The sequence below is a fragment of the Coprococcus ammoniilyticus genome (genome assembly GCF_025567345.1).
Taxonomy (GTDB): Bacteria; Bacillota; Clostridia; order Lachnospirales; family Lachnospiraceae; genus Coprococcus; species Coprococcus ammoniilyticus.
Genome location: NZ_JAOQJS010000006.1, coordinates 1 through 57,671, shown reverse-complemented (window position 1 = coordinate 57,671; position 57,671 = coordinate 1). Strand labels below are relative to the sequence as shown.

43 protein-coding genes, 6 tRNA genes and 1 riboswitch are annotated in these 57,671 nt (G+C 40.6%); of the genes, 9 read left to right on the top strand and 40 right to left on the bottom strand.

Features of this window, described 5'->3' with window-relative positions; all coding sequences use genetic code 11:
- Positions 1–59: 59 nt before the first annotated feature.
- The 3 genes from nrdD to dut all read left to right on the top strand — a co-directional run bounded on the left by nrdD (position 60) and on the right by dut (position 3,434).
- Complete coding sequence (gene nrdD, locus OCV60_RS10375) at positions 60–2,186, top strand: anaerobic ribonucleoside-triphosphate reductase (RefSeq protein WP_021943174.1); 2,127 nt, start codon at positions 60–62, stop codon at positions 2,184–2,186.
- A gap of 265 nt (positions 2,187–2,451) precedes the next feature.
- On the top strand, positions 2,452–2,988 hold the full coding sequence (gene nrdG, locus OCV60_RS10370; protein ID WP_021943173.1) for an anaerobic ribonucleoside-triphosphate reductase activating protein: 537 nt from the start codon (positions 2,452–2,454) through the stop codon (positions 2,986–2,988).
- Positions 2,988–3,434 carry a dUTP diphosphatase gene (dut, locus tag OCV60_RS10365; protein WP_021943172.1) on the top strand — a complete coding sequence of 149 codons (447 nt, stop codon included), beginning with the start codon at positions 2,988–2,990 and terminating at the stop codon, positions 3,432–3,434. Before nrdG ends, dut begins: the two co-directional genes overlap by 1 nt.
- Positions 3,435–3,491: 57 nt before the next feature.
- On the opposite strand, the gene OCV60_RS10360 is transcribed toward dut, so the two are convergent.
- From OCV60_RS10360 to OCV60_RS10285, 16 genes are all read right to left on the bottom strand, one after another.
- A complete protein-coding gene (locus tag OCV60_RS10360) occupies positions 3,492–4,532 on the bottom strand; it encodes a peptidylprolyl isomerase (protein WP_021943171.1) in 1,041 nt (346 codons plus the stop codon).
- An 88-nt stretch (positions 4,533–4,620) separates the two neighbouring features.
- Positions 4,621–8,145 (bottom strand): transcription-repair coupling factor, encoded by a 3,525-nt coding sequence (gene mfd, locus OCV60_RS10355; RefSeq protein ID WP_118662802.1) that lies wholly within the window; start codon positions 8,143–8,145, stop codon positions 4,621–4,623.
- 135 nt (positions 8,146–8,280) lie between these two features.
- Positions 8,281–8,838, bottom strand: a complete 558-nt coding sequence (gene pth, locus OCV60_RS10350; RefSeq protein WP_021943169.1) for an aminoacyl-tRNA hydrolase — start codon at positions 8,836–8,838, stop codon at positions 8,281–8,283.
- Between the two features lies 1 nt (position 8,839).
- Positions 8,840–9,598 (bottom strand): sugar phosphate nucleotidyltransferase, encoded by a 759-nt coding sequence (locus OCV60_RS10345; RefSeq protein WP_021943168.1) that lies wholly within the window; start codon positions 9,596–9,598, stop codon positions 8,840–8,842.
- Between the two features lie 99 nt (positions 9,599–9,697).
- A complete protein-coding gene (locus OCV60_RS10340) occupies positions 9,698–11,356 on the bottom strand; it encodes a putative HlyD family type I secretion protein (RefSeq protein WP_021943167.1) in 1,659 nt (552 codons plus the stop codon).
- Positions 11,353–13,575, bottom strand: a complete 2,223-nt coding sequence (locus OCV60_RS10335) for a peptidase domain-containing ABC transporter (protein ID WP_021943166.1) — start codon at positions 13,573–13,575, stop codon at positions 11,353–11,355. Before OCV60_RS10335 ends, OCV60_RS10340 begins: the two co-directional genes overlap by 4 nt.
- A 184-nt stretch (positions 13,576–13,759) precedes the next feature.
- Positions 13,760–13,933 carry a hypothetical protein gene (locus OCV60_RS10330; RefSeq protein WP_021943165.1) on the bottom strand — a complete coding sequence of 58 codons (174 nt, stop codon included), beginning with the start codon at positions 13,931–13,933 and terminating at the stop codon, positions 13,760–13,762.
- A 170-nt stretch (positions 13,934–14,103) separates the two neighbouring features.
- A complete protein-coding gene (locus OCV60_RS10325; protein ID WP_021943164.1) occupies positions 14,104–14,304 on the bottom strand; it encodes a hypothetical protein in 201 nt (66 codons plus the stop codon).
- A 186-nt stretch (positions 14,305–14,490) separates the two neighbouring features.
- A complete protein-coding gene (locus OCV60_RS10320; protein WP_021943163.1) occupies positions 14,491–14,949 on the bottom strand; it encodes a GyrI-like domain-containing protein in 459 nt (152 codons plus the stop codon).
- Positions 14,950–14,998: 49 nt separating this feature from the next.
- Positions 14,999–15,083, bottom strand: a riboswitch (cyclic di-GMP riboswitch).
- Between the two features lie 109 nt (positions 15,084–15,192).
- Positions 15,193–15,345, bottom strand: coding sequence for a cyclic lactone autoinducer peptide (locus OCV60_RS10315; protein WP_021943162.1), 153 nt, complete (start codon positions 15,343–15,345; stop codon positions 15,193–15,195).
- Positions 15,346–15,562: 217 nt separating this feature from the next.
- On the bottom strand, positions 15,563–16,867 hold the full coding sequence (locus tag OCV60_RS10310; protein ID WP_021943161.1) for a sensor histidine kinase: 1,305 nt from the start codon (positions 16,865–16,867) through the stop codon (positions 15,563–15,565).
- 17 nt (positions 16,868–16,884) lie between these two features.
- On the bottom strand, positions 16,885–17,622 hold the full coding sequence (locus OCV60_RS10305; protein ID WP_021943160.1) for a LytR/AlgR family response regulator transcription factor: 738 nt from the start codon (positions 17,620–17,622) through the stop codon (positions 16,885–16,887).
- 136 nt (positions 17,623–17,758) lie between these two features.
- Positions 17,759–18,367 carry an accessory gene regulator B family protein gene (locus OCV60_RS10300; protein WP_021943159.1) on the bottom strand — a complete coding sequence of 203 codons (609 nt, stop codon included), beginning with the start codon at positions 18,365–18,367 and terminating at the stop codon, positions 17,759–17,761.
- 279 nt (positions 18,368–18,646) lie between these two features.
- The gene (gene spoVG, locus OCV60_RS10295; protein WP_008400199.1) at positions 18,647–18,907 is read right to left on the bottom strand and encodes a septation regulator SpoVG; all 261 of its coding nucleotides are present in this window, start codon (positions 18,905–18,907) and stop codon (positions 18,647–18,649) included.
- 29 nt (positions 18,908–18,936) lie between these two features.
- A complete protein-coding gene (glgD, locus tag OCV60_RS10290; RefSeq protein ID WP_021943158.1) occupies positions 18,937–20,061 on the bottom strand; it encodes a glucose-1-phosphate adenylyltransferase subunit GlgD in 1,125 nt (374 codons plus the stop codon).
- Between the two features lie 2 nt (positions 20,062–20,063).
- Entirely contained in the window at positions 20,064–21,332 is a 1,269-nt protein-coding gene (locus OCV60_RS10285) for a glucose-1-phosphate adenylyltransferase (protein WP_008400201.1), read from the bottom strand.
- 356 nt (positions 21,333–21,688) lie between these two features.
- On the opposite strand from OCV60_RS10285, the gene OCV60_RS10280 reads away from it, so the two are divergent.
- Positions 21,689–23,299, top strand: coding sequence for an asparaginase (locus tag OCV60_RS10280; RefSeq protein WP_021943157.1), 1,611 nt, complete (start codon positions 21,689–21,691; stop codon positions 23,297–23,299).
- A gap of 319 nt (positions 23,300–23,618) precedes the next feature.
- Here the strand turns inward: OCV60_RS10280 and OCV60_RS10275 are convergent, their stop codons facing one another.
- Positions 23,619–24,014, bottom strand: coding sequence for a Fur family transcriptional regulator (locus tag OCV60_RS10275; protein ID WP_021943156.1), 396 nt, complete (start codon positions 24,012–24,014; stop codon positions 23,619–23,621).
- Positions 24,015–24,256: 242 nt separating this feature from the next.
- On the opposite strand from OCV60_RS10275, the gene OCV60_RS10270 reads away from it, so the two are divergent.
- The 3 genes from OCV60_RS10270 to OCV60_RS10260 are packed head-to-tail and all read left to right on the top strand — an operon-like array spanning position 24,257 to position 26,116.
- The gene (locus OCV60_RS10270) at positions 24,257–24,613 is read left to right on the top strand and encodes a GntR family transcriptional regulator (protein WP_021943155.1); all 357 of its coding nucleotides are present in this window, start codon (positions 24,257–24,259) and stop codon (positions 24,611–24,613) included.
- 27 nt (positions 24,614–24,640) lie between these two features.
- Entirely contained in the window at positions 24,641–25,327 is a 687-nt protein-coding gene (locus OCV60_RS10265) for an ABC transporter ATP-binding protein (RefSeq protein ID WP_021943154.1), read from the top strand.
- Between the two features lie 18 nt (positions 25,328–25,345).
- Positions 25,346–26,116 carry an ABC transporter permease gene (locus tag OCV60_RS10260; protein ID WP_173789302.1) on the top strand — a complete coding sequence of 257 codons (771 nt, stop codon included), beginning with the start codon at positions 25,346–25,348 and terminating at the stop codon, positions 26,114–26,116.
- Positions 26,117–26,345: 229 nt separating this feature from the next.
- Here the strand turns inward: OCV60_RS10260 and OCV60_RS10255 are convergent, their stop codons facing one another.
- The 5 genes from OCV60_RS10255 to OCV60_RS10235 all read right to left on the bottom strand — a co-directional run bounded on the left by OCV60_RS10255 (position 26,346) and on the right by OCV60_RS10235 (position 34,374).
- Entirely contained in the window at positions 26,346–27,356 is a 1,011-nt protein-coding gene (locus OCV60_RS10255) for an alpha/beta fold hydrolase (RefSeq protein ID WP_021943152.1), read from the bottom strand.
- A 41-nt stretch (positions 27,357–27,397) separates the two neighbouring features.
- Positions 27,398–27,856, bottom strand: coding sequence for an Lrp/AsnC family transcriptional regulator (locus OCV60_RS10250; protein ID WP_117785369.1), 459 nt, complete (start codon positions 27,854–27,856; stop codon positions 27,398–27,400).
- A gap of 245 nt (positions 27,857–28,101) precedes the next feature.
- Entirely contained in the window at positions 28,102–29,358 is a 1,257-nt protein-coding gene (locus OCV60_RS10245; RefSeq protein ID WP_262530137.1) for a Glu/Leu/Phe/Val family dehydrogenase, read from the bottom strand.
- Positions 29,359–29,559: 201 nt separating this feature from the next.
- Positions 29,560–31,689 carry a HelD family protein gene (locus OCV60_RS10240; RefSeq protein WP_262530136.1) on the bottom strand — a complete coding sequence of 710 codons (2,130 nt, stop codon included), beginning with the start codon at positions 31,687–31,689 and terminating at the stop codon, positions 29,560–29,562.
- Between the two features lie 69 nt (positions 31,690–31,758).
- Positions 31,759–34,374: a S8 family serine peptidase gene (locus OCV60_RS10235; protein ID WP_118675584.1), complete on the bottom strand. Its 2,616-nt coding sequence runs from the start codon at positions 34,372–34,374 to the stop codon at positions 31,759–31,761.
- A 265-nt stretch (positions 34,375–34,639) separates the two neighbouring features.
- Between OCV60_RS10235 and OCV60_RS10230 the strand changes: the two genes are divergently transcribed.
- A complete protein-coding gene (locus OCV60_RS10230; protein ID WP_118675585.1) occupies positions 34,640–35,155 on the top strand; it encodes a hypothetical protein in 516 nt (171 codons plus the stop codon).
- Between the two features lie 93 nt (positions 35,156–35,248).
- Positions 35,249–35,674 (top strand): FKBP-type peptidyl-prolyl cis-trans isomerase, encoded by a 426-nt coding sequence (locus OCV60_RS10225; protein WP_117785214.1) that lies wholly within the window; start codon positions 35,249–35,251, stop codon positions 35,672–35,674.
- A 621-nt stretch (positions 35,675–36,295) separates the two neighbouring features.
- On the opposite strand, the gene OCV60_RS10220 is transcribed toward OCV60_RS10225, so the two are convergent.
- The 18 genes from OCV60_RS10220 to OCV60_RS10135 form a co-directional block, all read right to left on the bottom strand.
- Positions 36,296–37,621: a uracil-xanthine permease family protein gene (locus tag OCV60_RS10220; RefSeq protein WP_117808652.1), complete on the bottom strand. Its 1,326-nt coding sequence runs from the start codon at positions 37,619–37,621 to the stop codon at positions 36,296–36,298.
- Positions 37,622–37,866: 245 nt separating this feature from the next.
- Positions 37,867–40,122 carry an ABC transporter permease gene (locus OCV60_RS10215; protein ID WP_117808653.1) on the bottom strand — a complete coding sequence of 752 codons (2,256 nt, stop codon included), beginning with the start codon at positions 40,120–40,122 and terminating at the stop codon, positions 37,867–37,869.
- A gap of 36 nt (positions 40,123–40,158) precedes the next feature.
- Positions 40,159–40,869 carry an ABC transporter ATP-binding protein gene (locus tag OCV60_RS10210; RefSeq protein WP_008400229.1) on the bottom strand — a complete coding sequence of 237 codons (711 nt, stop codon included), beginning with the start codon at positions 40,867–40,869 and terminating at the stop codon, positions 40,159–40,161.
- Between the two features lie 256 nt (positions 40,870–41,125).
- Positions 41,126–41,665 carry a histidine phosphatase family protein gene (locus OCV60_RS10205; RefSeq protein ID WP_117785211.1) on the bottom strand — a complete coding sequence of 180 codons (540 nt, stop codon included), beginning with the start codon at positions 41,663–41,665 and terminating at the stop codon, positions 41,126–41,128.
- Between the two features lie 287 nt (positions 41,666–41,952).
- Entirely contained in the window at positions 41,953–42,816 is an 864-nt protein-coding gene (sdaAA, locus tag OCV60_RS10200) for an L-serine ammonia-lyase, iron-sulfur-dependent, subunit alpha (RefSeq protein ID WP_262530135.1), read from the bottom strand.
- A gap of 15 nt (positions 42,817–42,831) precedes the next feature.
- Entirely contained in the window at positions 42,832–43,494 is a 663-nt protein-coding gene (gene sdaAB, locus OCV60_RS10195; RefSeq protein WP_262530134.1) for an L-serine ammonia-lyase, iron-sulfur-dependent subunit beta, read from the bottom strand.
- Between the two features lie 166 nt (positions 43,495–43,660).
- Positions 43,661–51,961, bottom strand: coding sequence for a leucine-rich repeat domain-containing protein (locus OCV60_RS10190; protein ID WP_262530133.1), 8,301 nt, complete (start codon positions 51,959–51,961; stop codon positions 43,661–43,663).
- A gap of 524 nt (positions 51,962–52,485) precedes the next feature.
- Positions 52,486–53,175, bottom strand: coding sequence for a zinc metallopeptidase (locus tag OCV60_RS10185; RefSeq protein WP_117785207.1), 690 nt, complete (start codon positions 53,173–53,175; stop codon positions 52,486–52,488).
- 82 nt (positions 53,176–53,257) lie between these two features.
- Entirely contained in the window at positions 53,258–53,725 is a 468-nt protein-coding gene (locus OCV60_RS10180) for a hypothetical protein (protein WP_021943702.1), read from the bottom strand.
- Positions 53,726–53,764: 39 nt separating this feature from the next.
- Complete coding sequence (locus OCV60_RS10175) at positions 53,765–54,079, bottom strand: YbjQ family protein (RefSeq protein ID WP_021943703.1); 315 nt, start codon at positions 54,077–54,079, stop codon at positions 53,765–53,767.
- 452 nt (positions 54,080–54,531) lie between these two features.
- Positions 54,532–56,607, bottom strand: a complete 2,076-nt coding sequence (locus OCV60_RS10170; protein WP_262530132.1) for a leucine-rich repeat domain-containing protein — start codon at positions 56,605–56,607, stop codon at positions 54,532–54,534.
- 90 nt (positions 56,608–56,697) lie between these two features.
- On the bottom strand, positions 56,698–56,838 hold the full coding sequence (locus OCV60_RS10165) for a hypothetical protein (RefSeq protein WP_262530131.1): 141 nt from the start codon (positions 56,836–56,838) through the stop codon (positions 56,698–56,700).
- 72 nt (positions 56,839–56,910) lie between these two features.
- Positions 56,911–56,996, bottom strand: a tRNA-Leu gene (locus OCV60_RS10160).
- A 15-nt stretch (positions 56,997–57,011) separates the two neighbouring features.
- Positions 57,012–57,084, bottom strand: a tRNA-Val gene (locus OCV60_RS10155).
- 25 nt (positions 57,085–57,109) lie between these two features.
- Positions 57,110–57,183: transfer RNA gene (locus tag OCV60_RS10150), tRNA-Asp, on the bottom strand.
- Positions 57,184–57,203: 20 nt separating this feature from the next.
- Positions 57,204–57,277 (bottom strand) — tRNA-Ile (locus OCV60_RS10145).
- A 12-nt stretch (positions 57,278–57,289) separates the two neighbouring features.
- Positions 57,290–57,362, bottom strand: a tRNA-Val gene (locus OCV60_RS10140).
- A 23-nt stretch (positions 57,363–57,385) separates the two neighbouring features.
- A tRNA-Asp gene (locus OCV60_RS10135) sits at positions 57,386–57,459 on the bottom strand.
- Positions 57,460–57,671: the final 212 nt, after the last annotated feature.

Sequence of the window (57,671 nt, the reverse complement as noted above, 5' to 3'; positions counted from 1 at the left end):
GGTTTGAGAAAACATTGCACTCAATATCTAGATAATCAATTTTGAAGGAGAATGTAAAAATGCAGGTAATCAAAAGAGACGGTCGAGCCGTATCCTATGATCGCAGCAAGATTATCGTTGCCATCCAGAAGGCAAATGCCGAAGTCGAAGACTGCGAAAAAATTTCTGAAGAAAAAATCGAAGAGATCATAGACGGTATCGAAGCAAAAAACAGAAAAAGAATGCTGGTCGAGGACATTCAGGATATCATCGAGCAGAAGATTATGGCAGAAGGGAAATTCGTTCTTGCCAAAACTTACATTATATATAGATACAGCCGTGAACTGATCCGTAAAGCAAATACAACTGACGATTCCATTCTCAGCCTGATCCAGAACAGAAACAAAGATGTTATGGAAGAGAATTCAAATAAAAACGCAACTGTTGCTTCCACTCAGCGAGATCTGATCGCCGGTGAGGTTTCAAAGGATCTTACCAAACGACTTCTGTTGCCTGAAAAGATTTCAAAAGCACATGAAGAAGGTGCGATCCATTTCCACGATGCTGATTATTTCTTACAGCCAATCTTCAACTGTTGTCTGATCAACATCGGAGATATGCTTGACAATGGCACTGTCATGAACGGCAAACTGATCGAGAGCCCTAAGAGTTTTCAGGTTGCATGTACGATCGTTACACAGATCATTGCTGCCGTTGCCTCCAGCCAGTATGGTGGTCAGTCCGTTGATATCCGTCACCTTGGAAAATATCTGCGTAAGAGTTACAATAAATACAAAGCATTATATCAGGAAGAATTTGGCGAGAGATTAGATGCCGATACATTAGAGGAGCTGGTAAAAGAAAGACTGAACGACGAGCTCCGTTCCGGTGTTCAGACGATCCAGTACCAGATCAACACTCTGATGACTACAAATGGTCAGTCTCCATTTGTTACCTTATTCCTGAATCTCGATCCAACTGATGAATACATTGAAGAGAATGCCATGATCGTAGAAGAAATCCTCCGTCAGCGTTTAGAGGGTATTAAAAACGAAGTTGGTGTCTATGTAACACCTGCATTTCCAAAGCTGATCTACGTTCTGGATGAGCACAACTGCTTAAAGGGCGGCAAATATGATTACATCACCCGTCTTGCGATCAAGTGCTCCGCTAAGAGAATGTATCCGGATTACATCTCCGCTAAGAAGATGCGTGAGAACTATGAAGGTAATGTCTTCTCCTGTATGGGATGCCGTTCTTTCCTCTCTCCTTGGAAGGATGAAAATGGCAACTATAAGTGGGAAGGTCGTTTCAACCAGGGTGTTGTCAGCCTGAATCTTCCTCAGATCGGTATTCTGGCAAAGGGTGATGAAAATAAATTCTGGTCACTCCTAGATGAACGGCTTCAGTTATGTTACGATGCGCTGATGTGCCGTCACAGAGCACTGGAAGGCGTAACTTCAGATGTCAGCCCAATTCACTGGCAGTATGGTGCGATTGCACGATTAAAGAAGGGTGAGGTTATCGATCCACTGCTTCACAACGGCTACTCCACACTGTCACTTGGATACATCGGTCTGTATGAGACTTCTATCCTGATGAAGGGTGTCAGCCATACGGATCCGGTTGGTGAAGAATTTGCATTAAAGGTTATGAATAGAATGCGTGCAGCCTGTGATAAATGGAAGGCTGATACCGGACTTGGCTTCGGCTTATATGGAACACCAGCCGAAAGCTTATGTTATAGATTTGCACGCATTGATAAAGAACGTTTCGGTACGATCAAGGATGTTACTGATAAGGGCTACTACACAAACTCCTACCATGTTGATGTCCGTGAGAAGATCGATGCATTCAGCAAGTTTAGATTTGAGAGTCAGTTCCAGACGATCTCATCCGGTGGTGCGATCTCCTATGTCGAGATACCAAATATGCGTAACAATCTGGATGCTCTCGCAGAAGTGGTCCGCTACATTTATGAGAATATCCAGTACGCTGAGTTCAATACAAAATCAGACTACTGTCATGTATGTGGATATGACGGTGAGATCATCATCAATGCAGATGGCGAATGGGAATGTCCTCAGTGTGGCAACAAAGACCACGCAAAGATGAACGTTACAAGAAGAACCTGTGGTTATCTCGGTGAAAACTTCTGGAACGTAGGCAAGACCAAAGAAATGGCTTCCAGAGTATTACACCTGTAGGATTCAGGTCTGAAGCATGTGGTTCATCCATACCACAAACAGAATAATGTATACCACATACGATCAGAATATACCGGAATTTTTATAAAAACACTTGCTATATTGAAAAAATTGGTTTATATTAAAGCTATGCATAAAGTATTTACTTGTATGAACAGTTTACATCCGATTTTTAACTAAGTGCATTAATAATTTCAATTTGTATGGTCTGCATGTCGTAGAGGGCAATGCGGGCCATACTTTTTGTATGGGAGAAATAATAATTATGAATTATATGGATATCAAACGGTGTGATATCGCAAACGGAACCGGAGTCCGAACCTCTCTGTTCGTATCCGGCTGCACACACCACTGTAAGGGTTGTTTTAATCAGGATACCTGGGATTTCAACGCAGGTAAGCCTTTTACTCAAAAAGAAATTGATACGATCATTGAACTCTGTAAGCCGGATCATATTGTAGGGCTTACCCTGCTTGGCGGCGAACCATTGGAATTCGTCAATCAGCAGGGACTGCTTCCACTTCTGGAACAGTTCAAAGCTGCTTATCCGGATAAAACGATCTGGTGCTATACCGGCTATGATTTTGAAAAAGACGTTCTGGACAAAATGTATTTCCAGTGGGATTTCACTCACAAATTCCTGTCCTATCTGGATGTTTTAGTCGACGGAGAATTTGTTGAAGAAAAGAAAGTTCTGGATCTGCGATTCAGAGGTTCTACAAATCAGAGAATATTGGATGTTCCAAAATCATTAGCTGCCAAGAAAGCAGTCTTATGGGACGAGAAAGGAAGGTACTTCTAATGACCACATTTGATATTAACATTAAGAAACTGAATGAAAATGCGACAATTCCTTCTTATGGTTCTGAATTTGCTGCCGGAGCAGATCTGTATGCCTGCATGGAGGAACCGGTAACGATCGTTGCCGGAGAAACCCAGTTCATCCACACCGGACTGGCTATCGAGATTCCGGCCGGCTATGCCGGACTGGTCTATGCAAGAAGCGGTCTTGCCTGTAAGCGTGGTCTTGCCCCTGCCAACAAAGTAGGCGTTATCGATGCAGATTACCGTGGAGAGATCATGGTAGCACTCCATAACCACTCTAATGTCGATCAGACGATTGAAAGCGGCGAACGTATTGCGCAGCTTGTTATCACCCCATACATTACCGGATGTTTCCATACTGTAGATGAATTATCCGATACCGTACGCGGTGAAGGTGGCTTCGGCTCTACTGGAAGAAAATAAACAGGCAAAAAAGGTCCATGGCACGAAATGTACCATGGACCTTTTTATTCTATCCCATTAATTAAACGTAATCATACTATACACGTCAGTATTTACGCTCTTGGAATAAGTGTAATCTTTATCAATCTTTGATACCCAGTTCGTTAAAAGGTTATTAAAATAGGCATCATTCGCTTCTTTTGTCAGCTCCGCTTTATTCGTAGCGGTTGCCTTCTCATCCGTCAGATATGTCATCTGGAAGATATGATAGCCATTCTCAGTCTCGATAACCTGTGAGATATCTCCATCCTGCATATCATATAAGGTATCCAGAACCTCCTGCCCATAGCTTTCCAGAATCTGATCCTTGCTCATGGTATGGCTTCCTGCATATTGCAGGTTATTTGTATGGCCAAGGAAAGTGATATTCAGGTTCGGATTGTCCGATAACTGCTGTTTGATCGAAGTATAAGCCTCGTCCGCTTTTTGTTTCTGTTCTGCGATCTTATCCTTACTGTACACTACAATATTTCCAAAATCATCCTCATAATAACATTCAAAGAACATATCATAAAATGTCGTCATTCTTGCCTGCTCATCGGATACCTCAGCAGAGGAGTCGCTCATGACATGATCGTAGATTTTCTTCGCCAATGCATTCTCCTGAAGGACACGGGATGGTGTATCTGCCTCCATGCCGGTTTCTTTCAACTGCTCATCGGTCAGACTGTTATAGAAATCTTCCGCTTCCTGTTCTGCCTGTGCCTGTTCTTCCGCCGTCAGACTGATCTTATATTCATCCGCCTGTGCGATCAGCGCCTTGGTCTGAACAATATTGGAGATCACTTCACGTCTTGCCATTTCCTCGACGTTCATCTCGATGCCACCATCCGTCTCGATCGTTTTTCCCCAGATATCGTTGCCGTATTCCTTTTCGTACTCATCAATGGTTGTCTGTGCATAGATATACACCTCGTCCAGATAAATGTTGTCATTTCCGAATTTGAATACAATATATTTTCCTGTATTATCCTGACTTTCTTCTCCGCACGCTGCAAGTGTAAGTAACATCACACATGTACAGATCAAAGAAATAGCCTTTAGAATTCTACGTTTCATCCACCAAACCTCCTGTTCTTCCAGCTCACCGATTCCGGCATCTGCATCATCCTGCAAACATTACAGATTTCGGTATGCTGATCATCCTTTATTCTTCTGCAAGCTCCGCAATATCAGCTACAACTGCTCTCGCCTGCTTCCAGATTTCTTTCTCTGTGATCGTCTTCATCTTAAGCACAAAAGATGGACTGTTGCCGATCACAAATTTCATGCTTCCTCTATATTTATCTAATAACGAATCAATCTTTGCTGTGTCGATCTTCGCCTGTTTAAACATCGAAAACCGCAGCTCCGCCCCCGCCAGCATAATGCTGGTTATATAGGCACGATTTGCCTTTGCCTTTAATAAAGATACATCAAGCAGGTTCAGAACCTCTGTCGGCATCTCTCCAAATCTGTCGTTTAATTCGTCAATGATATCGTCGTAATCATCATCCGATGCGATATGAGATATCCTCTTATACAGATCCAGCTTAATGAATTCATTCTTGACATATTCAGCCGGTATATAAGCATCCACCGGAAGCTGTACGGTTGTCTCAAACCGTTCTTCAACCTTCTCGCCCATCTCCTGACGGATCGCATCATTTAACATCTTACAGTACAGATCATAACCAACTGCTTCCATATGACCGGACTGATCCTCGCCTAAGATATTTCCCGCGCCGCGGATCTCCAGATCCTTCATGGACACCTTGATTCCGGAACCAAGATCGGTAAATTCCCGGATCGCTTTCAGTCTCTTTTCCGCAGTTTCCTTAATAAGTTTATCCCGACGGTACATCAGAAATGCATATGCATTCCGATCTGAACGACCGACACGGCCGCGGAGCTGATACAACTGGGATAAGCCAAATGTATCTGCATCATGAATGATCATGGTATTCGCATTTGGAATATCCAGTCCCGTCTCGATGATCGTCGTCGTGACCAGCACATCAATCTCATGATTGATAAACCGGTACATGATGTCCTCCAGCTGTCGTTCATGCATCTGTCCATGCGCATACTCAACAACTGCATCCGGTACAAGGGATGCAATCTCCGATGTGACCATCTCTATATTATTTACCCGGTTATATACATAATATACCTGACCATCCCGCGCCAGCTCACGCTTGATCGCTTCTTTGACAAGTTCGGGATCAAGCTCCATGACATAGGTCTGGATCGCCCGTCTGTCAACCGGCGCTTCTTCCAGAACACTCATATCCCGAATACCGATCAGGCTCATATGAAGTGTACGAGGAATAGGAGTCGCTGTCAAGGTCAGGACATCAACATTTGTCTTCATCTGCTTGATCTTTTCCTTATGTGTTACACCAAACCGCTGCTCCTCGTCTATGATCAGCAGACCAAGCTGCTTAAATGTCACATCCTTCGATAACAGACGATGTGTTCCGATCACGATATCCACCTTGCCGGCCTTCAGATCAGCGATCGTCTCCCGAACCTCCTTCGGTGTACAGAAACGGCACAACAGACGGATCTCAACCGGAAATTCCTTCATACGTTCTTTGAATGTATTATAATGCTGCTGTGCAAGAATCGTAGTCGGCACAAGATAAGCAACCTGTCTGCCATCGTATACCGCCTTAAATGCCGCACGGATCGCAACCTCTGTCTTACCAAAGCCCACATCACCACAGATCAGACGATCCATGATCTTGCTGCTCTCCATGTCTGCCTTCGTCTCTGCGATCGCTTTCTTCTGGTCATCCGTTTCCTCATATGGGAACATTTCCTCAAATTCCTGCTGCCAGATCGTATCCTTCGAATAGCAGAAGCCCTGTGATGCCTGTCGTTTCGCATACAGGTTCACCAGTTCCTTTGCGATCGTTGCAACATGACCTTTTACCCGGCTTCTGGTCTTCTCCCAGTCTTTACTGCCGAGCTTGTTGATCTTCGGTCGTCTGCCCTCTTTATCACTGTATTTCTGGATACAGTCTACCTCAGAAGCCAGTACATAGAGCTTTCCGCCCTCTGCATAATTGATCGTTACATAGTCTTTTAAGACACCGTCCACTTCAACCTTCTCGATACCGCCATAGATACCAACTCCATAACGTTCATGGATCACACAGTCACCCACACTGATATCGGAGAAATCTTTGATCACTTCGCCGGAATACCGTGGCTTCTGGTTCTTCTTTTTCTTCGTACTGCTCCGTGCAGTAAAGACGTCGCCTTCATTTATCACAACCAGCTTCAGCTCCGGGAACTCAAATCCTGCCCGAAGTCTTCCTGTCGTAACCATAACCTCTTTCTCGGAAAGAACACGGTCGGTATCCTCCGAATAGAAGCATGCCACATCATGGCTGGTCAGATTCTCAACCATCCGTTTGGCTCTGGTCGTCGATGGCGAGATAAATATGATCCGATAATTTTTCTCTCTCCATTTTCCGATATCCGCAATTAACGCTTCAAAATTATTCCTATAAGAATTAACCACTCGACTGTCGTAAGTTACATCATGTCGGATCGTAAAATACCGATCCTCATGATACAGAATAGAAAATGCGAGCGTCTGAAATGCCTGCATTTTCTGCACGATTGCCGAATAGGTAAATAAAATATTCATCATACCCGGAAGGATATATCCACCCTCCAGCCGGCTCTCCATGCTCTCAAGGAAGGTTGCCATATAGTTATCCGCATAATCTGATATTCTCGAAGTCTCATCTAATAAAATAACTGTATTTTTTGTATGGAAGCAGTCTAAGAGTGATACGGTCTTACTGTAGAAATACTCTACATAACTGTCCACTCCTGCCATCCCATGAAACTCCGTCAACTGCTCTTTGATCTCTCCGATCTGCTTCTTTAAGCGGGCAGCTTCCTCTGTCTTGAACTCTTTCCGCAGCTTCTCATAATATGGTTTGAATTCCTGCTCCAGCTTGTGGATCCCCTGCGCCGTCCTGCGATCAGACAACACCATCTCGCTTGCTGGATAAATCTGGATCTCCTGCACCTGTTCGATCGACCGCTGGCTCTCTACATCAAAGCTCCGGATCGTATCGACCTCCGTATCCCACATATCGATACGATATGGGCATTCCTCTGTCAAAGGAAAGATATCAATGATACCACCACGCACCGCAAACTGTCCGACACCGTCCACGCTGTCCGCCTTTTCATACCCCAGTTCTACCAGCCGTTTCTTAAGCGCTTCAACATCCAGTTCTTCCGCCTCGCGGATCGTCACAACGTTTTTCTTAATGTAGGACAGATCCGGCATCTTATCAAATAACGCATCCACTGTCAGAATGATCGTACAGGCTTCTCCCTCGATCAGTCGTCTGAATATATCCATCCGCCGTCTGGTGATAGAATTTCCATGGATATCTGAGCTGTAAAATAAAATATCCTTCGACGGATACATATACACCGCTTTATCATAGAAACGGAAATCCTCGTATAACTGTTCCATTCTCTGTTCACTGTAGGTTACGACCAGTCTTACATGTGCATCGGATGAAAATGCATGCATCAGATATACCCGGTCTGTTCCATCATTCCCGGATATATTGACGATGCCATCCTGCTGCTTTAACCAGTCCTTTATCTGTATATAATTTTCGGTATGTTTTACAGGCTCATTGATTGCCTTCATATCGACGCCAAATGCCAGGCTGATACAGCCTGGCTCCCTTTCTTTTTTATTTTCTGATTATTTATACCTGTCTGACCGTATGCATGGCTACACCCTGTATACGACCGGTTCCGATCAACACATTTTGCCTTTCGGTTAATTATATTTATTCATTGCTGCTGCCGCACTGTCTTTTAAGATCAGCGCGATTGCATCACAGGCATTATCACAGCCTGCCTTGATCTCCGGAAGTTCGTCTTTTCCGAATCTGGATAATACATAATCTGCAAGATCCATACGATCCGGTTTCTTTCCGATTCCGACACGGACACGGACAAATTCCTGTGTTCCCAGATGTGAAATAATATTCTTCATTCCATTATGTCCGCCGGCACTTCCCTTTTCACGGATCCGAAGTTTGCCGACTGCCAAATCGATATCATCATAAGCAACGATCACATCAGATGGATCGCATTTGTAATAATCGACCAGCTCCCGGACACTTTCTCCACTCAGATTCATAAATGTCTGTGGCATTGCAAGGATCACTTTCTCCCCTTCTATCATGCCCCTGCCATAGATTGCTTTATGCTTCTTTTCACTCAATTCTATATTATATTTATCTGCAAGCCCTACAATTACGGAAAATCCTACATTATGTCTGGTTCCCGCATATTTGGTTCCCGGATTTCCAAGTCCTACTATCAGTTTCATCTTATCTTGACCTCATTATCTCTTCTGCTTCTGCAAGTTGTTCCAGTGTATTGACACCTTTGATCTGGTCGGCATCCTCCATGGCTGCCGCATCAACCGGAAGTCCCATTTTCTTGATAATCTCAATGGTATCCGGCAGATAATATTCACCCTGTGCATTATCATTTGTAATCTGTGAAAGTGCTGCCAGCAAAGCATCACATTTGAAAATATACATACCGGAATTTACTTCTTTAACCGCCTGTTCTTCCTCAGTTGCATCCTTCTGTTCTACGATCTTTGATAAGCCTTTCTCATCACGGATAATTCTTCCATATCCAAATGGATCTGAAAGCATCGCTGAGATAACTGTAACACCATTTTCTGTTGCAACATGCTTCTTGATCGCCTGCTCTAATGTCTTACCGGTTACAAGTGGTGTATCTCCACAAAGGACAACAACGTCGCCCTCTGTGCCGATAAAATCAGAAGCACACTTAACCGCATGACCGGTTCCAAGCTGTTCGGTCTGTAGTGCATAACTTACTACATCCTGCATTTCTTCTGTCTTACCAAGCTTCGCATAAGTATCTTTGATACTTTTTTCTACTTCTTCTGCCTTGTATCCAACGATCACGCAGACTTTATCACATCCGGCAGCTCTTGCCGCTTCTATCGAATAGTATACCATCGGCTTCCCAAGCACCTCGTGCACAACCTTTGGCTTTTCAGATTTCATTCTTGTTCCCTTGCCTGCTGCAAGGATGATTGCTTTCAGCATAATTACCTCCAAATAAAATATGAGATTGCTACAGCTAATTTTACTTTATCCCTATTTCATTTTCAACCATATGGTGGAAATATTTCGTATATTCATATGCTAATCCAATAAGTCTATCTTTTCCCCAAAATAGGTTAATACATTTTTCTCATCTATAACTATTTTCGCCTGACATGCCATGCCATTCATAAGCGTTGCCTCTTCTCCATTTTTTCCCTTTAATGTCATATTATCACACTTAACTCTCACTAGATAGTAGGAATATCCGGTACTTTGATCAACCGAAATATTTTTTGCTATATTTTCTACAGTTCCTTTAAAGTATCCATATTCACTGGAAGGATATGCAGCAATTTCAAATTTTACATCCTGTCCTTCCCTTATTTGAACTATATCAGTATTTTCCACATATATTTCCGCATAATACTTTGATTCCGTTTCCGGATAGATGGTTCCTATTGTGGTACCCTCCTGCACAAAGCTTCCGGTTTTCAAATCCTGTGCGATGTAAAAATATCCTGAAACATTTGCCTTTATGACACAATTATCATTCTGGATATCATAACTCTTTAAATAGGTTTCACATTCTTTTACCTTATCTTCATAATTTAATATTTCTGCTGCAACATTTCCTTTTTCTGTAAGAATAGCAACCGATTCCTTCGTCTCATTATCTGCACTATTTATAGCTTCCAACTGTAATTTTGCAGATGCAAGATTTGTTTCCAAAGATAGAATCGTGTCATTATATCCTGCAATCTGTTGTTCAATGGTTGTAATCTGCTGTAATTCCAGATTCCTTAAAGCTCGTGTTTTTTCTTTTTTTGCAGAGTCTTGGGCCGTAATCAACGCATCTCTTTGTTTTTTCAATTCTTCTATATTGGCAGTTGTATTTTCAGTCGATGCAACTACCGAGATAGTTTCTGTGGATATACCATTATCGCTTACCGTTTCCTCTTCAGTTACAGTTTTATCTTCTATTGAAGCTTCAGCTTCCGCTTTTTTCATTTGCTCCTCATACTCATCTATTTGCCTTTGATGCTCATTTATCTGATTATCATATTGTAATGCAGTATAATTATAGGATGCAAGATAGCTACTTATCATACTGTAATAAATACCTTCGCTTGCATCAAAAGTATTATTTCGTGCTGTAATGCACTGTTTTACAACATTAAGCTTCTCAATCTTTTCATTATATTTTGCAATGGTTCCTGATATTGAATCCACGTTTCCCTGATACAAGGTAACTTGTCCTTCTGTGTCACTTTCGTTTAAGTCCACGTTTGCATACAACAGTTTCCTTCTATTTACAAACTCTTCATAATACGGATTATCATCCAAAGTTTCTAACTCTGTCTTGTCACCGTCAAGACTTTTTTCATATGCCGATAAGATTTTAATTCGAGCTTGCGCAGCTTCTAACTCATTCTGATATCGTAAAATAGTATCAGAAAGCTCGTCTATAGTAAGAACGTAAAGAATATCCCCCTCTTTCACATACTGTCCGTCTTGTATATTGGTTTCCTTTACACTTCCTGTAACATCACTGCTAATTTCATAAACAGCATTGCTTCCTTTAAATATTCCGTTACTTTTCACTACAACATCTATCTTGAATAAACGCATCCATAAAACTGCAACTACTAATATAATTAAGATTAGATATATAGTATATATTAGAAAACGGTTGGGCTTTGACTCATAAACCTCTGTACTGTCACTTATATCCTTCATATCTACAATAATTGGCTTCATGCAACATCACCGCCTTCCATTATGGTATTATTTTCTTCTAAGGATTGTTGTTTTACGAGATATGCATATTTCCCTCCCATAGCAATCAGTTCCCTATGTGTTCCATGTTCCACAATCTTTCCCTTGTCCATCACATAAATCCTGTCACAATTTTTTATAGTGCTTAAACGGTGTGCAATAAATATAGTTGTCATATTTTTTGCAAACTCATGGATGGTTCTGTCAAGTGCACGTTCTGTAATAGCATCCAAGTTACTTGTTGCCTCATCAAGAATTAAAATATCCGGTTTCTTAAGCATAGCCCTTGCTATTGCAAGTCGTTGTCTTTGACCACCTGAAAGATTAGTTCCGTTTTCTTCCAATCTTGTTTCATAGCGAAGTGGAAGCTCATTGATAAAGTCATGTGCCTGTGCCATTTTGGAAGCTTCTATGATATCATCCATAGTTGCAGTATCCAATCCCAGAGTTAGATTTTCAAAAATAGAACCACTAAAAAGAAATGTTTCCTGCGGAATATATGCAATTCTTTCTCTTAAAGTTTCTAACTGAATATCTTCAATGTTGTTTCCATTAATTATAATATCACCGGTTTCCGGTGCATAGAGATGGAGTAATAGTTTGGAAAGTGTTGTTTTACCGGAACCACTTTCTCCTACAAAAGCAATTTTTTTTCCTTTCTCTATCTTTAAATTAATATCTTCAAGAACTAGCCTTCTTGTACCATATCGGAAGTTTAAATCCTTGATTTCTATATCACCTGCCAGGCTTATTGGGGCAAGCTTATGGTGTTCTGCATCTGTTTTCTCAGTCTCTAATTCCAATATTTCTCCCAAACGGTCTGCTGCAACTACAGCAGTCTGCATCTGTGGTTGCAGATTAATTAAATTCTTTACTGGATCGAGGAAGTAAGCAAGCAATGAATTAAAGGTAATCAATGCCCCAATGGTCATTTCTCCGTTAATGACGCTGACACTGCCTCCCCAGAGAATTACGATCCCCCCCACTAGCTCCACAAAAGTCTTTAAAGAAGACTGTAAATTACTCACCCAAGTTAAATCAAAAATACTTCTCAATAAACGGACAAATTTAATCTCTGTCTCCCTGTTAGCTTTTCGTTCTGCATTATATGCTTTTACCGTTTGGATACCGTTTAATGACTCTACCATATAGGATGTAAGTTGAGCATTATCCTCCATCTGCTTTCGATTCAGCTTTTCATACCATCTGTGAAAACACACAACAATAATTGCATATAATACAACAATTATTACAGTAACGCCAAATAGTTTCGCATTCTGCAGATACAAAATAACTGCACCTGCCACTGCCATAAGAGTATCTATCATAATGGTTAATGTTGCTCCTGATATTGCATCACGCACTTTTCCCGCATCATTAAACCTTGAAATAATTTCTCCGACCTTTCTGGTTCCAAAGAAATTCATCGGAAGTTCAATCACATGACGGTAGTAGCCAAGAAGCAATGCTATATCCAACTTTTGACTTAAATATAATAATAAATGCGACCTGAATGCATTAAGAATAACCTTAAATATGTTCAATAGAATTACCCCAATAGACAAAGTCATCAGTGTTTTTCTCAGTCCATCCGGTAACACACTATCGATTAATTCCTTGAAATAAAAAGCACCTACAATTCCAAGAATAGTATATACCAATGATGCTACAAAGATATGTAAAACAAGCTTTTTCTGTGGTAAAAGCAAATGAAAAAAGCGACTAAACAATCCTTTGGTTTCGTCGCCCTTCTTAAATGTTTCGTTTTTTACAAGCAGAATCAAAACGCCACTCCATTGATATTTAGGCACTTTCCCTTCCTCATGGACTTCTCCAAAAAACTCCTCCGGTTTAAGCTTTACGATTCCAACTCCTGGGTCTGCTATAATCACCTGTTTTTTTGTAATTTTATGTATGACCACATAGTGTAATAACTGTCCATCTACAATAACGTGAGCAATACAAGGCAATGGAAACTCCGAAAAGAATGCTTCCTTCGTTCCTTTTACGCCCTTTGCACTAAACCCAAGTTGCTCTGCAGCTTTAATTACACCATATGCATTTGTTCCCTGTTTATCTGTTCCTGCAACTTCACGGATTTGGGTAATACCTATTTTGTAACCATTTTGTTTACAGATAGTTGCAAGACAGGCAGCACCACAATCTGTTATGTCGTGTTGTTTTATACAATGATATTTCATTTTTTTCTACAACCTTTTTTAATAATCGAAACTACAAATGAGTATAGCAATAAAATCACTACGCTATATTTCATATTTAAACTATTCAAATATGAAAATAGAATAAAACTACATATAATAATGTAACCTATTAATATTATCCATTTTGAATATCTTGTTTTTATAACATCTACATGTTTATGCATTATTTACCCTTGCCTTCATCCTGTTTTAAATAAACCATTTTGCAATTTTTACATACTACTGCTTTTAGTTTATTTTTATTTTTTTTAGTTTTTGTGACTAAACCATATATTTTGCCTTCTACATTGATAGTACATTCATCAAATTCTTCCTTACCACATGATAAACATTTCACAAATATAACCTCCTCTCAAATTAAATTAAATTAAATGAACAACTCGTTTATTGAATTTCGCCTCACAGCCACTTTATTAATCGATAATTTATTCACAATTTGCTATGAATATTGAGATGTATATGCCCTCATCATCCATAGCAAACTGCAAATTCCAAATACCGTATTAATTAACGGGTTGCATCATACCAATACCATCCTGCGGCAGCACCCGCAGCAGCTGCTGCCCATCCTCCTGTTGCCACACATGCCATAATACAACAAACAGTAGCACCAGCATAACCGATATGTCTCCAAACACCTCCCCCTTCTAATAACATAATTTCATCCTGTGACATCTCACAGAATCCATTGTTTAAAACCATTTCCATTGATTTATTAAATCTCCTTTCCTTAATTAATTTTTATTTACACTTATTAAGAAAAGTGATATACTTTACCTAGGTACTTTTCTTAAAAGTGCTTGTGTTTGGGGCTCTGAGGGTTGTTCAAATTTATCAGAGTCCTCTTTTTATATAAAGCAGTCTGCCTTTGACAAACTTGATTTATATCGTTCCCTACAAGATGTTTGGGCTAATTCCCACATATACATCTATTTCTGTGTTTTCCGGAGCTATCATGTCCATTTTCTTTGTAACATTATAACCTACTGTTATAGGTTGCAACCTGTGTTCCATTATGTACTGATTCAACTGACTACATGCCTCTTGCAGTCCCATAGGATGACCTCTATAGGCGGCAACCACTGCATTTTCTATTTTTATCTGATTCTTAAAGACAAATTTATCTGTAGAAGCAATACTCCTATCTATCGGCATAATCAATTCAAGATCAATTACATCACCTTCAATGGCATAAGTAGCAGTTATAGGATTCCCTGCACGCTTTACACCTGCATTCTGAATATAGACTTCCATTTCTTTTCCTATATTCTCAATTTCTATCTGTCTTACTTTTCCTCTATAACTAAAGACATTCATTATATTCAATTTCTGATTTTCTTTAATTTCTAACATATTACTCCTTTAGTGTTACATAAAAAAATTGCAATGAAACTTTCCATATCATTGCAACCGAACTATCTATGCATATCTGCCTTAGACTTCTAGCTTTGCGTCCTTATATTTCTATAAGTTTGCCAATATCTTTGTTTTAGTAAGTAATTGAATCTTCATTAACGACCCATTTTAAATTCAAATCATTGCTGACTGGTTTTATCATAGTTGATATAATATCATATTATACTAGCCATTTATAAATCACTTATAATATTTAAACTTATTAGCTGCTTCTGGAAATTCAGGTTGATGAGCCACCCATATGCATGCTGAGTTTGCAGTCTGCATAACCAACAATAACGCTAAAGTATTTAAACATTTCATTACACCTTTACCAATTTTTTTTACTTCCATGAATTTATCCTCCCTTATTTTTTTAGAATCATACACCGACTTTAAAAAAATTTAAACACAATGTCCATATTTTGACATTTTATGTCTATATTCTGCACAAACACATTTCATTACATAAATTTTCAAAATAAAAGGCTCCTTTTCAGGCATCAAGCAATCCATATTTGATTACCTATCCGAAAAGGAGCATATCATTCTATTTAGACATATCTGTAAATCAAGCCGTCAAAACTACCACAGCATTAAATTTTTCATCAGAAATATAATATTCCAAATACCCATTATATTGTTCAGCAATCTTTGAGATACTTGACAATCCAATCCCATGTATCCCAGCTTCTTTTTTCGTGCTTATAAGTCTCCCCCCTACCTCCTTCAACTCTTCTACAAAATCATTTACCACCTTAATCACGCAAAGTTCTCCGTCTTTTTGCATAAAAATTCTTACAACAACAGAAGCATCCTTCTCCTTTTTTGATGCAGCCAAAATGGCATTATCCAGCAAATTACCTATCATGGTAATGAGATCAACATCCTGAATATGATTCAAAATGCAACCTGGTTCCACATATGCATCAAAAACAACCCCTGCACTTTCTGCCTTAATAGAATATTCAGATAAGATTATATTTAACATTTTATGATTGCTGTATTCACAAATTTCTTCCCTGTTTAACTTCCCATTCAACTCATCTACCACTTTACATATTTCGTCATTTCTTCCTTCATAAGCCAATTGCCCTATCACCTTAAGATAATGTGATGTATTATGTATAATTTCATTATAATTTTCATTCCACTCAGCAATTTTAGTCAACCTCTCTACCTCAGCTTTTTGATAAAGAAGTTCTAACTTCTGTTTAGAATTTTCACTTAGATTTTCCGTATACCTTTGGAATGCGTAAAATAATACCATATTTCCAGTTACCATGCATACAAAAAACAGTGTCATTAATATCTTTAAAATTATGTTCTTTCCGATATCTATTCCTGAATAAAATACTATGAGCATAGTACCTAAAGTAGAAACGGGTACGCACAAGTAAATAAGAAATAGTTTATTCGTCATTCTTTTTTTTGATTTTACAGTCATCTGCTTTAATAGAATAAACACAATATAATTCAGAAATTTTATAAGCAACAATTGCCATAAATATTCTGACACCGGAATCAAACCAGTTTTTGCCAACAAAGCGGTCGTCGTATTTGACAATATAATGTACAAAAACTCCACACCAATCATGACACTATATGCCACAATAAAATACATAAATCTAATTCCTAATTTAGAGTCAAATAATACTGTTACAAAAATCCACAATATTATAGGAACAAGAATCAAATTCAAAATATTACTCTGTAGCATATTAACCAGATAAATTATTCCTATTGTTCCTGCACATATTATTTTAATATATTTTCTTTTTCTCTTTAATCCAAAAAAATTATTAAAATAGTCATAAAGCAGGAAAACTTCAATAACACAACAAAAAAACAGGATAAGCGAATCCAACCATCCCATTATTTTTCCCCCTTTTATTAATATTTCCCTGCAATATTTTTTGTAAAAATTTGACGAAATTCTTTTTGATATGTTCTTGATACTGACAAACGTTCATCATTATCCAAATAAACCTCATTACCTACTATTTTTACAATATGGTCAATATTTATTATGTAACTACTGTGTGCAAAGGCAAATTCATAATACTTAGTTACTAATTCCTCCAATTTATCATCTACCAGTATCTGCCCCTCAAACTTTGCAGCTTCACAATCTGAGCACACAATAATTTTGCTTCCTCTCTTTGCATTTTCTACATACAAAATATCCTGAATATTAACCCGAATTACATTATTTCTATAATGCCCTATGATATATTCTTCTTTAGACTTTTTTGCTACCTCTGACAAAATTTCCTTCATTTCGCATACAAACTGCCTATCTGAATATGATTTCATCAAATATCTATACGGAGTCACCTTGAATGATTTAACTGTTGGAGCACGCATTCCTGAACAAAATACCAACACAGTATCTTTGAATTTTTCACGAAATTTTCTTGCCGTTTCATCTCCATCAATACCACCTAATTCCATATCTAAAATAAGTAAATCAAAATACTTGTTAGTATCTAAACTACTAATTAATTCCTCTCCTGAATAAAACTCATAAATTTTATATTGATATTGATTAGTCCCATTAGCTTTACTAAAAATTTTTCTAATATATGAGATAAATACCTTGTCATCGTCACAAACAGCCATATGATACATAGATCTCCCCCCTCTATTTTTATTTGAATCATTATTATACCATGTCGCCTGTCGGCTTCATATGTTTTTCACCTTATGTCGGTTTCCGCAAATGCAAACCGTCGTAAGATTTATTATACTATATTCCCTATATTGTTCAATGTTTTTCAATGTTTTTCAATGTTTTTATCCCATTTCTATGTTTTATTAGTTGCAATAACAACATTATATTTTGTATTATATATACGAACATCATGCTATATATTAATTCATAAACACTACCTAATGTTAATATTAACATTATAATTAAATGAAGTATAAATATTAATTTTATTTTTCTTCTGTAAATATGTTTTTCTTGATGACTGATTCTTTTCATTTCTGTTCCTACTGGTGCAATAAAAAAAATACATATCATATTCAGAAAAAACATTAACAGCATTGTTCCAATTGACAGATGACTCAATAGTTTCTCTAACCCATACACTTGTAATAACAATATCGCATTTGATATCACCGTACATTTCCAAATTTTATTCGCATGCCACCCACCGCAAAAGCTTCTTAACGGAATGTACATACTAAGGAAAAAAATCAACTCTTTAGTTCTCGAAAATACTATCCCAATTGCTAAAGCGATAATTATATTAAAAAAAACTTCACACAGCAATACATATCCATATCTATATATCTTTTCATCCTCATCTGTCATTACTTGATTTTTTGATTGCTTATTCACTAATACATCCACTATCTTTTGAATCATACTTCCAAATACAACATCCCTTCATTTTTCCGAATGATCTAACACACTTTACAAAGTAAGCTCTACAAAATGGCCGCTAAATCTGTTGCCAATTTTGCCGTATCGACATTAATCTTAGACATTGTATCCCCCTTTATGATTCCACATAATAAACGTATCATTTTATCAACTTATAATACAACAATACTATTCCTATTTTTGCCCTGCACCGGAAAGCTTTCGAAAGGAAGTCACAAAAGCCAGCCACTGCATCTACAGTGGCTGGCTCCGTTTCACGTCTTAAGCTTCCAGTGATTCCTGATATTTCTCAAGTATCATCCGCTGCAGACGTTCTCTTGTCTCAGTATTGATTGGATGTGCGATATCTCTGTACTCACCATCTGCTGCTTTCCGGCTAGGCATCGCAATAAACAATCCCTTATCACCCTGGATCACTTTGATATCATGAACTACAAATTCATTATCAATTGTGATCGAAACGACGGCTTTCATCTTACCTTCTTTTTCAACACCCCTGACTCTGATATCGGTCACCTGCATCGTGTGTACCCCCTTGTCTTTCTTATCTGCTACAATGCGTATCTGAAATTCTTCTCCACGATAACCTTGATGTCATCCGGGCTACCCTGATGAACTGTATTTGCACGGATCGTATCTCTACTTTCTACAATACAGTTTTCAATTACACAATTATCCCCAATGTGTACATCGTTCAGAATGATAGAATTTCTGATCACACAGTTGTTGCCAATGTATACCTTCTTAAATAATACTGAATTTTCTACAGTACCATTTATGATACATCCACTTGCTACCAGGCTGTTATTCACAACCGCTTCCCCATTATACTTTGCTGGTGGAAGATCCTCCACCTTGGAGTAGATGTCAGGATGCTGCTTGAAGAAATAGTTTCTTACATCTCTGTTCAGGAAATCCATGTTTGTCTTATAGTAAGACTCCTTGGTTCCGATGTTTCTCCAGTAAGTATCCATCTTATATCCATAAATCTTCTTTACATTCTTATATCTTACAAGAATATCTCTTACAAAATCAGTTCTGCCTTCATTTGCACAGGTTTCCAGTAATTCGATGAGCTGTCTTCTTCTGATCACATAGATACCGGTTGAGATCGTATTGTTGCCTGCAACCAGTGGCTTCTCCTCGAAATCTATGATACGGTTGTCCGCATCCATCTGTACTACACCAAAACGGTTCACATCATCTTCTCCCGGTGCAAGGTCCTTACATACAACTGTAATATCTGCGCCTTTGCTGATGTGTTCTTCCAGAACCTTACCATAATCCAGCTTGTAGATACCATCACCGGATGCAATAACTACATATGGCTCATGACTTTCCTTCAGGAAATTAATGTTCTGATAAAGGGCATCTGCTGTACCTTTATACCAGTAGCTGTTCTCTGATGTAATGGTTGGTGTGAATATATAGAGACCACCCTGTTTTCTTCCGAAATCCCACCATTTGCTGGAATTCAGATGTTCATTCAGAGATCTGGTATTGTACTGTGTAAATACCGCTACCTTCTGGATATGGGAATTCGTCATATTCGAAAGGGCAAAATCAATAGCTCTGTAACCGCCAGTAATAGGCATAGCTGCAACAGCTCTCTTTGCTGATAATTCGCCCATCTTGTTGCTATTACCACCTGCTAAAATTATACCTAATGCTCTCATCTCTATTCACCTGCCTTTATAATACTTCCGCCACTCTTTAAGTTGCCATCCGGATAATCTTCCGGAGTAGTCACACCAGATATAGCAGTATTCTTACCGATTGTTACACCATCAGGAATAACTGAGTTCTCTCCGATCGTAACAAGTCCAAATGAATAAATCTGTGGCTTGAATTCATTGACAGCTTCTTCTCCGATTCCAAGCTTAGCATCCTTACCAATCTTAACATTCTCTGCGATGATAGCCTTGTCCATATATGCATTCTCACCGATCGTTGCGTTATTCATAATGATCGAATTACGGATGACTGCACCCTTTTCGATCGTAACACCGGAACCGATAACGGAATTCTCAACATCGCCGTATACCTCTGTTCCTTCACCGATGATACATCTGCTTACTCTGCCGCTTGCATCTATGTACTGTGGTGGGATCGCATCTGTCTTGGTGTAGATCTTCCAGAACTCCTCATACAGATTGAATTCAGGAACAATATCTACTAACTCCATATTTGCTTCCCAGTAAGAACCAAGTGTTCCTACATCCTTCCAGTAACCCTTGAAGTCATATGCACAGATCTTCTTGCCATTTGAATGGCAGTATGGAATGATGTGCTTACCAAAGTCACATTCCGGCTGATCCTTCATCTTTACAAGTGCTTCACGAAGCACCTTCCAACTGAATATATATATACCCATAGATGCTTTGTTACTTCTAGGATTTGCAGGTTTCTCCTCAAATTCTGAAATAACATTGTTCTCATCTGTAATTACAACGCCAAATCTGCTAGCTTCTTCCCATGGTACCTGATATGTTGCAAGTGTGATATCTGCATCACAGGATTTGTGATATTCCAGCATGTTCTCATAGTCCATCTTGTAGATATGATCACCAGATAATATCAGAACATATTCCGGATTATAATAGTCTATAAACTCCAGGTTCTGATAAATAGCATTTGCAGTACCTGTATACCATTCGCTGTTATCACTTTTCTCGTATGGTGGAAGAACTGTCACGCCTCCTATGTTACGATCCAGATCCCAAGGGATACCGATTCCAATATGCTGGTTAAGCCTCAGTGGTCTGTACTGTGTAAGAACACCTACTGTATCAACACCTGAATTAATACAGTTGCTCAATGGGAAATCGATAATCTTGTATTTGCCGCCAAAAGCTACAGCCGGCTTAGCCAGATTAGAGGTCAGAACGCCTAAACGGCTTCCCTGTCCTCCTGCAAGAAGCATGGCTATCATTTCTTTTTTAATCATAATGTCACCCCTTCGTGCGTATTAATATAAATGCATTATACCACTGTTTTTGTAATAAGCAAAGTTTTTTATTGCATTTTCACAATAAAAGTTGAAAGAATATAGAAATTTTAAACATTTTTACAAAACAAACACATATTTTGCATGAATTTTCCATGTATCTTTTAACAATTTTCACTGTGCATTTTTGATTAAAAAAATTTCTTTCCTATATTCTCCGGGTAGAAATGGTTTTCTACTTGTGATAAACTCTAATTAATTATTTTACCGATATACTTTCAGGCTGTTACACAGATTTTGACCTGTCATAATCCCACAAATGCCTGAGTATACGAAGATGAAAGGAAGAAGAACTTATGGCTGAAATTTTAGTAAAAGAATACCGTGGCGATGTTGTTGAAAATGTACATTATGGATCTATTGCTATTGTTTCATCAACCGGCGAAACGATTGCTTATACCGGTGATATCGAGCGCCAGACTTATATGCGTTCCGCAAGCAAACCGATCCAGGTGCTTCCTACCCTGCTCGCAGGTCTTCATAAAAAATATAACCTGAGTGAGGAAGAAGTAACGATCTGTAATTCCTCTCACTGGGGCAGTAATCATCACATCTATGTACTTCAGAGCATCATGGAAAAAACGGGCTTAAAAGAAGAAGATATGATCATGAATCCAACGATCTCCACATCTGCAACACCGCTTGCGGACAAGCTTGCACTTGGTTCCAAGTTGAATCCTGTAGAGGGCAAGAGCCGTTTGCAGCACTGCTGCTCCGGCAAGCACTTAAGCCTTATGCTGCTGCAGCGTGAACTGACAGGAAAAGTCACCGGCTACCAGCTTCCGGACTCTCCTGTCCAGAAGCAGATCATTTCATTCTTATCCATGCTAAGCCAGACTCCGACTTACCGGATCAGTCTGGGAATCGACGGCTGTGGTGTTCCGGTATTTGCACTTCCAATGCGTAATATCGCACTTGCTTATGCAAAACTTGCAGATCCGTTCAACCTGCCGGATGATATACGGGAAGCAATCACCTATAACTTCGACTGTATTAACAAGAATCCTGAAAAGATCAACGATTACTTTACACCATCTTACTATGTAAATAAGAACCCGGATCTTCTTATGAAGGACGGTTCCAGAGGTGTGATCTGTATGGCGATCCGAAGCCGGAAGCTCGGTATCGTGATCAAGCTCGAAGATGGCTGGAGCGACGAATATCAGGGAATCATTGTTGCCCGTATTTTGGAGCAGCTTCAGTATGATGATAAAGAACTGATTGAACAGCTTAAGGAAACGTATAACACAAAAATTTATAACGACTGCAAGGATGAGGTCGGACATGCCGAAGCAGATTTTGATATCCATATCGAACAGTCCTATTTCGATGAATTATTCGGAAATGCAGAACCGGAAGAAGACGATTCGGATGAATCTGATGCAGGTACTGCAGACGAAAGCGCCGATTCCGAAGATTCCAATACTGATTCTTCAATCGAAGACGAAGACATGGAAGAACTTGAAGATGATGAAGATACCAACGAAACCGATAAACCGTCCGGTCAAAAAAACAGCTTCGAAAATTCCGATTTTATAAGCACTCTTTTGAACATGCGCAGCAAAAAAGCCCGGTCAAATTCCGAGCATAAGCCTGTCACAGATCATAATGACATGGATGAACCGGAAGACATCGACGAGGAGCCCGAAGCAGATGAGGATATGGAAGATGAGGAACAGCTCTCGACAGAAGAACGTGCCAGACGCCGTGCAATCCGTGACCGCAGATCCATTCTTGGTCAGAATGTTGTCCTGCCATCATCAAACCAGACTTTCATCCAGAATCCAATGACCGATCCGATGCGTCCTGTAAAATCTGCCAAGGTGATCTCCACCATCCAGAATAATGACGCCGAATTCGAAGTCTTTGACAAGAAAGACAATGAAGATAACAAAGAGCAGGAATAACACCATGCTTTGACGGGTTGTTCAAGTTTTATATAAGATTGTAATATAGCACACACATACAACAACACCCATATGGTTATTCCACTATAAATGACTTACTGCGGTTTCTGTTTGCAGCACATGTCTGATTCGTAAATACTCCTGTGCCAACTCGCCTTCGGCTCAAACAGGCACTCGTATTTACTGACAATGTGCAGCTCACAACGAAATCCTCGTATATGTCATGTTATAATGGAACAACCATATGGGTGTTGCTGTATGTGTATGCTATATTTTATACAATCTTATATAAATCCTGATAGTGTTATAAAGCATGGTGTTATTCCTGCTCGTTCTGACATTCAGGGCAGATGCCGACATATTCAAGATTGTGGGATGAAATGATAAAGTCCTCATCCGCCAGTCTGCCTCGCTCATCGATCTCAGGATCATATGGGACATGGCTGTCGAAGATTCTTCCACATTTGGTACAGATAATATGATAATGCGGAACCGGATTGCCGTCAAAATGTTCATTCTTATCAAATGAGAATACATTCATGATAATGCCGTCATCAACCGCATCCGCCAATACTCTGTATACAGTCGATGCACCTATATTATATCCCCTCTCCACAAGAATCTGATGAAGCTGCTGGGCAGTCGGATGACATTTTAATTCTTTTATAACCGAATATATAACCTGTTTTTGTTTTGTATTTCTTTTCTCTGCCATACCTGTTCACTCCAATGATTTATTCCGATCTTACTTTTGATAAGTCTATACTAACACATATTTTGTCAGGTTTGAATACCTTTTTAAGAATTATTCTCATTAATTTTAGCCTATATCCGGCAATTCACCTGTAAATGGAAGTTTTGCTGCCAAATTAATAGTTATAAATTTAATTTTTGTGCTTGACATCCCAAGTGTATTGGTGTACTATCCAACTAGCACAGTAGTTAGGAGGGAAGCATTTGGAATTTAAATCAAACCTGCCGATCTACCTTCAGGTCATCGATAATATAAAAAAGAAAATTATTACAGGTGCCCTGCCACTTGGTACCAAGCTCCCATCATCCAGAGAGCTTGCCATCCAATATGACATCAACCCAAACACCGCGGCCCGGGTTTATAACGAGATGGAATCTCTCGGACTGTCATATACGAAACGTGGAATTGGTACATTTGTAACAGAAGATCCTCAGGTAATTGATCGGCTGAAACAGGAACAGTTAAAGCAGATCCTTACAGTTCTGGATGAACAGCTCACCGGCATGGGATATACGCCGGAAGAGATCATCCGATTATTGCAGGACTACTATTCCCTGTAAAAACAAGTATTGAAAGGAATGAATACTATGATTAAATGTGAACACTTAGTAAAAAAGTATATGAGTACGACCGCTGTTTCGGACCTGTCACTGGATATCATATCCGGTAACATTTATGCGCTACTCGGTCCGAACGGAAGCGGTAAATCCACCCTTATGAAAATGATCGCCGGGCTTTCAAAACCGACTTCCGGTACGATCACGATGGATAACCGGCCATTAGATTACAAAGCCAAAGCGCATATCGCATATATGCCTACAGAAGCCTATTTCTTCGGTTATATGAACTGCATCGATGTCGGAAAATATTACCGTGATTTCTTCGCTGATTTTGATTATGACAAATACATGCGACTGTTACAGGAAATGGATCTGTCGCCAAAGCAAAAAGTGCGTGAGATGTCATCCGGTATGATGGCAAAGCTGAAGATCGTTGCAACACTTTCAAGGAATTCGGAAGTTATTATGTTAGACGAACCGTTAAACGGCATCGATATCATTGCCCGCGAGAAGATCATTCATACAATCGTGTCTAATATCTCAGATGACACTGCCGTTATCATGTCAAGCCATCTGGTGGATGAACTGGAAAAGATCATTGATCATGCCATCTTCATCAAAAACGGAACCTGTGTATTACAGGGTAATGCAGAAGAACTTCGTATCGCACAGGGCAAATCCATTGTTGATATGTATAAAGAAATCTACGCATAAACTGGGAGGTATTCAATTATGTTAAAAATGTTAAAATATGAATTTCGCCGTGGAATCTTTCCACTTCTGATCGTAGGGATCGTCATAGCTGCCATTGAGCTTTACTTTCTCATTAGTACGTTAACCGAACATGCAGATCACTCTGTTATTGCTGTTTCCCTGCTTATTCTCGCGGCTTTCTGCTGTTACCTGTTTGTATTGATCTACGGCATAATCAGTTACAGCCAGGATCTGAAAAACAAATCGGGATATCTGGTCTTTATGGCTCCTATATCCAGCTATAAAGTAATCGGCGCCAAACTGTTATCCATCCTGCTGACAGGTGCAATAATCGTTGCTGTTATATTCGGATTACTGACCTTAGATCTCAGCCTGGCATACTCCACATATGACTCCATTGATACTTTTTATGATTTTCTAAGCAATATTCTTGAAATGGGGGGATATTCCCTGGGCGGCGTTATCTTAAGATTACTGGCATTTATCCTTGTATTTCTGATCCAGTTCTTTATGACGATCACTCTTGCCTACCTTGCGGTATCGGTATGCTCCACCATTCTTCAGACAAAGAAGATTAAAGGTTTTATCAGTTTCGTACTGTTCATCGTCTTCTATGTGATCCTGTCTGTAATTGCTTCTAAGATTCCCCATCTGTCCAATCCCGGACCGAATGCGACATTTATGGAAGCCATGTATGCCATGATCCCACAGATTGCACTCTACTTCGTAGTAATGGTGGCAAGCTATATCGGAAGCTCCGTGCTCCTCGAAAAGAAGATCAGCTTGTAACGCAAACGAACAGGCGGTAACTCTCAGCCGGAGCATTCTCAAACACACATGACTACCTTCGTTTCAACTTCGATCCGATCTGCATACTGCGCCGGACACGATAAATTCGTTGTGTCCGGCGCAGTAGCACCGAATCGTTGAAACTCAGTCGTTCATGCTATGGTTTGAAAATGCCCCGGTTGAGGGTTACCACCTGTTCTGTTTTTATTACTAAAATGTGTTCCCGCCCCTACACCCCTATGGTGTGCAAGTCGATCCAGTTATAGATATCGTAATATGCCTGAATATTGTTGATCTCATTTATGACTTCGTGACGCGCATCCTTGTACAGGATGCATTTGACATCATCTGTGATATATCTGCTGTATTTGTTGTATAAAAGCTTCACGTCCAGGCCATAGTGTCCGACCGGATCTTTGCTTCCTGATATGAATAATACCGGCATATTCTTTGGCACATTTGCCAGATTATCCTCATCCTGAATAAATTCCAGTGTTTTGAATAACGTCTTGTAGCCCTTTACCGTAAAAGTATAGTCATACATCGGATCTGCCATATATTTGTCAACCTGAACATAGTCTCTGCTCAGCCAGTCTTTCACGGTACGCTTCCGCTTCTCACCGTTCATGATCGTCATTCTGGGAATACCGAAAAGGTAAGTACCAAATGCAAGCACCTGCAACAATTTGCTTCTATGCTTCTCGCCACGGAGCATACTCTCCACTCCGGCTACCGCCTCTCCGATCTTCAGCATACACTTCGGATGTCCGCCCGTTCCCATACAGATAAAACCATCTATGCTGGCATTTTTCTGCAGCTTTGCAGGGTACTTTGGATCTTTTGCATATTCGCACATATATCTTCTTGCAATAAATGATCCCATGCTGTGTCCCATAAGAAAATACGGAAGATCCGGATATGCCCGTTTTATGCATCTGGTCACACGATGAACATCTGCTGCCATCGTCTTACTTGCATCATAAGCATACATATAACCCATCTCGGATTTATTTCTGGCTGTCAGTCCATGCCCCAGATGATCATTTCCGCATACCAGAATTCCTCTGGCAGCCATAAATCTTGCAAAATGATCATAACGCTCCATGTCCTCTATCATACCATGAGAGATCTGAAGCACCGCCTTGATCTCACCCTGTGGAATCCAGACGATGACATGTAATTTATCTCTTCCGTTGGATGATGGAATATATGTCTCTTTTTTCTTTACGTTCTGTTTCATAAGCAACCTCCCATTGTTAGTATCCGCTTTCGAAAAAAAATTTATGTATTCGGCTCCTGATTTTCTTCCTTCCAGTAGATATTTCTGTGTTCTACAGAGGTCGAGAATGCGATCAAAGTCTTTGTTTTTCCAAATCTCTGCAATTCACCGATAAACAGATCCAGTGCCATCGTTGTCTCAAAGATAACCTCGATCAGCATGGAATAGTCACCGGTCACACAATTACATTCCACAACATTTTTGCAGTTCTTGATAAATGGATAAAAATCCTGTTTGTCGTTTGGCTCTACCTCTAAATTAATAAATGCTTTTGTATAATATCCCAGTGCGATCGGATTGATCTGTACCTGAAAGCCCTCGATCACCCCTGCTTCCTTTAACCGCTCTATTCTTGTAGATACTGCTGTTGATGACAGAAAAACACATTCCGCAATATCCTTTAAAGACATACGAGCATCCTTCTCTAACAGTTCCAGAATCTTCTGATCTACCTCATCCAGACAGTAAGCTGTCTCTTTTACTTCATGCATAGTTTTACTCTCCATTTTCTTATACATCTCATCTGCCAAATACCTTTATTTATATAGAAACTTTGGTATAGAAAAAGGACATCCTTCATCTGAGAAGGACATCCCTTTCATATTTCTGATATCAATGTACTTCTATCTATCCTGTCTGTATTTTACTACTAATAACAGGATAAATCCAGCACTAAAAATACCATGTAGTATTGCATCTGTATATTTTACGGGAATATACCCTTGATCTCTTCCGTATGGATCAATCGTTTTAAAGCAATGATATAGGCTGCCATCCGCAAAGTACAATGACTCTTTTTGCTCTCCTCCACGATTTCTCCAAATGCTTTCGTCATGATCGTTTCAAGCATCTCATTTACCTGCGGTTTTTCCCATGTCATTTCCTGAATGTTCTGTACCCATTCAAAATAAGAAACAATAACACCGCCGCTGTTTGCAAAGATATCCGGCACAAGCTTGATTCCTCTTTCTGCAAGGATCGGATCTGCATCTGCTGCCGTCGGTCCATTTGCACCCTCAACAATATAAGAACATTTTAATTTCTCCGCAACCTCTTTTGTGATCTGATTTTCAAGCGCTGCGGGAACCAGCACATCACAATCACAGGTAAGAATATCTGTATTCGAAATATGAGTAACACCATCTTCCTGATAGTCTGCAAGCAGACCACCGGCTTCTACATAAGCTGTTACCTTATCTGCATCCAATCCGGTCTCCTTATAGATTCCACCCGACACATCACTGATCGCTACAACAACCGCACCTCTATGTCCAAATATTCTGGCTGTATTGCCGCCAACATTACCGCATCCCTGAATTGCAACCTTAGTACCCTCTAACGCCTTGCCATCTTCTGCAAGAAGGAGCTTGGTGCTGATCACAACTCCACGTCCGGTTGCCGATGGTCTTCCCTTGGAACCGCCAAGTTCCAGCGGTTTTCCTGTCACGACTCCGGGACAAGGTTTTCCCTTTAACTGGCTGTATGTATCTAACACCCATGTCATAATCTGTGCATTTGTATTTACATCAGGAGCAGGTATATCGGTATCTGCTCCGATGATCGGCTCGATCGCATAGGTATATCTTCTCGTCAATGCACACAATTCCCGTCTGGAAAGTGCAGCCGGATCTACTTTGATACCACCCTTCGCTCCTCCAAATGGTATATTTGCCACTGCACATTTTAATGACATCCATGTTGCAAGTGCTTTGACTTCATTCAGTGATACGTTCTTGTGATAACGTATACCTCCTTTGAACGGTCCTCTGATATTTGAATGCTGGACTCTGTATCCTTCAAATACCTTAACACTTCCGTCATCCATCTCCACAGGAAGGTAAACCTTAGTCTCACGCTGTGGATTTTTGATGATCTCAAACATCCTCTTGTCAATTCCACCAATGTTCATGGCTTCTTCCATCACTGCTACCACATTCTCATACGGGTCGTACTGTCTGCTCATCTTCGTATCTCCTCGTTTAACAAATATTTTATTGTCACGAGTTATCCGGTGTTACCTGTAAGGGATAAACCTTTTGACAAGAGGCATTCTAATCCTCCTGCATTTATACGTCAATATCTCAAGTCAAATACCATTCAAAATGATATTTTCAAGTATTTTGTCTTAACAATGTATATTTATAGCAATTCAAACTTGAAATAATCAAGTTTGATTTGTAACATTGATCACATATAACTGGTGCAGTGCTCTTGTACAGGAAATGTAAAATGCGTGCCGGCTGATCCGGTTTTCCATCACATCCTGTTCATTGATAACAAATACTGCATCGAATTCCATACCCTTTGCAAGAAACTTCGGAAGAACAACCACACCGCCATTATAGACGGTCGACTGGTTCGTAAGATATGTCACCTGCTCATATTCTTCCAGTTCTTTATACATGGCAAATGCACGTTCTTCATCATCACAGAGAATTGCCACATTATCAAAATCATCCAGTTCTCCATAATCAAGCTTCTCTGCGATAAATCCGGCAGCATCTTCTATACTCTCCGCCTGCTCTGTTACCGGCTCCATGCCATGGCGGTTGAGTGGATGGGCTTCCGCCTCGTCTGACGCCCGATCTGCTTCCAGAATCCCGTTACAGAATTCTGTGATCTCACAGGTTGAACGGTAGGCAGTATCCAGAGTCTTGATCTGGCAACCGCCTGTTCCTCCATGCGGCACAAATACCGTCTGCAGTACATCCAGCACCGTTTCCTCCGGATTATAATAAAGCACCTGCAGGCTGTCTCCCAGTATCGTCTTTTTACATTTAAAGATACGATCCAGTACTGCATACTGGAATATGTTGTAATCCTGCATCTCATCAATCACGAGATGCTTGATATTGTCATAGGACTTGCATCCATAGAAATAAATCTGCAGATAAAATACCGCCAGAATATCTTCATAGCATACCTTTCCATATTCATTCCGGTATTGTTCGATGCCCGGATGCTGTTCAGCCTGACTGTTAAGAAAGTCCTGATATAATTCGATCAGGTTGCGCTCCGCATACTGATAGATCATCTCTTTTGTGATCTGGTTCTCCATCTTCTGATGCTTCTCATCCGTAAATGCCTGATCCTGTTCATCCTCTACCCGGTCTGCTATAAAATATGCGATCTTCTCAAAACGTTCATAGACCGGATATCTGGCAAAACGATTATAGAACATCTTCTCAATCTGGTCCTTTGTAAATTCTGTTTTCTCAAAATGGAAATCTTTAAACTTAATATTTGCCGTATACTCTTCCAGATATTTGTTAAATGCCTGATAGAACGCTATCGATGATTTCCATGCAATATTCTTCATTTCCGGACTTTCCATATCGGGATGTGTCGTGATCCGGTCTGCCTGTTCCAGCTTTGTCTCATAGTCACAGTCTACAAACAGGATTTCCTCCATCAGAGAATCAAATTCCTTCTCCGGTACATTATCCTCGCCGACCTCCGGCAGCACACCGGCAATATAATCGCCAAAGATTCCATTTGGCGACAAGATCATAACATTGTCTGCCAACATCGTCTTACGATTGTTGAATAACAGCCACGCCAGTCTGTGCATCGCAACTACTGTCTTACCACTTCCTGCCCGTCCATCCACAATAAGATTATAAGCTGTCTTATTACGGATCAATGCATTCTGTTCTTTCTGGATCGTTGCAACTACGGATTTCATCTTCGTGCCGCTGTTCTTTCCCAGTGCATCAAGCAGGATCATATCATTGATCTTCTCATCGGTATCGACTGCATTATGCAGTCTTCCATTGCTGATATCAAATTGCTTCTTCTCTACGATCTTTCCAAAATATTCTTTATCGGGTGCCTGATAGGATGCCTCGCCCTTCTCATAATCATAATACATCGATGCGATCGGAGCACGCCAGTCATAGACCTTCTGATCCTGTTCATCCATCGACCAGTAGCCGTTTGTTCCGATATAGACCGGAAGAACCTGTCCATCCTCCTGATACTCAAATGCGATCTTTCCAAAATACGGACTCTCGATCTGGTGCGCCAATACATCTACCTGCTTTGCCGCATGTTCGATAAAAAATGTATCGTTATTTACATTGTTCATGTTCTGCAGGAATTCCTCGTCGTCCATATCTCCATGGCTGTCACGCATATATTTCTTCTGCGCTTTGATCGCCTGATTCCGATAGTCGATGCTCTCCTGTGTGGTCTGAAGATCACACTGCAGCTCATTTTCTACTTCTTCAAAATATTCCTGTTCTTCTTCCAGCGTTGTCTCTCTATATGTTTCCTGAACCTGTTTCTTGTCCATTTTCTTTCCTTTCAAAACAGACATCATCTAAAATCAAATCCACCTGACTTCAAATGATGCCTGTACATTTTACTTCTTTATAATTGTGACTCTTTTTGCTGCACAGCTCTGCGCACTGCCGCTTACTGCCTTTACCGTATATACATAGCGATAACCGGATCTTGCCGTCTTATCTTTCCAGTAAAGATCCGTTGTTGTTCCAATCTGTTTCATGGAGCCTTTTTCTTCCTGTCTGTATATCTTATACTTCTTTGCTCCTTTGATCGATTTCCATTTTACTGCAACACCGTAGCTGCGTTCTTTTACCGATATTGCCGGTCTGGTCAGTCTCCGGGTTACTACCGCATCGCTGTAAGCACCAAAAGATGCGCCCTTTCTAGCCCGGATTCTATATGCATACCATGTGCCTGATTTTGCAGATGTGTCTACATAAGTCAATGTGTCTCCGGAATTGACATCTCCGATTCTCTGCCATTTTCCTTTATATGTTCTGCGATAGATCCGATAGCCCTCTGCTCCCGGTACGCTGTCCCAGGTCAAAGACAAGCCACTCTTCTGGTTTGCTACCGTTTTCAGTTCTGCTTCTGCAAGCCGGATCGTATATGGACATTCGATCTTTCCGGTATAATTTCCGGTTCCGGTCACAACACAGGTTGCACTTCCTACCTTTTTGGCATTTCTGTATGTTACCGTATAATCTTCTTTATTCAATCCGGCAACTGCCACGGACGGCTTACAGCTCTTACCTGCATACTGATATACTTTCTTTGACAGTGTTGCTGTAAGACCGGATATGTCCTTCGGTGTTACAGTCAGTGTATAACTTGCCAATGTCGTTTTATATGCTGCATCTGCTCCGACCGTTGCAGTGATCGTGCAGCTTCCTACACCCTTTATCGAAATATAGCCTTTTTCATCTGCTTCCGCAATTCTGGTATTAGATGACTGGTATGTCACTTTTCCCTCTGAATTGGTCGTAACTTTATACCGATATGCCTTGCTTCCATATTCTCTGGTAACTGTCTGCTTGGAAAATGCAGTCTGCGATTCCGGCTTTTCATTTCCATTTTCATCATAATCTGTATACTGGACCTTCAGACCCGACTGATCAAAATAATCATGAAGATTAACATAGCCCCAGCCATATTGTGGATCCCAGCCATAGGTTCCCTTATCAACGGCATATTTCTTAAGTACCTTCTTCACACCCTTGTAGTTCAGTGATGGCTGGATCATCTTCACATATGCCACCGCCGCTGTTATATGTGGCGTTGCCATAGAGGTACCGGACATCTTCTGATACTTGCCCTTCAGATATGTTGATACAACACTGGTTCCCGGTGCGCAGAAATCAACAGTATCTCCATAGTTGGAATAGCTGGCTGCAAAATTCTCATTGCTGTTCATCGCAGTTACCGTTATTACATTTCCTCTGTTTGCAGGGTAAGTTGTGCTGACATCCGTTGCATAATTACCGGCTGCACAGCAGACAACCGTTCCAGATGCCTCTGCCTTCTTTAATACATCCTTTAATAATGTAGAATATTTCCAGAATAATCCTGTCCATCCAAGGCTCATATTTACTACATCTGCCTTTTGGGATACCGCATATTGTAATGCGCTCCGGATTGCAAGATTTGACGATTTACCTGCATCATCAAAGGTTTTAAGGATCATCAGTTTTACATTTTCCGGTGTATTATCTGCAATGATACCGGCTACATGGGTTCCGTGTCCATTTCCATCCGTATATGCCTTATTTCTACTTACTTTATCTTTTCCCTGAAAACAATAACTATGCTTGGTATCTATTCTGCCCTTAAAAATCTTATTCGTTGCATCCAGACCTGTATCAATAATGGCAACTGTCACTTCCTGATTGATCACATAATAATCGTATTCTGCTTTCAGATAGCCAAATCCCATCACGCTGCCGCCCCAGGACAGGGAATTATGGTCTTCAATGTCCGGAACATCTGCAAGAATATCACTGTCTACCACCTGATCGATAAAACAATGATCCGTACCATAAGCATCCGTCAACTCATAATAAGCATATTCCGTATCCGCAGTTGTATCAAACTGCAGCACATATTCATTATAATCTCCATAATGAAGGATCTCGGATGCACCATAGCTGTCTGTAAGCTGCGCTCCATCTGTCAATACCATCAGACGCTTTAACTGATATTTGTCATTGGAGTCTGTACTTCCATCGGATCCTGGTTCTGTTGTTTCTGTATCCGGTACTGTGTAGTCCTGATCCCAGTTATCATTGATCAGTTCTACCACATCAGAAGCATCTTTCGCTTCTTTCACCGGAACCCCGGCAATATATTCTACCGGATCCCGATTTTCCGCACTCTCATCCTGTATATCCTGATCACAGATCTCCATCGCTTCGTCCGTCTGCTCTGTCGTATCACTCAACCCGGCAACCGTATAATCTTTCCCATTGATCTGTACTGTATGACCCTGCTGTTCTTTCGAAGCAAGCTCACTCATATCATATGTATGAATCGTTGTATCTGTCTGTCCTGTACCGGTTCTATTGGCATCGTGCAGGCTGTCCCAGGAAAAAACCGTGCTCGCTAATACAGCCGCCATCCCTATGCAGATGCCGGCTTTTTTATAATTCTTCTTTTTCCTATAAAACTGCTTTTCTCGTTTCTGTCTATTGTTCATTTCTTTTCTCGTTTCATCATATCACTTATGTTTGAATCCAATTTTCCTTTTTATTTTAAACCATCTTGCTGATAACTTCTATAGTTAATTTTCAGGTTCTGCTAATATATTTACCACAAATATATTTATGTGTCTTTTTTTGTACATCGTTTTTTGTATCCTCTATATAACAAAAACCTGTATATATTAACCACAATTCCGTTTTTCTTATTTTTCTCTATAGACAAACGGTAGGTTGGTCACATTTTCGATCGGAGGGATTCATATGTCACATTCAAATTCTAATTCGGGAGGATGCCTCCCAGGCATCATTATTTTTCTTATTATCTGTTACATCATCGGTGCTGTCAGTGACAGCGGAAAGCATACCTGCTATTATATCGGATGCGACTGGGAAGTGGATAAAAACGAAACCTACTGCTGGTACCACAAAGATTACGGTCACCGTAAGTCCTATAATGTTACAACACAGGCAACGACTGAATCCAATTATCATAAACAGTCCTCTTCATATAAAACAAAGAAAAAAGCCACATATAAACCGGAACCAAATACAACCGAAAAACCAACAGCATCCGGTTATAATAAACATTCCGGTTCTTCATCCCGTTATTCTACGGCAACTGAAGCTGCTCATTCTCAGGATGTTTACGACTCCTACGATGATGGATATGATGACGTATATGACAATATGGGAGATTATGATGAAGATCGATATGATGAAGATGACGATTATCGGGACGGTGTAGACGATGCAATTGACGAGTTCGGTTACTACTAAGATCTTCCAGATATCGTTTTCATGAACATTTTATAGTCATTCCTCTGATTTCATGTTAGAATAAGACATTCAATGAAATCGGAGGAATTTTTTATGAGTAACGAAGGCAAGAAATGTACGGTTCACTATACAGGAACATTTAACGATGGAACCAAATTTGATTCATCCTATGACCGTGGGGAACCGATCGACTTTGTATGCGGTGCAGGCATGATGATCAAGGGCTTTGACGAAGCTGTTAAGGGCATGGCGATCGGTGATATCATCGATGTTCACCTTATGCCGGAAGAAGCATACGGTATGCCGGATCCTGAAAACATCTTAACTGTTGAGATCAGCCAGCTTCCCGGTGCTGAGGATCTGGAGATCGACCAGAAGGTATTCCTGTCAAATCCTGCCGGACAGTCTTTCCCTGTTAAGGTAACTGCCAAGGATGACACTACGATCACCTTTGATGCAAACCATGAGATGGCAGGCAAGGAACTGAACTTCAAGATTGAACTTCTGGATGTAGAATAAACAGGAAAAAATTATGTACACCTGATATAAAATCTCCCGGGCGCTCCTGATATGATATACTACGAATTTCTACTCGTCACACGCATCTATTCGCTCATGCTCCTGTGCCAACTCGCCTTTCAGGCTCAAACAGGCACCCGCATTCGCTGATAGCGTGTTTCTCGCAACAAAATTCTCGTATCTATCATATCCGGAACGTCTGGGAGATTTTTTATACCAAGTGTACATAATTTTCTTTATACCTTCTTATTTAAAATACAATTTTTCATGTTATTAATAGGCACTCTTTATTTCTTAATCATACAATTCAAGCATCAATGCTTCATCTTACATTTATTTGCCGAAATACACGACATGGATTTCCCACAGCTACACAATTAGCAGGTATGTCAATCTACACAAGGCAACAACAAACATATAAAAAGCCGTTACACTAAGACCTCAAGTGAGGATTTCGTTATGGAATGCATATACCAGCAAATGTGGGTGCCTGTCTGAGCCCAAAGGGCGAGTTGGCACAGGAACATTTGCAAATCAGGTATATGCAGTTCATCGAAACCGCAGCGTGTCTTAGTGTAACGGCTTTATTTATATGTTTGTTTCAGTCTTGTGTAGTTGTAATTACTCGTCGAATTCGTAGTCTTTGCCCGGAAGGATTGCGTTTAAAGCAATTCCAAGGATAGCTGCGATAGCAAGTGATGTTAATGTGATCGATGTTCCTGCAACTGTGAAGGTAATACCATCACCGAATCCAAGTCCGCTGACAAGGATAACAGCAGCAACGATCAGGTTACGTGACTTTGTGAAATCAACCTTATTTTCAACAACATTACGAACACCGATAGCTGAGATCATTCCGTACAGCATGAAGCTGACACCACCGATGATCGATGCAGGAAGTGAACCGATACACTCAGCAACCTTTGGTGAAAAGCTGAGAAGGATCGCATATACAGCAGCCAGACGTACGACTCTTGGATCGTATACACGGCTAAGCTCAAGAACACCGGTATTCTCACCGTATGTTGTATTTGCAGGGCCGCCGAATGCAGCAGCAAACGCTGTAGCAAGACCATCACCGATCAGAGTTCTGTGAAGTCCCGGATCCTTGATGAAATTATTTCCTGTTGTAGCTGAGATTGCTGAGATATCTCCGATATGCTCCATCATAGTTGCAAGAGCGATAGGTGCCATTACAAGGATGGAAGTAATATTGAATTTACAAAGCTGGAATGGAGGAAGATCCACCCATCCGGCATCCTTTACTGCCTTAAATGTGAAGATTGCAGATCCGTCCGGATTGTGAACACCACATTTGAAAAGAATAAATGCAACTACATATGAGATCACAACACCCATAAGGATCGGAATGATCTTGAACATTCCTTTGCCCCAGATATTGAAAATTACGATAACTGCAAATGCGATAATTGCAAGAAGCCAATTTGTTTTTGCATTATTTACGGCTGATGGCGCAAGACTCAGACCGATACAGATAATAATTGGTCCGGTAACAACAGGTGGAAGGAAACGCATAACTCGTTTTACGCCAACCAGTTTTACAACCAGTGCAAGAACCAGATACAACGCACCTGCCACTACGATACCACCACATGCATAAGGTAATTTCTCACCCATAGACATATCTTTGAAGATTCCGGTATCAAGATTTGCGACTGTGTGAAAGCCTCCTAAGAAAGCAAATGAGGAACCCAAAAATGCAGGCACCTTTAATTTTGTACATAAATGGAAGAATAATGTTCCGATTCCGGCACAGATCAGTGTAACCTGAATGGATAAGCCCTCTCCATTAAAATAAGTATTTACCAGAATTGGTACTAAGATAGTTGCACCAAACATGGCAAACATGTGCTGCAAACCTAACAGCAACATTTTCGGAACACCCAGTTCCCTTGCATCATAAATCGCTTCTTTTTTCTGATTCATAATAATCTCCCTTCTTCTATTGTACCTGTTTTACTGTGATACTATCGATCGAAATGCACGCCTTCTTTCGACAAAATCTCCAGCACACCATCTTTACGATGATAACAATAAGAAGGGAGATTTGTGAACTGCAAATCTCCCTGTTTTTTATAAATTTGTTATATTTGTAAAAACTTTCAATATTGAAAGTTTTTAGGTCGTTTTTGTTTCAGATCATTCAATTTTGAACATTACGATCAAATGACTTATTCAACATTTTTCAACGCCTCATCCATCGGGATCCGTTTGATCCTTTTTACCTGGAAGACAGCGATGATTCCATAGGCTGCCATTGCCAGGATAAAGATCGCAGGATAAATATACGGAGCAATATAGATCGTCATCCATCCACTGATCGCTTCCTTCATCATCACATAATAGATCCCGGCGATCGCCACCTGTGAAAGAATGATTCCGAGGATGACACACACTGCCATCACCCATGTTGTCGCAGACAGATATAATCTGTTGATCTCTTTGTTCTCATATCCAAGGATCTTTACCATGGATATTGATATGGTATTCCTCTCAATGATCAGCTTTGTAAGCAGATAAACCATCAGCATGAACATCGCCAGTGCGAATACCTCAAACATATAAAACATCTGGCCCATGGAACGATCAAGCTGTCTTGATACCTTTGTCAGATCTTCCTCTGTGACGACTGTCGCGATCAGCTTCTCATCAATATCAGTCAGCTTCTCATTTGAGAAATATCCGGAGAAATATCCCTCTTCGACATCGAACATTTCCCGATATGTCTTCTCATTCATAAATACTGCCAGTGCCGCAGGATATGTGCACACACCGGAAACCTTTATCTTATAAGAATCGGATGAATATTCCTTATCCAGCGTGATCGTATCCCCGTTTTTCAGTTTATATTTGTCACGAAGTCCGTCAGAGATCAGCATTTCTCCATCCGCAGGCTGTACCTTGGAATACTTGCTGTCATCCGAGATACCATAGACCATGACTTCTTCATCTCTTATATCTGTTTTATAGATCAGGGAAGTTACCAAGTATTTCTCTGCATCCTTGTTCTCTGTTTCCACAGGCATTTTCAAAACGTACTGATAATCCGCAAGCATGTTGTCCAGTGTTTCATCCTGATAGTGTTTTAAAAGCGGCGACATCATCATTCCGAACATCAGCAGAACGATCGCAAATGTTACTCCGATAAACAATACGATATAGCTTGGCAGATTCTGCAGGATCACACGTATACGGAATCTGGTAAAGAAACGGAAATGTGGCAGCTTGACCGCTTTCTTTCTCTTTGACTTTGAAAGATCCCGTCTGATAAACCGAAGCGGTGACATACGGAGCTTCGAATAGATCATCCATGCTGTTATGACAAGCATCAGCACGATCGGAATAACCGTCGTCTTTACAAATGCTTCCGCATTCCATTTTGTCACATATTTTGTCAGACTGTAACTGCCATAATACATCGCCACGCAGACATTTTTAAATACTGTATATCCCAGAACATTTCCGATTACAGCTGCTACAAATGTAACCAGGATCGGAAGAGAAATGTAATGCGCCAGTAATTCTCCTCTTGTGTAACCAGATGCCCGAAGCGTACCGATCGTGCCGGCTTCCTTTACGATCGTATTGTTGATCGTAATCGCAAAGATAAATGCCATGATCACGATTATAATATAAAGCAGTGTTTCCACCATTATCGAATCACCACCCATATCCTCTCCGGTAAAATTAATTGCCTGATTCGTATATCTTGGAATAAACTTCTCCACTTCTCCATACTGACTGATCACCTTTGCAAGATCATCGGATACATCCTTCTCCGCTTTCTCATCTTCAGGTTCATCGTCATAGATCCAGGCATAAGAATAATGCATCAGCCCTTTGTCAAAGCTTTCAAACCGTTCATCCGTTACGATCGCAACACCAAACAACACGGAATCAAACATCGTATCATTATTATTCTGGAACAAAGCGCTGTAATCAGATAATGCTACAAAGCCCGATACCTTATATGTCTGCCCATCAACCGACAGATCATCTCCTACCTTGATCCCATTATTTTCCGCATACATACGGTCAATTGCAATCTCATCTTCTGCCGCAGGGAACGCTCCCTCCATCAGACAGATCTTATCCACATCTGTACGATTCTTAAAAATACGGAGTGTGCTTTCATCCCCATCTTTTTCTACGATTTTCTCATAGTAATAATTCTCATACAGCTTTACCCCCTCATCTTCAATCGCTTTAACCGCCTCGGATGATGCTTCATCCTTGTACTCAAAATTACCATTCTCGATATTATACTTATCAAAGCTCTCATCATATGTAGCGACCATACTCTTACCGGCTACCAGAAAGCCGGACACAAAACCAATACTCAAGATCATAAACAGGAAAATAACCAGATACTTTCCAAGATCGGCAGCCAGCTCCTTCGGCAGCCGTTTCCATAATGGATTCTTCATATTATAAATTCTCCTTTTCTCTCTGCCACTTCTGTATTACCAGTCAAGCTCCATTGCAGGAACCTTTACATCATTTACTATATTCTTACGGATCATTCCATCACGCAGTTTGATCACACGGTCTGCCATATTCTTGATCGCATCATTATGTGTAACCATGATAACGGTATTTCCATATTTCTGATTTACATCCTCGATCAGCTTCAGTATCTCCTTCGAGGTCTTATAATCCAGTGCACCTGTCGGTTCATCACAGAGCAGGATATCCGGATTCTTAACGATAGCCCTTCCGATCGATGTTCTCTGCTGCTGTCCACCGGACAACTGATTCGGAAGCTTATGTCTGTGCTCATATAAACCAAGCGTCTTTAAGATATCATCGACATCGAGCGGTGAATCACTTAAATATGCACCAACCTCTACATTTTCCTTTACGTTCAGATTCGGGATCAGATTATACATCTGGAATACATAGCCAAGATGCTTTCTTCTGTACTGTGTCAGTGTCTTCTCATCCATATCAACTGTTTTTTCCCCATTGATCGCTATATAACCACTGTCTGCATTATCGATTCCGCCTATGATATTCAGTAACGTGGACTTACCGGAGCCGGATGGTCCAAGCAAGACACAGATTTCTCCCTTCGTTACTGTAAAATCCAGTCCTCTTAATACCTCTGTCCGGTTCTCCCCTGATCCGAAGCTCTTTTTCAGACCACTGATCTGTAAAAAATTCTGATTTTCCATTTAACTGTTCCTCCTTTTTTAACTCGTCTAACAATATTCTTCCAAACGCTGTGTAATTATTTATTCTTTTCTTTGAATATCTGATTATTTGTTCATATGATTAATAGCACATGCATAAGTCGTTGTCAACCCTTTATCTGTTTTTAGTTAGTTTCTTCTAACATTATACTGTCAAATTTCTGTTTTTGTATACAAAAAGCCGGTACTTATTGATAAAAAATATCAACAAGTACCGGCTTTTTACCGGATGACTCATTTAAAAGTTATATTCCCGGATCTCGCAGTTCTTAATCCCGAAATGCGCGAATTCTTCATTTGTCATATCATAGAAATATGACTGCACGATTCTTGAAATTCCATTATGTGCAACCAGCAGATACGTCTTATGATCGGACTCCGCCTTTACATCATCTAACAGATTATAGACACGCTGGCACAGATGCATCATCGTCTCTCCGCCATCATAATGATCGAGGAAATGGGATTTTGCTTCCATGAATTCTTCTCCATTTCTGGGTGTTGATTCAAACCGCCCAAAGTTCTGCTCCTTTAATCTCGGCTCCATCCGCATCGGAATTCCTGTCATCTCCGATATATGTCTGGCAGTCTCGGCTGCACGAACAAGCGGTGAATATAATATCTCATCGATTCCCGGCTGTTCCTCCGCCAGCTTTCTTCCAAGCTCCTCTGCCTGTTGATGTCCAAGCTCTGTAAGTTCAATATCAGTTGCACCGCATATCTTATTCTCCACGTTCCAGATCGTCTGTCCGTGTCTTGTAAAAAATACTTTTCCCATGTTGTCTCCTTATTCTCATACTATAGAATTGTACGGTGGCTCTGAGACGAGAAGGGTGTAACAGCGCACTCTCGTTCTATTCCTTACGCAACAGTACTAAGTTCGCCGCTTTCTTGCGGCTCACTAAGGACTGGCGTAAGGAAAGGTCTGTTACACCCTTCTCGTCTCAGAGTCACCGCACAATTCTATCCAGACGACACTTTCTATTGGATTATATATACTATAATTTCACACCGGCTGTCAACGTTATTCCATAGGATTTCACAGGCTCATTCATGTAAGAACCTCTACAGACGTTCAGCAATCGCCATTCCGGTAGCGGTAGCTGCAAGGCCTCCTTTTCCTGTCTCCCGGAGATCCTTGTGCATCAGGTCACCGATCTCCCGCATTGCATCAATAACCTCATCTGCAGGAATGGCACTCTCGATTCCTGCAAGTGCCATATCTACTGCACATAATGCATTCATTGCGCCGGAAGCATTTCGCTTCACACATGGCACCTCTACCAGTCCTGCTACCGGATCACACACCAGTCCAAGCAGACTCTTTAATGCCATTGCTGCTGCCTGTGTGATCAGATGACTGCTGCCGCTTTTTAACCATGCAAGCGCGCCCGCCGCCATAGCCGATGATGCTCCGATCTCTGCCTGGCAGCCTCCTCTTGCACCTGATATGCTTGCCCGTCTTGCGATCACATCACCGATTCCTGCTGCCACAAATAAAGCCTTCACCATATCATTTTCCGAAGTATTCGTCATCCTTTCATATGTGATCAATATCGCAGGCACAACACCACAGGAGCCTGCCGTCGGTGCTGCAACGATCCGCTTCATACAGGCATTGCTCTCCGCCATCTTGATTGCCCGTGCCATAACTGCTCCGCCAAATTCACCACACATGCATTTGTGTGTTGCAGCATAATCTGCCATTTTCTTACCATTTTTACCGGACAGACCACTATGGGAAGTCAGCGTATCATCATAAGCTTCATCCGCCTCCTTCATCGCGCGGTACATCTGTGTCATCCGGTTTACGATATCCATTTCCGGCTGTTGCGAATCCCTTGCTTCTTCGCGGATCACCGCCTCCCAAAACTCACATGTATTTTCTTTCATATAACTGTCTATTTCTGCCAAAGATGAAAATGCCATTCTTTCTCTTCCTTTCTATTCCTTCAAACTCAGATATGTTACCTTAAGGATTCCTTCCAGATGCTCCAGCCATTTTAATGATTCTTTCGGAACCTCCTGATCACACTCTAAAACCATGACCGCATGTCCGCCCGGACAGGCACGATAGAGCTGCATGGTCGCAATATTGATGGATTTGTGACCGAGCATAGATGTAACCTCCGTCACATGTCCCGGCTGATCTAAGTTGTGTACGATCAGTGTCGGATAATCTCCACTGAAATTCGCATCCAGTCCATCGATCTTACAAATGCGGATTCGTCCGCCACCAACCGATTCCGCTACGATATCAAGCTCTCTGCCACTTTCACCTGTCATATGAAGTGCGACTGTATTCGGATTTGCATGTGCAAGCTTTGCTTCATAAAAGGAGAATTCCATACCTGCCTCTTTTGCCAGTTCAAAGCTCTGCGGCACTCGGATATCATCCGGCTTCATTCCGAGAAGCCCGGCGACCAGTGCCTTATCCGTTCCATGACCTTTTCCTGTCGCCAGAAACGATCCGTATAACCCGATCTCTACCTTGTAGATCGGTTCATCCATCAGCTTATAACAGATATATCCAATCCTTACTGCACCTGCCGTATGCGAGCTGGACGGTCCGACCATGACCGGACCTACAATATCAAAAATACTCATTCTGCCACCTTCCTGTTAAAAGAAAAGACCACCGATATCTTCTGCATTCCATACAACTCCGTCACCCAGAGATTCTATGAACTGGCATCCGATGATCCGGTGGCCTTTCACCTTATGTTATGTAATTATCACCTTCCATATACATAGTCACATGTATTTGGATACTCTACTTTACTTTTTTGTAAGTTACTTTTGATGGAACATTTCCTTTCTTCATAAGACTTACATATTTCTTATACTGCTTTTTCGGCACATTTACAACTACTTTTTTATTGATTCCCTTAAATGCCTTCTTTCCGACCTTATTCAGTTTCTTTGTTTTAAATGTAATTTGTTTCAGTTTTTTACATTTTGCAAATGAACTCTTACCAATCGTAGTCACACTCTTACCAATCTCAATATTTGTAAGTGCCTTGCATCCGTAGAATGCCTGATCGCTAATCTTTGTAACTTTATCACCGATCTGAACGCTAGTCAGGTACTTATAATTTGCAAATGCCTTCTTTTCAATAGCAGTAATCTTATACGTCACACCACCGATCTGAACAGTATTTGCAATTTTCAATTTCTTATATTTCTTGTTCGTCTTCTTTGTACTTCCAACTACCTTTACAGTACCTTTTCCATTCTTTGCATCCTTGGTTACTTTGTACTTAATGTCTTCGACAACATACGCCTTCTTCTTGGAAACTTTAATCTGGAATGTCTTCTTTACAGTTCCCTTATAATTACCCTTACCGGTAATAGTGATCGTTGCCTTACCAATATTCTTATTATTCTTATACTTAACTGTATAATCCGTCTTAGCTGACAGTTTCTTGCCGTTGACCGTAACTGTAAGTTTACTCTGTTTTAACGTCTTTCCTGTATAGGTCACCGTTGACTTAATTCCGGAAATAACTGTCTTACTTGCTGCCTTACTGATATCTGTTACCACCGGTTTATCCGGTGTCGGTGTTGGCTTATCCGGTGTCGGTGTTGGCTTATCCGGTGTCGGTGTTGGCTTACCTGGTGTGGTATCTTCCTTCTTCGGCAGGACTTCCTGCTTCTGATATCCACACACCTCACATTCGTATGTCTTAATACCTGTTGCAGTCGTTGTCGGTGCCTTTGTGATCTCACCTGCATTAAATGTATGAGCAGCTTTCTCTGTCTTCTCACCACATTCACATTCCTGCCAATGCTGTGCAGCATCTGATTTCCATACAAGTGTATGTGCATGTTCACTCTGCACCGTTATCTTCACTGTCACGATAATACCCTTATGAGCATTACTCCATCCAGGGTTCTCTGTCCAGTCATAATTTGTAATATCATTCGGCTTATAACACACCTTGTAATCTCCGGATTCATTTATGACGGTTGTCTTTGCTGTATACCAGTAATAATAACCACCATCAACATCCGGAAGTTCTACATCACCTAATACAGTTCCCTTTTTCACAGTTAATGTATCAAGCGTAGATGTAAATTCCGCTTTTGCAGGTTCGACTGTTACAGTAATTACAACATCCTGTACTACTTCATAAACATTTTCATTTTTCGGAATATATGTTGCCTTAAATGAATGGCTTCCTGCCTCTCCAAGAGACATACTGTCATCCACCCATGCAAATGTTCCTTCTTCCGTCTCCGGAATGGTTACATCTGCAAGTGTCTGTCCATAGATTCCCTTCAGATCTGTCGGAACCTTATATTCCGGAATCTGTTTGTCTGCTTTCACCGTGATCTTTACTTTGATCCTTACAGATCCATTTGCCAGCACTTCATAAGCATCTTCTGCTATATCTGCCTTGCTCCAGTCATAATTTGTAATATCTGTCGGAATAAAATATGCATCATATTCCGCTGTTCCTGCCTTTTCAATCACAGTTGTCTTATCAACCCACTGATAATTACCTTTCTTTGCTTTCGGAAGAGTCACACTCTCCAATGTCTTACCTGCCACACCAACACATGTGTCCGGTGTGTCCATAACAGGAGTTCCTTTGCCAACCTTGGTAAATGTCAGTTTAAATGCTGCAACTGTCTGATTCTTTCCACATACTTTAACGGTCACGATCTGTGATGAATCAGAAGCCTGCTTTGGTGTTCCATAGATCTTTCCATTCTTTAATTCCAGGCCGGAAGGAAGATACGATCCTTTTGCCAATGAATATGTAACCTTTGCTGTCGCATTGTCAATATCATTTGAGATTTTTAAAGCTGTCAGATCATATAGTGGATGATCTGCTGTTGTTGCAACACCCACAACTGCTGTGTCTACAGAATCCTCTTCTTTATCCAGTGTGATCGCTGTTGCTGTATCGCTTGCCATACTTACGGTAAATACAGTTGGTTCATATGGCATATTTGCTGTCCAGCTTGTATCATCACTCTTTGTCATCGAGCTGTCAGAAGAACCGTATTTGATCGCATCCACTGTCAGGTCATCAATCGGTGTGCCTGTTACAGTTACGCTTACTGCTACTCCGCCTCTGATATAAACGGAATCATCTCCCTCTGTACCTGTAGTCTTCATATTCGATTCCGTGGATGCAGCTAATGTAACAGGTGCATCCGTACCCTCTTCAAAACAGAATTCCGGATATTCCAGTTCCGCTTTATAGTAAATATTTGAATATGTTCTATACATATCCGGTTTGGTAGATGTAAGGATATATCCATCTCCTATAGAGGCTGCATTTACAGTCTGATCCAAAACACCATCATTGATAATGGTTCCTCCGTTTTTCAGCTTACCAAAGCATAATGATGCATCCGCCTTATTTATAAATCTGGCTGTTGTATTCAATGTTAATGTCGTTGCAGTTAACAATGACACATCACCTGTATTGGTAAATGTTCCGGATACTGTTGTATCAGAATACTTGTCTCCTTTGCAGTAGAATGAACCATGGTTGGTGATCGATCCATTCAGCTCTGCATCACCTGTGTATGTAACTGTAGTACCATCCGCGATCGTAATATCCGACTTGTTCAGTACATGCAGATCTCTTGTTGTTACATCTTTATTGATCGTATAAGTTCCGCCAACATATACATCCTGATAATCCTCAGCATACAATCCGCCATTTAATGTATAGCTACTATCCTGATACAGGTATGTCACAATACCTCTGGACGTTCCGGTCACTGTACGTTTTCCAACTATATTATTAACGGTACACTGAGCCGCTACAACATAGTTACTGCATCCTGTCTTATCTGTAATTGTTATATTTCCTACAGATCCTTTGTATACCAGAACACTTTCTCCCAGATTTGTACCGGTTGAATTACTGATTCCAAATGATGTGGTATCCAGTGTTATATCCACATCCCCATTAACGGTCGAATCATTTAAGAACCAGCTCTTGCTATTACTTCCAAGTGCCCAGTTACCAACAACGTCAAAGCTTGCATTTCCCTGGATCGTACTTTCATAAAATCCATATGAATTGCTCTTATTTGATATCATACTGTTTTTATAATCTGCAAATGCTACCTGACTGCCACTTGCACCGATCCTGATATCTGCATTATTTCTTACGGTTCCGCTTTTTGCAAAATACATGCTATAGGTTTCTCTGAATGGTGTCTGCGCCATATGAGCCTTATCTGTAAAATGGAATATAAGATCATCTGCACTTGCTTCCTGCAAACCGTAAACATACTGATAGAAAGATCCGCCGGTTGCATAAAGTTCCACTTTCTTTACATCTGCATTATATGCTCCTGCAGTCCGATAAGAAATTGTTCCGTCCTTCACATACAGACTGACTGTACCGTTTACCTTCGCCTGAGCACTTCCCGTACTTGATGTACCTGCGCCAAACAAACCACCGATGGATCCACCATACATATAAATAGAGATATCACCCTCATACGGCGTATTATCTTTGTATCCATAGATTGACCGGCTGCTCAGATCATAAGATGTCTTTCCGCCAATTTTTAATGCTCGTCCGCTATCGGCTATACCATCATGATTATCATCCGGATAAATTGATACTTTTTTACCGGAGCCGTCGGACGCATCCGGCATGATCACAACAGAATGTCCTTTCAGATCAATATCGCTATACTCTTTTACATCCAGTTCTTTCGTCAGATCCGTTACCTTATATCCTGCTTCTTCTACTGTAAATACAACCTTACACTCTGCCTCAGAACCGTTTCTTCCTGTAATACGGAAAATCGTTTCTGTAGTTTCTGCTGTATCAGCTGGTGTACCAACTACCTTTCCATCCTGCAGAATCAGTCCGTCCGGAAGCTTGGAACCGGCTTTGATCCTATACTTTTTCGATGATCCGTATCGAAGAGATGTATCGTTCTCAAGTTTTAACTGATTCAGATCATATGCCGGATCTTCTGCTGTATACTCGGCATCTTTTACAACGACCGGATCCGAATACTGTTTTGTACATGTAATCTGCTTTGCTATATATTCCACATATATCTCTGACTTCTCCTGTGGAAATGTCAACGTGCATCTTCCGTTTGCATCTCCCTCAACAGCCTCTCCGCCATTTACCGAAAGTACTGCTGTATATCCCGGAACATCTACATAAGTAATATTCTGAGTCGTATTACCCGGCAGGTAATAATCAAGGCCATTTCCATCTTCGCTGTCGCTCCATCCAAAATCCTCAGCAGATGAATATCCGGTGATACCTTCCATATTCGATGTTGCCGTTACCTTAAAATACAGTTTCGACCAGTCACTGATATCTGTATCTTCCGCAAAAGAACCAACCACAAGCCATTTCGCCGTGCTACTGAATGTCTTACCGGACACAACGCCCTTATGAAGGATCTTACCGGATGTATTCTGTGCCTTGATGTCATCAGCAGTAAGCTTTGCATCTTCCTCTATCGTTACCCAACAGTAATTTGGTTCAAATGATCCAAATTCGCAGTTATCATGGAACCAGATCTTTGATAAATTGCCATTTGTTGTAAACTTATCTGCTTTTACGCCTTTATTGATCGTACATTCTGTTCCACGTTCCAATGTGAATGTTCCTGTAAGCTCAACTCGTGCATTCGCTATGATCGTTGCAAATTCTTTTACTGCCAGAGAATCTCCACTCAATAACTCATTAATCACATATTTCTTATCCAATGTGATCGCTCCTGCCTTATCAAGTAGAGAGCCTGCGAAGAATGCATATGACGCATCCTTGATAGCTGCAGTTCCAACTGCTGCATTTTTTCCTGTTTTAACAGCTACACATCCATCTAATGAAGCTCCGGATCCCAGTCCATATACATTATTTACGCTGCCGCCCTGAACATCAACGACAACCGCATCGCTGTCTGTATATGACATCTGAGAATTATACGCGCCATATATCGTACCCGCAGAGCCACTTAACATGGTGACTCTGACAGATCGGTCACTATTCTGTCTGTCAACTCCCTTGATCACATAATCAGACAGATCTGCACTGTACATAGCACTCTTTCCATCTGGTTTACCATCCTGGTCATCATCCGCATAGATTCCGGTAACTGTAGTACCATCTGCCAGCTTCATCTCCTGAATAACTGCTGAAGTACCATTTAAATTAATCTCTTTCTTCTCTTCGTCAATCGTCAGCCTCTCACTGGTACTTTCCTGTACCTGCTGTTTGGTTGAAACGATCACGTTCAGTTTTAATACTGCTTCCGTTCCATTCTTACCTGTTACATGAATATCAGTCCGTTTTCCATTTTCGTATAATACCGTAGGTATTCCAATAATCTTTCCATCTTCGATCTTCAGTCCATCCGGAAGATTATATGTATCATCTTCTTTATACTGTACGGTACCTTCTTTTGCATCATTGATGATCACAAGTCTGGTCAGATCGTATAATGGATCCTCGGATGTATACTCTTTATTTATAACAGCACAAGGATCTGCTGCCGCTTTTTTTATCGTAATTGGCAGGCCTTCGAATGTTACAACGATCGTTACCGGTTCATCCGGCATATCGAAACTGTAATTATAACCTGATACTGCAAGTTCGGAACCCGTTGTTTCCGAATCTTTCTTTACAATTGCTGATTTCATCTGGTATCCGGTGGAAGTTGAAATATAAACACTGATGTTCTGTTCATTTTTTCCATAATACACATCGGGATCTAATGAAATAGTCTCGCCCGATCCGGTAGAAACAACACCTGCATTTTTATTATATTCCAGTTTTATTGGATAATAGATCTCAGCTGCATTCTCTTCTGCATCGATCTGTCCGCCATTCAGATAGATCTTTGGATTTGAAGACGTAAGGCTCTTTATTGCATTTGCCTTTATCGTTCCCTTATTTAATACCTTGGCTGACGATGTTATATTCAAATTCTCTTTTGCTGTTACTGTCACATTTTCTGAAACCTGAACAACAGCAGGTGCAGTTGAATAATTTGCATAATTACCAAAATATACATTGTCCGCAGAAACATTCTCATTCAGTACAACCGTTCCACCATAGTAGATATCGTTTCCGATCGTTATGATCGCTGAACCGGTTTCATTTGTATTCGGAATAACATAACATGTGGATGGCAGTTTACAATCATCTTTTACTGTCATTGTAAGTTTTGTATGATCTGCCAGAGTATTACTGAACCGAAGTGAACTCATGGCACTGAAGTCCGTATTTTCAATCTGTACATTTACATGATGTTCGTCCGACGATGTCGCATAAGAAGCAAATTGGACTGTATCATAAGAGCTTCCAAATACTTCACTGTCTTTTATCGTAAAGTCAGAGCTTCCATAAATCGTAGATGAACTTAACGGCTGCATTGCCTTACAACGAATACCTGTTACATCTGCTGTAAAATCTCCATTTATTGTTGCTCCCTGCAACATATAATATGTACTCGAACCCGCTGATGAATTCGAATCGATCACCGGCTGACCATTCTCATCCAGGATCGTGCTGTCATTTTCATGTTCAGAGGTAAATATTACATTTTTATCCGCTTTCGCATAATAGAAGCCCGTATATGCAGACCAGATATTTTTCGAACTGTTAATAATACAGTCATCACCGAAATAACCATTATATACCATATAGATTGACCAGTTTGCTGTACAATTGGTCACTGAGATCTTCTGTGCTGCAACGGTCTTATAATTTTCAGAAGTATATCCTGAATAACCATAGATACTGTATCCCTTACAATTATCCAGACTGATGTCAGCCGGACCGGTCACATTCGCGGAACCGGATTGATAACCATATATACTTGCACTTCCGCCATCAATATCCTGCATGGTAAGTTTCAAAGAATAGATCTGCTTTACACCACTCAGGCCATACACGATACCGTTTACTTTACAATTCTTTATTGCAACATCAACGGTATACCCATCATTTTCGCTTCCCCGACTGATAAATGAACATTCGGAACTACTTCCCATGATCGCCCCGGAACAGATACAACCCTCAATCTGTATAGATGCATGTCCATAAATACCTGACGAATAGGTACCATATATATTTGCAAAGGTTCCGCTTCCGCCCAGGATCTTTACATCCAGATTTCCCTTTACAGCACTGTTGTTCGTGCCATAAAATGTCCATCCTTTTCCTGTATAATTCTTTAATGATGCAGTCAGATCATTTACACTGCCTGAATTTAATACATGAAATTCACTTTGACTGCTTACATCGATCCCATCAGCATCAAAATTCACATCACCATTTACTGTACTGCCGGAAAGCACAATTCCGGATGTATCAGTCCCCGTAAAACTAACATTCCGTAATTTCACATCCACATTCTTCTGCACAGTACTTCCTGATGCAAGTGCATTGAGCATATAATAAGATCCGCCATTCAGGGATAAGGACACATTCCCACTGATCTGAGCAGTTTTTCCTATATATAACGGCCCACTGCTTACCGATGTGTCTACAAATTGGAGTTCCACATCTCCTTTTACCTCTGATTTCTCTGCTGCGGTTAATACTTTCAGATCAGCCTTATTCAAAGCCCGCACAATTAATGCGGCACTGTCAGATCCTGTCTCAATACAGCCTCCGTATACGCCATACACCGATCCCAGCTCTACACCATCTAATGTGATCGCAAGTGGCCGATCTGACTTCTGTTCATATAATCCGTAAACAGGCATCCCAGGATACAGAATATCAGCACTTCCATCCAGTTCAAATGCTGATTCACCTTCATCCAGCTCTCCATTCCTGTTTTTATCATTATAAATATTGATATATGTACTCTGTGATGTTGATTTGTCAGATTTGCGAATAATAACAGAATTACCATTCAGATCAATTCCCATTGTACTTCCTGCATCATTTTTTACATAGGTGACTCCCTTTGACGGATCTGCCGCCTCATATTCCTGATCCGATCCGCTGTCGCCCTGCACATCTGTCGCTGCCTGTACAGAAAGCCCCTGCGTCATACAGAGTCCTGCCGTCAACGCCAGTGCCGCTACATATCCTCTCATGTTTCGTTTTCTCATTCTGTCCTCCATTCATCGCTGTCCGGAACTGCATCCCGCCAATTCCTATGTATACTTTGATATACTATAAATTGCCAGTTATCCAACCCCTTGGGATAACTGGCAATGTCATTATGTTTCCGGTTGTGATACCTTGGGCATATTTTTGTGTAATCTTCTAAATTATTGCACAAATCCGTATTATTTTTGTGAGAAACTATCCAAATTTATCACACCATGTATATTGTAGCACATTAGTTTTATAAATACTATTCACAATTTTGCAACATATTTTTAGCTAATTTCACCAATTTTAACAAATTATTTGTATATTTTGTACTATACGCTTCCGCAACCCGAAAATGATTCTCATATATGTGCATCCATTTCTCCATATTCATCCTGTCATAAAACAAAAAAATAACCGGAAAGCTGAAAACCGGTATCATTTAATACCACAATTTTTCACCTTCCGGTTACATTCATATCATATCCCGGCATGCCCATAAATGTGCACTCCGAAATATTAGATATTTACTTTTTTATCATCTTCTTCTGTTTGTAAGTAACAGCAGACGAACAAGCTGAAGGATTGCAGTTACCATTGCGGCTACATAAGTAAGAGCTGCAGCAGTTAACACTCTCTTGGCCCCACCAAGTTCTTCTTCTGTCATAAATCCGCCATTTCTTAAAATAGCAATTGCTCTGCCTGATGCATTAAACTCAACCGGCAGGGTTACAAACTGGAATACAACGACCAGTGAAAATAACAGAATTCCCAGTGTGATACATACATCCAGTCTTGGGATCAGTAAACCGATCAGGATCAATGGCCATGATAATGTAGAACCAATGCTTACAACCGGCACGATCGCTGAACGAAAACCAAGCGGCGCATATCCTTCCGCATGCTGGATCGCATGACCACACTCATGTGCTGCTACACCAATTGCCGCTATCGATCTGGAACCATATACATTCTGTGACAGATTCAAGGTATGATCCTTTGGATTATAGTTATCCGTTAATTCTCCGGCAATCGGGCGGATCGTTACATCTGTGATTCCGGCATTTCTGAGAATCATCGCTGCTACCTGTTCTGCAGTAAATCCTGATCTGGTCGATACCTTTTCATACTTCTTATATGCTGATTTCACCTGAGCAGATGCGATCAGTGACAGAACAACTCCGATCAGAACTAATATATACGTTGGATCAAAATAAAAATAAGGCATATCACTCATCTCTTTCTTATATAATATTTGTAATAGTCTTTCCCTTTAAATTCTCCCATTTCAAACGGAATACACCAAAGGATTATTTTTTTCTTCTCTTTGACTTTTTATCAGTCTGTTCCCCATACATTTCTCTGTACATTTCTTCTCTCGGATCGACCTCTTCATTTTTTCTGTCTGCCAAAAGAATCCTTCCGATAAATCCAAGCCCTCCAAAGATCAGCACCAGAATAACCAGCCAGTCAAATAAAGTCATGGTCGTCAAATGTATATTCGTTGTCAGAATGACCATGATGACGATCAACAGTCCTGCAAGTGCCGAAAAAACCTTTGATGCAAAGGAATCTGTCATAAACATCCAGACAATTCCGATGATCAATGGAATCACTACCATTCCTGAACTGATTCTTGCTCCCCAAATGGACATTCCTCCAAATGAAGAAAAGAAACTGGACGATACGATTACTTTCTGTGATAAGATAAATAACCCTGCCACCAGCATCACGATCCCGGCAACAAATGTCATCAGCTCATGTTTTGGCTTCTTCATATACTCCTCCATTTCTACCACTGTATGTGAATCAATCTGTTATGCTGTAAACTTCACTGCCGTTCCGGAAACAAGGATCTCCGCACCACCGGCAACAATTGTTGTTGAAGCAAATCTGACATTTACGATCGCATCTGCGCCCATGCTCATAGCCTGGTTGATCATATATGAAATTGCTTTATCCTTTGCTTCTGCCATCATCTGTGTATATGCCTGCATTTCTCCTCCTACCATATTACGGAAGGATGCTCCGATATCTTTTCCGATATTCTTACACATAACACAACAGCCTGTTACTAATGAGAGTACCTGATACTCTCTTCCTGGTATATTCTCTGTATTTACTACTACCATTTTCTTTTCCTCCTGCGTTTTCCATAACCTTTTGTTTCTCCTGCTCCCTGCAGGCTTCTTTATCATACCACGAATGAACGCGACCTGTAAATCACTTTATACTACACGTTAGCATCATTAAAACATGCATTTTTTATGTTTTCTTTTCACAATTCATTGACATCCTGAACATAGAATAAACACATTTATCCAGTAATATAAATACCATCAAAGGAAAACAAAACCAAGAGGGCATCACCGGAAATGCGGTCAGAGCGAGCGTTTCCGACTGAATGTCCTCAGATCTAAAAAAGTGCATATCTGAATATCAGATACACACTTTATAATTATTGCTTACTTTCATTTTTCATAGATTCCCTTCCTTCGCCCCGTAGCAATACCTGCTGCGGGGCTTTTGTTATACTGACATAATGTATTCATATAGCTTTCATCTGTCATCCAGGAAAGAGAACTTATTTTTTGATCTTTACGCTTTTTGCTGCTCCAGCGCTCTTAAAGATAGTCTTGTAAGCCTTTACTTTCTTCTTTGGCACTTTGATCGTTGCCTTTTTATTGATCTGTGTAAATGCAGACTTTCCAACTGTTTTCTTTTTCAACTTACTGCTTTTCACAGTGATCGTCTTCAGTTTCTTACAGCCATAGAATGCTTTGCTCCCGATCCGACTTACCTGTTTTGGTATTGTGAGTTTCTTGATCGCTGTACACTTGGCAAATGCTTTATCTCCAATCTTTGTCAGCTTCGCATCCAGTGAAACACTGTTCAGCTTCTTGCAGCCATAGAATGCACTCTTTCCAACTGACTTCACATTCTTTCCAAGTTTTACTGTTTTCAGCTTCTTACAGCCCTTAAATGCATTGTTGCCAATAGAAGTAACCTTGAACTTATAGCCCTGATACATAACTGTTGCAGGTATTGTTGCCTTTGTTACGGATTTCTTTGCTCCATACAGCGTCACAGTACCCTTCTTGGCATCTGATTTTGTAATCTTATAACGCAATTTTCCAACTTTGAACTTTGTTCCAACTGCCGCAGGCTTTTCTGCCTTGATAAATTTCTGGGAATACTGATTCTTTGAAGTATCAATACCATCCTGCTTTGCTCCTGCAAAACTGTTGTTTGAAATATGGGATACGTTCTTGGGAATTACCATCTTCTTGATATTGGTACAGTTCTTAAATGCATTATCTCCAATATTCTTCAGACTGTTTGGAAGTTTTATCGTATTCAGATTATGGCATCCGTCAAATGTTCCATTGGCAATCTTTGTTACTCCTTCCGGAATATCAATATCGTGCAGATTGCCACAGGTCTGAAATGCTCCCGTTCCGATGGACTTCAGAGTAGTTCCCTTAAATACCACCTGATTTACATTTGAACAGCCATAGAATGCATAAGCTCCTATCTTCTTCAGTGTTTTTGGCACAACAATTCCTACATAACCACCATTCTCTTCCGGTTTTCTGAAATCCTTCAGGTTTGGGCAATTATAAAATGTATAATCCGGTATTACCTCAATCTTTGTTTTTGACATATCAAATATGATATTCGGACAATATGCAAATGAATATGTGCCGATAGATGTTACACTTGCCGGAAGCATGATCTGAATATTGTTATTATATGCAAACGCATAAGCTCCTATCTTTTCCAGCTTGGATTTATCTCCAAAGGAAACGGTTCCAAGATTGTTGCATTTATAAAATGCATAATCACCGATCGTCTTCACAGAATCCGGAATGCGGATCTCCCATGTAATTCCGCTCTGCTCACATGCATATGGATTGATCACTGTCAGCTTTGGTGAAAACGTATATGGTCCTTTGCCATTATAGTTAAAGGATGCCATACGATACAGAATCTTACCATCCTTGCTAATCAATAATTCCCCCTGCGTTTTTCCCTTGATCTGTGCACGATTTGGATCTGCAGGATTCCATGTATAGGTTGTAAAATATGCACTTGACTCCGGCACTGCAAATCTGCCGATTGATCTGCAGCCTGCAAATGCTCCTGTTCCAAGCTTCGTCAGTCCGGACGGAATCGATATAGCGCCCATATCTGTATACGATACTACTACACCTTTTTCCGTTGCAGTACCTGTAGTGCCAGCCGCATCCGTTACTGTTGCCGTCTTATTCGCCGTTACATTCGTTGTTTTCTTGTAGCTATACAACGTATTAAGGCTCTGACAATTTTCAAATGCCTTATCGCCGATTGTTACAACTGTGTCCGGAATTACAATCAGAGTAACTCTTTCACATCCCTTAAATACATTATTGCCAATTCCTGTTACTGTCCTGCCGTTGATCGTTGCCGGTACAATGATCTGTTCCGCATTCTTGTTTCCTTTGTATGCGGTGATCGTACCATTTGCATCACATACAAATGATGCTGCTGCACTATATGTATACATCTGTCCTGCATTATCAGCTTTTGATAAAGAGCCCGCACCCATCAGTGCCAGTATGCAAATACACATTGCTACAGCAAGCATCAGCCATAATTGTTTACTTCTTGTCTGCTTCATAGCATAACCTCCCTAAAAAATACTGTTTCTATTTTATCATGCCATTCCACAGAAAGATAGTTTATTTCGATTTACCCTTATGAAATACTTTTATTTTTTGATGGTTCCTTTTACAACACCCTTTACAACCTTATATTTTTTATTGCCCAGTTTTACAGTGCCTGTAACCTTCTTTGCAATCTTTCTTCCTCCAATGTAAATGTGATCGTTGGATTCTTCCACTGTGTCCATCTAGAATTTTTGTCCATTTTTAGACAAACGAAAAAAAGCCTAAAACCTTTCAGTTTCAAGCTTTTCGAATAATGCCGGCGACCGGAATCGAACCGGTACGGGAGGTTAGTCCCGCAGGATTTTAAGTCCTGTGCGTCTGCCAGTTCCGCCACGCCGGCATGTCCTTTGGACAATGGGACCTACAGGGCTCGAACCTGTGACCCTCTGCTTGTAAGGCAGATGCTCTCCCAGCTGAGCTAAGATCCCATATATAATTTTGCGCTTTCGCAAGCGACCCGGATGGGGTTCGAACCCACGACCTCCGCCGTGACAGGGCGGCGCTCTAACCAGCTGAGCCACCAGGCCATATTAATTTTAAAACGTAGTGGACGTTCGGGGACTCGAACCCAGGACCGATCGGTTATGAGCCGATTGCTCTAACCAACTGAGCTAAACGTCCTCATGTTATAAATGGGACCTACAGGGCTCGAACCTGTGACCCTCTGCTTGTAAGGCAGATGCTCTCCCAGCTGAGCTAAGATCCCATATATAATTTTGCTTTCGCAAGCGACCCGGATGGGGTTCGAACCCACGACCTCCGCCGTGACAGGGCGGCGCTCTAACCAGCTGAGCCACCGGGCCATTATGGTAATCGCTTCGATGATAACAAGCAAAACTTCGTTCACATCTTACGTTTGATGGATACATGTTCTATTGTTCATGTACCTTCAGAATTTCATACAGAAAGTCTTACGACTTCATTTTCTCCAATCTCTTCCGCTTATCTTTCGAACCTCTCAGGATAAGTCTTCGACCTATTAGTATCTGTCAGCTGAATGCGTTACCGCACTTAC

Coding starts and splice junctions, on each gene's coding strand:
- OCV60_RS10230 (WP_118675585.1), top strand. CDS start 34,640: ATGTCACATTCAAATTCTAATTCGGGAGGATGCCTCCCAGGCATCATT.
- nrdD (WP_021943174.1), top strand. CDS start 60: ATGCAGGTAATCAAAAGAGACGGTCGAGCCGTATCCTATGATCGCAGC.
- OCV60_RS10265 (WP_021943154.1), top strand. CDS start 24,641: ATGATTAAATGTGAACACTTAGTAAAAAAGTATATGAGTACGACCGCT.
- OCV60_RS10215 (WP_117808653.1), bottom strand. CDS start 40,122: ATGAAGAATCCATTATGGAAACGGCTGCCGAAGGAGCTGGCTGCCGAT.
- OCV60_RS10320 (WP_021943163.1), bottom strand. CDS start 14,949: ATGTTAGAAATTAAAGAAAATCAGAAATTGAATATAATGAATGTCTTT.
- OCV60_RS10335 (WP_021943166.1), bottom strand. CDS start 13,575: ATGAAATATCATTGTATAAAACAACACGACATAACAGATTGTGGTGCT.
- OCV60_RS10340 (WP_021943167.1), bottom strand. CDS start 11,356: ATGAAGCCAATTATTGTAGATATGAAGGATATAAGTGACAGTACAGAG.
- OCV60_RS10285 (WP_008400201.1), bottom strand. CDS start 21,332: ATGATTAAAAAAGAAATGATAGCCATGCTTCTTGCAGGAGGACAGGGA.
- nrdG (WP_021943173.1), top strand. CDS start 2,452: ATGAATTATATGGATATCAAACGGTGTGATATCGCAAACGGAACCGGA.
- OCV60_RS10275 (WP_021943156.1), bottom strand. CDS start 24,014: ATGGCAGAGAAAAGAAATACAAAACAAAAACAGGTTATATATTCGGTT.
- OCV60_RS10205 (WP_117785211.1), bottom strand. CDS start 41,665: ATGGGAAAAGTATTTTTTACAAGACACGGACAGACGATCTGGAACGTG.
- OCV60_RS10235 (WP_118675584.1), bottom strand. CDS start 34,374: ATGAACAATAGACAGAAACGAGAAAAGCAGTTTTATAGGAAAAAGAAG.
- OCV60_RS10170 (WP_262530132.1), bottom strand. CDS start 56,607: ATGAAGCAGACAAGAAGTAAACAATTATGGCTGATGCTTGCTGTAGCA.
- OCV60_RS10190 (WP_262530133.1), bottom strand. CDS start 51,961: ATGAGAAAACGAAACATGAGAGGATATGTAGCGGCACTGGCGTTGACG.
- pth (WP_021943169.1), bottom strand. CDS start 8,838: ATGAAACTGATAGTAGGACTTGGAAATCCGGGAACCAAATATGCGGGA.
- mfd (WP_118662802.1), bottom strand. CDS start 8,145: ATGAAGGCAATCAATGAGCCTGTAAAACATACCGAAAATTATATACAG.
- OCV60_RS10165 (WP_262530131.1), bottom strand. CDS start 56,838: ATGGACACAGTGGAAGAATCCAACGATCACATTTACATTGGAGGAAGA.
- OCV60_RS10280 (WP_021943157.1), top strand. CDS start 21,689: ATGGCTGAAATTTTAGTAAAAGAATACCGTGGCGATGTTGTTGAAAAT.
- spoVG (WP_008400199.1), bottom strand. CDS start 18,907: ATGCAGGTGACCGATATCAGAGTCAGGGGTGTTGAAAAAGAAGGTAAG.
- OCV60_RS10305 (WP_021943160.1), bottom strand. CDS start 17,622: ATGTATCATATGGCTGTTTGTGACGATGACAAGGTATTTATCTCATAT.
- OCV60_RS10175 (WP_021943703.1), bottom strand. CDS start 54,079: ATGGTAGTAGTAAATACAGAGAATATACCAGGAAGAGAGTATCAGGTA.
- OCV60_RS10260 (WP_173789302.1), top strand. CDS start 25,346: ATGTTAAAAATGTTAAAATATGAATTTCGCCGTGGAATCTTTCCACTT.
- dut (WP_021943172.1), top strand. CDS start 2,988: ATGACCACATTTGATATTAACATTAAGAAACTGAATGAAAATGCGACA.
- OCV60_RS10185 (WP_117785207.1), bottom strand. CDS start 53,175: ATGCCTTATTTTTATTTTGATCCAACGTATATATTAGTTCTGATCGGA.
- OCV60_RS10300 (WP_021943159.1), bottom strand. CDS start 18,367: ATGATTCAAAAGATAGTGGATGTATTAGTGAATAAGCAATCAAAAAAT.
- OCV60_RS10325 (WP_021943164.1), bottom strand. CDS start 14,304: ATGGAAATGGTTTTAAACAATGGATTCTGTGAGATGTCACAGGATGAA.
- OCV60_RS10345 (WP_021943168.1), bottom strand. CDS start 9,598: ATGCTGAAAGCAATCATCCTTGCAGCAGGCAAGGGAACAAGAATGAAA.
- OCV60_RS10245 (WP_262530137.1), bottom strand. CDS start 29,358: ATGAGCAGACAGTACGACCCGTATGAGAATGTGGTAGCAGTGATGGAA.
- glgD (WP_021943158.1), bottom strand. CDS start 20,061: ATGAGAGCATTAGGTATAATTTTAGCAGGTGGTAATAGCAACAAGATG.
- OCV60_RS10310 (WP_021943161.1), bottom strand. CDS start 16,867: ATGGGATGGTTGGATTCGCTTATCCTGTTTTTTTGTTGTGTTATTGAA.
- OCV60_RS10210 (WP_008400229.1), bottom strand. CDS start 40,869: ATGGAAAATCAGAATTTTTTACAGATCAGTGGTCTGAAAAAGAGCTTC.
- OCV60_RS10225 (WP_117785214.1), top strand. CDS start 35,249: ATGAGTAACGAAGGCAAGAAATGTACGGTTCACTATACAGGAACATTT.
- OCV60_RS10240 (WP_262530136.1), bottom strand. CDS start 31,689: ATGGACAAGAAACAGGTTCAGGAAACATATAGAGAGACAACGCTGGAA.
- OCV60_RS10315 (WP_021943162.1), bottom strand. CDS start 15,345: ATGGAAGTAAAAAAAATTGGTAAAGGTGTAATGAAATGTTTAAATACT.
- sdaAB (WP_262530134.1), bottom strand. CDS start 43,494: ATGAGTATTTTTGATATTGTAGGTCCGGTCATGGTCGGACCGTCCAGC.
- OCV60_RS10360 (WP_021943171.1), bottom strand. CDS start 4,532: ATGAAACGTAGAATTCTAAAGGCTATTTCTTTGATCTGTACATGTGTG.
- OCV60_RS10180 (WP_021943702.1), bottom strand. CDS start 53,725: ATGAAGAAGCCAAAACATGAGCTGATGACATTTGTTGCCGGGATCGTG.
- OCV60_RS10220 (WP_117808652.1), bottom strand. CDS start 37,621: ATGAATCAGAAAAAAGAAGCGATTTATGATGCAAGGGAACTGGGTGTT.
- sdaAA (WP_262530135.1), bottom strand. CDS start 42,816: ATGGCATTTTCATCTTTGGCAGAAATAGACAGTTATATGAAAGAAAAT.
- OCV60_RS10255 (WP_021943152.1), bottom strand. CDS start 27,356: ATGAAACAGAACGTAAAGAAAAAAGAGACATATATTCCATCATCCAAC.